Source organism: Halocatena pleomorpha, assembly GCF_003862495.1.
Classification (GTDB): Archaea; Halobacteriota; Halobacteria; order Halobacteriales; family Haloarculaceae; genus Halocatena; species Halocatena pleomorpha.
Map to the genome: position 1 here is coordinate 1 of NZ_RRCH01000023.1, position 57,671 is coordinate 57,671.

Annotated in this window: 49 protein-coding genes and 2 pseudogenes (1 of these 51 running past the window's edge); 25 read left to right on the forward strand and 26 right to left on the reverse strand. The window is 56.8% G+C overall.

Annotated features, from left to right (window positions below):
- Together EIK79_RS18080 and EIK79_RS10745 are read right to left on the reverse strand one after the other, a co-directional pair.
- Positions 1-632 (reverse strand): hypothetical protein (locus EIK79_RS18080; protein ID WP_185715590.1); only part of this gene is annotated, 632 nt, incomplete at its 3' end.
- Positions 633-1,018: 386 nt separating this feature from the next.
- Complete coding sequence (locus EIK79_RS10745; protein WP_124955128.1) at positions 1,019-1,438, reverse strand: hypothetical protein; 420 nt, start codon at positions 1,436-1,438, stop codon at positions 1,019-1,021.
- Positions 1,439-1,757: 319 nt separating this feature from the next.
- On the opposite strand from EIK79_RS10745, the gene EIK79_RS10750 reads away from it, so the two are divergent.
- Both EIK79_RS10750 and EIK79_RS10755 read left to right on the forward strand, forming a co-directional pair.
- On the forward strand, positions 1,758-2,366 hold the full coding sequence (locus EIK79_RS10750; protein WP_124955129.1) for a metal-dependent hydrolase: 609 nt from the start codon (positions 1,758-1,760) through the stop codon (positions 2,364-2,366).
- Between the two features lie 80 nt (positions 2,367-2,446).
- Positions 2,447-4,237: a S9 family peptidase gene (locus tag EIK79_RS10755; RefSeq protein WP_124955130.1), complete on the forward strand. Its 1,791-nt coding sequence runs from the start codon at positions 2,447-2,449 to the stop codon at positions 4,235-4,237.
- A 31-nt stretch (positions 4,238-4,268) separates the two neighbouring features.
- On the opposite strand, the gene EIK79_RS10760 is transcribed toward EIK79_RS10755, so the two are convergent.
- Entirely contained in the window at positions 4,269-5,465 is a 1,197-nt protein-coding gene (locus EIK79_RS10760) for a transcriptional regulator FilR1 domain-containing protein (protein ID WP_148094143.1), read from the reverse strand.
- A gap of 265 nt (positions 5,466-5,730) precedes the next feature.
- On the opposite strand from EIK79_RS10760, the gene EIK79_RS10765 reads away from it, so the two are divergent.
- Both EIK79_RS10765 and EIK79_RS10770 read left to right on the forward strand, forming a co-directional pair.
- Positions 5,731-6,153 carry a hypothetical protein gene (locus tag EIK79_RS10765; protein WP_124955132.1) on the forward strand — a complete coding sequence of 141 codons (423 nt, stop codon included), beginning with the start codon at positions 5,731-5,733 and terminating at the stop codon, positions 6,151-6,153.
- A gap of 404 nt (positions 6,154-6,557) precedes the next feature.
- Positions 6,558-7,082, forward strand: a complete 525-nt coding sequence (locus EIK79_RS10770; RefSeq protein ID WP_124955133.1) for a hypothetical protein — start codon at positions 6,558-6,560, stop codon at positions 7,080-7,082.
- Positions 7,083-7,186: 104 nt separating this feature from the next.
- Here EIK79_RS10770 and EIK79_RS10775 read toward each other — a convergent pair whose 3' ends face one another.
- Both EIK79_RS10775 and EIK79_RS10780 read right to left on the reverse strand, forming a co-directional pair.
- Positions 7,187-9,778, reverse strand: coding sequence for a heavy metal translocating P-type ATPase (locus tag EIK79_RS10775; protein ID WP_124955134.1), 2,592 nt, complete (start codon positions 9,776-9,778; stop codon positions 7,187-7,189).
- Between the two features lie 184 nt (positions 9,779-9,962).
- A complete protein-coding gene (locus tag EIK79_RS10780; RefSeq protein WP_124955135.1) occupies positions 9,963-10,256 on the reverse strand; it encodes a hypothetical protein in 294 nt (97 codons plus the stop codon).
- 274 nt (positions 10,257-10,530) lie between these two features.
- Between EIK79_RS10780 and EIK79_RS10785 the strand changes: the two genes are divergently transcribed.
- The 4 genes and pseudogenes from EIK79_RS10785 to EIK79_RS19260 form a co-directional block, all read left to right on the forward strand.
- Entirely contained in the window at positions 10,531-11,766 is a 1,236-nt protein-coding gene (locus tag EIK79_RS10785; RefSeq protein ID WP_124955136.1) for an MFS transporter, read from the forward strand.
- Between the two features lie 250 nt (positions 11,767-12,016).
- Positions 12,017-13,570, forward strand: coding sequence for a DNA-directed DNA polymerase II small subunit (locus EIK79_RS10790; protein WP_124955137.1), 1,554 nt, complete (start codon positions 12,017-12,019; stop codon positions 13,568-13,570).
- 343 nt (positions 13,571-13,913) lie between these two features.
- A complete protein-coding gene (locus EIK79_RS18085; RefSeq protein WP_185715591.1) occupies positions 13,914-14,075 on the forward strand; it encodes a hypothetical protein in 162 nt (53 codons plus the stop codon).
- A 123-nt stretch (positions 14,076-14,198) separates the two neighbouring features.
- Positions 14,199-14,681 (forward strand): annotated as a pseudogene (locus EIK79_RS19260) (creatininase family protein); the annotation flags it as partial.
- A 201-nt stretch (positions 14,682-14,882) separates the two neighbouring features.
- Here the strand turns inward: EIK79_RS19260 and EIK79_RS10800 are convergent.
- The 9 genes from EIK79_RS10800 to EIK79_RS10840 all read right to left on the reverse strand — a co-directional run bounded on the left by EIK79_RS10800 (position 14,883) and on the right by EIK79_RS10840 (position 23,542).
- Entirely contained in the window at positions 14,883-15,290 is a 408-nt protein-coding gene (locus EIK79_RS10800; protein WP_124955138.1) for a hypothetical protein, read from the reverse strand.
- 1 nt (position 15,291) lies between these two features.
- Entirely contained in the window at positions 15,292-16,155 is an 864-nt protein-coding gene (locus EIK79_RS10805; RefSeq protein ID WP_124955139.1) for a ParA family protein, read from the reverse strand.
- An 857-nt stretch (positions 16,156-17,012) separates the two neighbouring features.
- Positions 17,013-17,246 (reverse strand): hypothetical protein, encoded by a 234-nt coding sequence (locus EIK79_RS10810; protein ID WP_124955140.1) that lies wholly within the window; start codon positions 17,244-17,246, stop codon positions 17,013-17,015.
- Positions 17,204-18,757: an aldehyde dehydrogenase family protein gene (locus EIK79_RS10815; RefSeq protein ID WP_124955141.1), complete on the reverse strand. Its 1,554-nt coding sequence runs from the start codon at positions 18,755-18,757 to the stop codon at positions 17,204-17,206. Before EIK79_RS10815 ends, EIK79_RS10810 begins: the two co-directional genes overlap by 43 nt.
- Before the next feature lie 52 nt (positions 18,758-18,809).
- Positions 18,810-19,496: a 7-cyano-7-deazaguanine synthase QueC gene (queC, locus tag EIK79_RS10820; protein WP_124955142.1), complete on the reverse strand. Its 687-nt coding sequence runs from the start codon at positions 19,494-19,496 to the stop codon at positions 18,810-18,812.
- 78 nt (positions 19,497-19,574) lie between these two features.
- The gene (locus EIK79_RS10825) at positions 19,575-20,339 is read right to left on the reverse strand and encodes a 7-carboxy-7-deazaguanine synthase QueE (protein WP_124955143.1); all 765 of its coding nucleotides are present in this window, start codon (positions 20,337-20,339) and stop codon (positions 19,575-19,577) included.
- A gap of 2 nt (positions 20,340-20,341) precedes the next feature.
- Positions 20,342-20,791 carry a 6-pyruvoyl trahydropterin synthase family protein gene (locus tag EIK79_RS10830; protein ID WP_124955144.1) on the reverse strand — a complete coding sequence of 150 codons (450 nt, stop codon included), beginning with the start codon at positions 20,789-20,791 and terminating at the stop codon, positions 20,342-20,344.
- A 184-nt stretch (positions 20,792-20,975) separates the two neighbouring features.
- Positions 20,976-22,271 (reverse strand): J domain-containing protein, encoded by a 1,296-nt coding sequence (locus EIK79_RS10835; RefSeq protein WP_124955145.1) that lies wholly within the window; start codon positions 22,269-22,271, stop codon positions 20,976-20,978.
- A gap of 101 nt (positions 22,272-22,372) precedes the next feature.
- The gene (locus EIK79_RS10840; protein ID WP_124955146.1) at positions 22,373-23,542 is read right to left on the reverse strand and encodes a CBS domain-containing protein; all 1,170 of its coding nucleotides are present in this window, start codon (positions 23,540-23,542) and stop codon (positions 22,373-22,375) included.
- A gap of 748 nt (positions 23,543-24,290) precedes the next feature.
- On the opposite strand from EIK79_RS10840, the gene EIK79_RS10845 reads away from it, so the two are divergent.
- The 3 genes from EIK79_RS10845 to npdG all read left to right on the forward strand — a co-directional run bounded on the left by EIK79_RS10845 (position 24,291) and on the right by npdG (position 26,614).
- Positions 24,291-25,361, forward strand: coding sequence for a S1C family serine protease (locus tag EIK79_RS10845; protein WP_124955147.1), 1,071 nt, complete (start codon positions 24,291-24,293; stop codon positions 25,359-25,361).
- A 99-nt stretch (positions 25,362-25,460) separates the two neighbouring features.
- Positions 25,461-25,841 carry a Rid family detoxifying hydrolase gene (locus EIK79_RS10850; protein WP_124955148.1) on the forward strand — a complete coding sequence of 127 codons (381 nt, stop codon included), beginning with the start codon at positions 25,461-25,463 and terminating at the stop codon, positions 25,839-25,841.
- A gap of 104 nt (positions 25,842-25,945) precedes the next feature.
- Positions 25,946-26,614, forward strand: a complete 669-nt coding sequence (gene npdG, locus EIK79_RS10855) for an NADPH-dependent F420 reductase (RefSeq protein WP_124955149.1) — start codon at positions 25,946-25,948, stop codon at positions 26,612-26,614.
- Positions 26,615-26,707: 93 nt separating this feature from the next.
- Here the strand turns inward: npdG and EIK79_RS10860 are convergent, their stop codons facing one another.
- The 3 genes from EIK79_RS10860 to EIK79_RS10870 form a co-directional block, all read right to left on the reverse strand.
- Entirely contained in the window at positions 26,708-28,021 is a 1,314-nt protein-coding gene (locus EIK79_RS10860; protein ID WP_124955150.1) for a 5'-deoxyadenosine deaminase, read from the reverse strand.
- Between the two features lie 320 nt (positions 28,022-28,341).
- On the reverse strand, positions 28,342-29,352 hold the full coding sequence (locus tag EIK79_RS10865) for a methyltransferase (protein ID WP_124955151.1): 1,011 nt from the start codon (positions 29,350-29,352) through the stop codon (positions 28,342-28,344).
- A gap of 75 nt (positions 29,353-29,427) precedes the next feature.
- Positions 29,428-30,063, reverse strand: a complete 636-nt coding sequence (locus EIK79_RS10870) for a TetR/AcrR family transcriptional regulator (protein ID WP_124955152.1) — start codon at positions 30,061-30,063, stop codon at positions 29,428-29,430.
- A gap of 97 nt (positions 30,064-30,160) precedes the next feature.
- On the opposite strand from EIK79_RS10870, the gene EIK79_RS10875 reads away from it, so the two are divergent.
- A complete protein-coding gene (locus EIK79_RS10875; protein WP_124955153.1) occupies positions 30,161-31,075 on the forward strand; it encodes an ABC transporter ATP-binding protein in 915 nt (304 codons plus the stop codon).
- A complete protein-coding gene (locus EIK79_RS10880; protein ID WP_124955154.1) occupies positions 31,068-31,853 on the forward strand; it encodes an ABC transporter permease in 786 nt (261 codons plus the stop codon). Before EIK79_RS10875 ends, EIK79_RS10880 begins: the two co-directional genes overlap by 8 nt.
- A gap of 258 nt (positions 31,854-32,111) precedes the next feature.
- On the opposite strand, the gene EIK79_RS10885 is transcribed toward EIK79_RS10880, so the two are convergent.
- The gene (locus EIK79_RS10885) at positions 32,112-33,239 is read right to left on the reverse strand and encodes a mandelate racemase/muconate lactonizing enzyme family protein (protein WP_124955155.1); all 1,128 of its coding nucleotides are present in this window, start codon (positions 33,237-33,239) and stop codon (positions 32,112-32,114) included.
- Between the two features lie 106 nt (positions 33,240-33,345).
- Between EIK79_RS10885 and EIK79_RS10890 the strand changes: the two genes are divergently transcribed.
- The 3 genes from EIK79_RS10890 (at position 33,346) to EIK79_RS10900 (ending at position 37,165) form a co-directional block, all read left to right on the forward strand.
- Positions 33,346-34,077, forward strand: coding sequence for a ThuA domain-containing protein (locus tag EIK79_RS10890; RefSeq protein ID WP_124955156.1), 732 nt, complete (start codon positions 33,346-33,348; stop codon positions 34,075-34,077).
- Positions 34,078-34,114: 37 nt separating this feature from the next.
- Positions 34,115-36,001, forward strand: coding sequence for a hypothetical protein (locus tag EIK79_RS10895; RefSeq protein ID WP_124955157.1), 1,887 nt, complete (start codon positions 34,115-34,117; stop codon positions 35,999-36,001).
- A gap of 192 nt (positions 36,002-36,193) precedes the next feature.
- Positions 36,194-37,165, forward strand: a complete 972-nt coding sequence (locus EIK79_RS10900) for a D-2-hydroxyacid dehydrogenase (protein ID WP_124955158.1) — start codon at positions 36,194-36,196, stop codon at positions 37,163-37,165.
- A gap of 456 nt (positions 37,166-37,621) precedes the next feature.
- Here EIK79_RS10900 and EIK79_RS10905 read toward each other — a convergent pair whose 3' ends face one another.
- Together EIK79_RS10905 and EIK79_RS10910 are read right to left on the reverse strand one after the other, a co-directional pair.
- Positions 37,622-38,560, reverse strand: coding sequence for a dihydrodipicolinate synthase family protein (locus tag EIK79_RS10905; RefSeq protein WP_124955159.1), 939 nt, complete (start codon positions 38,558-38,560; stop codon positions 37,622-37,624).
- A gap of 197 nt (positions 38,561-38,757) precedes the next feature.
- Entirely contained in the window at positions 38,758-38,949 is a 192-nt protein-coding gene (locus EIK79_RS10910) for a hypothetical protein (RefSeq protein ID WP_124955160.1), read from the reverse strand.
- Positions 38,950-39,064: 115 nt separating this feature from the next.
- Between EIK79_RS10910 and EIK79_RS10915 the strand changes: the two genes are divergently transcribed.
- The 6 genes from EIK79_RS10915 to EIK79_RS10940 all read left to right on the forward strand — a co-directional run bounded on the left by EIK79_RS10915 (position 39,065) and on the right by EIK79_RS10940 (position 47,789).
- On the forward strand, positions 39,065-41,137 hold the full coding sequence (locus tag EIK79_RS10915; RefSeq protein WP_185715592.1) for a pectate lyase: 2,073 nt from the start codon (positions 39,065-39,067) through the stop codon (positions 41,135-41,137).
- 55 nt (positions 41,138-41,192) lie between these two features.
- Entirely contained in the window at positions 41,193-41,390 is a 198-nt protein-coding gene (locus EIK79_RS10920) for a hypothetical protein (protein WP_124955161.1), read from the forward strand.
- 131 nt (positions 41,391-41,521) lie between these two features.
- The gene (locus EIK79_RS10925) at positions 41,522-42,526 is read left to right on the forward strand and encodes an ABC transporter permease (protein ID WP_124955162.1); all 1,005 of its coding nucleotides are present in this window, start codon (positions 41,522-41,524) and stop codon (positions 42,524-42,526) included.
- Positions 42,527-42,625: 99 nt separating this feature from the next.
- A complete protein-coding gene (locus EIK79_RS10930; RefSeq protein ID WP_124955163.1) occupies positions 42,626-43,696 on the forward strand; it encodes an ABC transporter permease in 1,071 nt (356 codons plus the stop codon).
- A gap of 3 nt (positions 43,697-43,699) precedes the next feature.
- A complete protein-coding gene (locus tag EIK79_RS10935; RefSeq protein ID WP_124955164.1) occupies positions 43,700-45,877 on the forward strand; it encodes an ABC transporter ATP-binding protein in 2,178 nt (725 codons plus the stop codon).
- 88 nt (positions 45,878-45,965) lie between these two features.
- On the forward strand, positions 45,966-47,789 hold the full coding sequence (locus EIK79_RS10940; RefSeq protein ID WP_124955165.1) for an ABC transporter substrate-binding protein: 1,824 nt from the start codon (positions 45,966-45,968) through the stop codon (positions 47,787-47,789).
- 48 nt (positions 47,790-47,837) lie between these two features.
- Here EIK79_RS10940 and EIK79_RS10945 read toward each other — a convergent pair whose 3' ends face one another.
- The 3 genes from EIK79_RS10945 to EIK79_RS10955 form a co-directional block, all read right to left on the reverse strand.
- Positions 47,838-48,866, reverse strand: a complete 1,029-nt coding sequence (locus tag EIK79_RS10945; RefSeq protein WP_124955166.1) for an alpha/beta hydrolase family protein — start codon at positions 48,864-48,866, stop codon at positions 47,838-47,840.
- Positions 48,867-49,013: 147 nt separating this feature from the next.
- Entirely contained in the window at positions 49,014-50,660 is a 1,647-nt protein-coding gene (locus EIK79_RS10950) for an RICIN domain-containing protein (RefSeq protein ID WP_124955224.1), read from the reverse strand.
- Positions 50,661-51,017: 357 nt separating this feature from the next.
- A complete protein-coding gene (locus tag EIK79_RS10955) occupies positions 51,018-51,953 on the reverse strand; it encodes a dihydrodipicolinate synthase family protein (RefSeq protein ID WP_124955167.1) in 936 nt (311 codons plus the stop codon).
- 429 nt (positions 51,954-52,382) lie between these two features.
- Between EIK79_RS10955 and EIK79_RS19265 the strand changes: the two are divergent.
- Positions 52,383-53,620, forward strand: a pseudogene (locus EIK79_RS19265) (mandelate racemase/muconate lactonizing enzyme family protein).
- Positions 53,621-53,812: 192 nt separating this feature from the next.
- Entirely contained in the window at positions 53,813-54,058 is a 246-nt protein-coding gene (locus tag EIK79_RS10965) for a hypothetical protein (RefSeq protein ID WP_124955168.1), read from the forward strand.
- A 3-nt stretch (positions 54,059-54,061) separates the two neighbouring features.
- Here EIK79_RS10965 and EIK79_RS10970 read toward each other — a convergent pair whose 3' ends face one another.
- Genes EIK79_RS10970 through EIK79_RS10980 form a run of 3 tightly spaced genes read right to left on the reverse strand, consistent with a single transcriptional unit; the run spans position 54,062 to position 57,206 of the window.
- Positions 54,062-54,493, reverse strand: coding sequence for a PPC domain-containing DNA-binding protein (locus EIK79_RS10970; RefSeq protein ID WP_124955169.1), 432 nt, complete (start codon positions 54,491-54,493; stop codon positions 54,062-54,064).
- 54 nt (positions 54,494-54,547) lie between these two features.
- Positions 54,548-55,600, reverse strand: coding sequence for a Gfo/Idh/MocA family protein (locus EIK79_RS10975; RefSeq protein ID WP_124955170.1), 1,053 nt, complete (start codon positions 55,598-55,600; stop codon positions 54,548-54,550).
- A 58-nt stretch (positions 55,601-55,658) separates the two neighbouring features.
- Positions 55,659-57,206: a glycoside hydrolase family 28 protein gene (locus tag EIK79_RS10980; protein ID WP_124955171.1), complete on the reverse strand. Its 1,548-nt coding sequence runs from the start codon at positions 57,204-57,206 to the stop codon at positions 55,659-55,661.
- Positions 57,207-57,325: 119 nt separating this feature from the next.
- On the opposite strand from EIK79_RS10980, the gene EIK79_RS10985 reads away from it, so the two are divergent.
- Positions 57,326-57,671, forward strand: the 5' end (the start) of a protein-coding gene (locus EIK79_RS10985; RefSeq protein WP_124955172.1) for a pectate lyase. It continues 1,748 nt past the right edge of the window; only the first 346 of its 2,094 coding nucleotides appear in the window; it begins with the start codon at positions 57,326-57,328; the stop codon falls past the right edge of the window.

Genomic DNA, 57,671 nt, shown 5'->3' on the forward strand with positions numbered 1-57,671 from the left:
TCAGTGGTTTCAGTTGGTGTACCAGTAGTTTTGGTTGGCGTGTCAGTGGTTTTGGTTGGCGTGTCAGTGGTTTCAGTTGGTGTGTCAGTAGTTTTGGTCGGTGTATCGGTGGTTCCGATCGGTGTGTCAGTGGTTTCGGTCGGTGTGTCAGTGGTTTCGGTCGGTGTGTCAGTAGTCGATTCGTTCGTTTCCGAGGGATCAAAGTTCACTGTGAATGAATAGTTAGTGTATCCATCTCCTTTGATTTCGACGTAGTGCATACCGGGATTCGTGATCTCGGCTGTCAGTTTCCCACCGCGTTCTAACGTAGTGTAGTTGATGAGACGGTGCGTTTCCATCCGATGAACACTAGCAAAAAGCTTTGATTCGTTTCCTTCCGATTTAGAGACGTTTACCGTTAGCTTTCCGGGCTGTTCGATGTCTACCTTGTAGTGGTCGGTGCCTCGAATGTCCTCTACCTCGCCATTGACGGAGTTCCCCGGCTCGACGAGTTTCCCGTCAATGTGTGACTTCGTTTCGATGTTCTCTTGTCCAACAACTTGGTGTGGAACAGTCCACACTGTCGCAACTACCAGTCCAGCTACTATAACGAGCGCAGCAGCGGATGGTATCTCTAATTGATGCGAGGACATCAAATCACAAATACAATCCGAACAACTTAATAATAACTTTTTGCGAACGAGCAAATCGCTATCTAGTCTATCGTTATTATTGTATCAAATATATTTCATCACGGGTCTGGTCACGGGAAACAATGATCCCATTATAATCACTAGGGGAGCGACGGTGGGTTGCGGTGATGGCTGGAACTTCGGAGTCTTTGGATTAACGTCTTTGCGACGCGTTTTTGCGGTCGTGCGCCTGCGACTTCTCAGATCTCTCTTCGTGCGTTGCTTTCTGGGGAATCACTCCGGCAACTGCGAGCTCGTTGTGTCTCCCTGAATTATTTATTAATAATTAGACACTCTATTCTCGACCTGTCTCCATATCACATGGACGAACCGACAAGGTCGTGTCCTCACTGTTTGTCCGGTGTCGTGTCATCCTCGTTATCACGCGCCGCCCGCATCGTGTACACCGTTTCGATCGCCTCGTCGAGATCCGCGAGGACAGTTTCATCAGTGTCGAGAACGTGCGTAGCAAGATCGATTTCGACGCGCTGCTGATGGCTGTACAGTCGGTCTAACTCGTGCCCAAATGTCTTCCACTCTTCGTATAGCGTGTCGAATGAAGGCAATCCGTCCGAAACGTGTTCGTCCCTAATCTCGCGGACGAGGTGGGGATCTTCAGCGGATCGCTCGTCAATCATTAATAACAGGAGGCGGAGCTCGGTCTCCGTCCGTTTCTGTCGGATTCGCTCTTGTTGGTCGATGTACTGTTCTCGTTCCTCAAGTAGTGATTCGATTCGCTGTGCAGGTGGGCGATACTCGTTGCCCATTTTAGTCTCAACGGAGTGTTTGTGGGCGACACACGAATCACCATCGATTGCCCCCTTCCTTCTCCGCTAGTACCATGAGCACCTTCTACCAGTGGTAGTAGATCAACTTATATCAGATCACATATGGCTATGAAGAATCCAATACTTATCAGTAACACTTTAGGATGTCACTTATCCGGCTCTTGATGGAACTTCTTATCGCATCATTAACTACACATTAATTCGAAAATTATTTTTACAATGGTCGATATCTGAATTATATGGGCTCTGAATGTCGATCATCGAATCAGCTCAGAAATAGTCATCGGGGTGGGGGATAATGCACCGTCGCGGACACGTCGGGATCACATTGTTAGGTGTTTCCCCAGTGCTGTATCTCCTACTGCCTGACCGACCATTTCTTTCCCTCCTGTCGCTCGGTGTGTTCGTTGTCGAACCGTTGCCGGATTACGACCAGCGAATCGAGTGGTTCGAACACCGGAAAACGAGCCATTCGTTGTTGACTGCTGGTATTATCGGCGGTGTGTGTGCGGGTCTCGGGTGGATGGGCGGATCGCACGTGACCGTACCGGTAGCCGACTGGTTGCTGTCGATCGCTGCCAGTGATGACACTACCCTAGCGTGGATCGCCGCCCAGTTGGGACTGTTGGATGCCCCGACGCTCGCGCTCGTGGGTGTGTGGATCGGTACCGGTGGTGTATTGTTACACCTTGCTGGCGATATCATCACGGTGTCGGGAATTCAACCGTTGCTTCCGTTCTCTGGAAGAACGATCTCTCTCTCATCGCTGTACGCCGACAACAGGACGGCAAACATCGGGTTCTTTTTGCTCGGTTGGCTGTCGCTCCTTGTGGTTTCACTCCTCACCACTCCGCTCGGTGACGCCGTCCGTACGATCAGTGAGATAATTCCCGGAATCTGGACGTGATCCCTCTTTGGACTTTTTCCTGCATTTCCATGGGCCGACAGCGCCGGTAACACTAACCGGGTACGGCGAGAACCCGATCCATGGCGTACGATATCGAACGGTATCTTGCTATCCAGAGTGCTGGCAGGCCGTCGTTCGGTCCGAACGGACAGATCGCTTTTCTCATGGACACGACCGGCGTTTCACAGGTGTGGTGTCTCACCGGTGCTCAGGAATGGCCCCAACAGCTCACGTTTCACCCAGAACCAGTCACGTTTGCGTCGTTCTCACCGACGCGCGATGAACTCGTCTACGGCATGGACGACGGTGGCAACGAACGTTGGCAGTTGTTTCGACTTTCAGACGACGGCAGCGAGGTGGTGAATCTCACCCATCAACCCGATGCAATCCACCACTGGGGTGGCTGGAGTCACGACGGCGAGTACATCGCATACACGGCTAACCGCCGTTCGCAAGATCGTTTCGACGGCTACGTTCAACACCGCGATGACACGGACGCCAATCTCGTCATCGATGGATCGGATAAGGAACTCCTCTCCATTGTGGGCTGGAGTCCAGATGACGAGCGTCTTCTTGCCCGTGAAGTTCATTCGAACCGGAACCACGATCTCTACTGTTTCGATCGTTCCTCCAGTACGATAACACGGCTCACCGATCAGGACAGAGAGGTTCGATATCCGTCGGCTGCGTGGGGACCTGACGGCGAGAGTATATACGTCACGACCGATTGGGCTACTGACACACTCGAACTCGCCACGCTTGATCCCGAAACTGGCAACGTAACCGTGGTGTATGAGGGAGGGAATTGGAACGTTTCTAGTGTTCACGTCGACCACGACTCACGAACGCTCGCCCTCGCCCGCAACGTCGAAGGATACACTGATCTCTCGTTGTTCGAACTCGATTCCGATCGGGAGCTACAGCCGCTTGTTACTCTCGACCGTTCTGATGGTGTGCTCTCGGGGCCGTCGTTCGGTCCCGATGGCGAACGACTCGCGGTTGCCGTCTCAGCACCGACAGTGAATACGAACGTTTTCGTCTTCGACTGGAGTGGGTCACACACTCAGTGGACAGACGCCGCAACAGCGGGTATCCCACCAGAGACGTTTCGTACGCCCGAACTCGTCCGATTCGACTCTTTCGACGGGTTAGAGATCCCTGCGTTTCTCACACTCCCCGGAACCGACGACGGACCGTATCCGGCCGTCGTCGACATTCACGGCGGACCCGAAGCCCAACGCCGTCCATCGTTTCGCGCGCTCCGCCAGTATTTCGTGGACAACGGATACGCGGTGTTCGAGCCGAACGTTCGGGGCTCTTCGGGATACGGACGGACGTACGTGGATCTCGACAACGCAGAACAGCGAATGGACGCCGTCACGGACATCAAAGCCGGCGTCGAGTGGCTAACTGACCGCGAGGAAATCGACGGTTCGCGGGTGGTCGCCCTTGGAGGTTCCTACGGCGGCTTCATGGTGCTCGCATCCCTGACCGAACATCCGGAGTTGTGGGCCGCTGGCGTTGATATCGTTGGCATTGCCAACCTCGTTACGTTCCTCGAAAACACCGGACCGTGGCGTCGCCGGCACCGCGAAGCCGAGTACGGATCGCTACAGGAGCAAGAGTTTCTCGAATCCATCTCCCCGATCAATTCGATCGAGAATATTAGCGCTCCCCTCTTCGTTCTTCACGGCGAGAACGATCCTCGCGTTCCGGTGGGTGAAGCCGAACAGATCGCCACCGAGGCGAGTGAACACGTCCCGACTGAAACGCTCATCTTCGAGGATGAAGGCCACGGGATCAGCAAGCTCGAAAACCGCATCACTGCTTATCAGCGCATTATTTCATTCCTTAACGAACACGTCTCTTGACCCACGTTTCTCGCCTCCATTGCGAGAATTATCAATTCCTATATATAAAATCGTAACTGCATCGGTCTGACGATTCATCTTCGCGTCTGGCGTGGTCGAGAGTAGTGGACAACGGTGGTCTGTTCGACGCTTCTGTGGTGATTGCATCTAACCATTCAGGTGTTATTTTTGTGGCCTGTTCGTGGAGATGTTCGTAGTAATCCTTGATCCATGTGAGTGCTGCGTCACTGTCAGCATGAAACGCACCGATGACCGACTGGTGGTCGTCGTAGACGAGAACTGAACCACCCAGTCCGGCGTCGGTCGTGCTCAGTATGAGACCGAACGGCGGCGTCGTTCCCGTGGATGTAGTGATCGAGCCAGTAGTGGCGTCGGTCATTTCCGCGAGGAGTCTCGGAAACTCGTCCGTGAGCGTATCGGCTAACGCCGGGGTAGTGATGAGTTCGAACGTCGTTCCGCGCTGTATGACCTGTCGGTGACAGACACTAAGAAACTGGGGTGTCGGAAGCGTCGGGAGTACAGCCCTGATCCGCTCGGCAGCAACGAGGTGCTCGCGTAGTCCTTTGAGGAGATGATACGGCACTGTCCGCTCTGCTCGTTCGATATCAATTCCACCGAACAGCGCTGGAGGAAACATTTCATCCGTCGGAAGGTAGCGAAGCAAATCACGTACAGCGAGTACGTCTGCGATCGCCTCGTGTGCCACATGATATCGAGCGGTGATCCACTGTCCAACGTCAGTCGTCGCGTACCCGGCGGCAGTTCGCTGGATAAGTCCTGCCTGTTCTAGCTCACGGACAGCCCGATCGACGGTGGAGCGCGCGTACGGTAATTCCGTGACGAGCGTGCGTTTTGTCCGTGCAGTTTCAGCGTATTCGAGGAGATCGATTCGGGTTGTAACTAGCTTTACGGCATCGGCTCCTGTACCTACTGCGCTCCAAGAGGGACTGTCAGGGGGAAGGTTTCGCCCTACAGCTCCGACCTCCGTCTCGAAATCGGTGTAGACCTTTCCAACGAGACGAGCGAACAGAGTCGGCTCGATCCGATCCGAATCGGAAACGATCAGCCCCCACTCTTTGAATGCTGAGAGTGCTCGATCGATCGTTGAGCGGGAAACCGATACTGTCTGGGTGAGGGTGGACGCGTCTGTTGGCCCCTCAATCACTCGTGATAGCACGTTATTACGCTGACCCAAGAGTCTCACGAGGTTCGTGGCTGTGTGTTTCATTGGAGGATCGAACGAGTTGGCATATGATATGGATGTACTACGTTTATATTTTTCTAAGAATTTATATACTAATGATAATGGGTGACTAGTTTCACGATCGGTTAGGTAACTATCCGTCTGTGATTAATGCTTTTGTGGTGAACTAAACCACATGCCAAACGACGAAACGGCTCAATCGATTGCACCGGATAAAGAAACTCACGCTGGCGCTTCACGCAGTCGACGTGGCTTCCTCCGCAAAGTGGGGACTACTGGTCTGTTCGGTATGACCGCAGTAACCGCGGTGACCGAGACAGCGAGCGCTACAGAGACGACAGAGAGTCTCTCTGTTCGGGAGGATCGGTTTCACTCTCTCCGGGACGAAGAGCGAATACGCGTCACTGAGACATCCGACCCGTCCGGCGACGTTGGGACTCAGGCAGCTCAAAACAGGGTAACTATCGAAGGGATAGCTGACTTTACTGAGTACACACTTTATACCACCGGCCACGTCCACGGCGGAGAGGAGACCGGCGACGGAGTCGATTACATTTTTTACAATTCTAAAGGATTCAATTATAACGGACGAACGTATCACTTCGAGGTTCACGGATCGATATACGCTAACAATACTGACGTGTACGAGTTCTTTGGATACGTAGCGATTCCGTCTGCTGCGGGTATCTCTTACAATATCGAGGATTTATAATCGTTTTTGTATCATTGGTTCGGCTATCTGCGCTCTAAGAGGATCGGGTGGATGTCCCGCTGCGGACCTGACTTCTGTCTCGAAATGGGTGTAGACCCTTTCCGACGAGGCGGGCGAAAAGAGTCGCCTCGATCGTTGAGTGGGAAACCGATACTCACTCAGAGAGTATGGATGTGTCTGTCGGCCCCTTGACCACTCGTAACAGCACGTTATTACGCTGCCCAAGAAGCGTTGCGAGGTTTATGGCTACGTCCTCTACTGTAGACAATAAATCACATTCATGTGTGTATTGTATTTATACTTTTATAAATATTTATATACTAGAGACAATATGTGGTTAATTTTCCAATCGATTAGGTAACTATCCGCCTAGGTGTAGGAACACTTGTGGTGAACTAAACCACATGCCAAACGACGAAACGGCTCAATCGACCGTACTGGACGCTCCTGACACTTCGCGCAGTCGACGTGGGTTCTTGCGCAAAGTGGGTGCCACAGGTTTCTTCGGAATGACAGCGATGACCGCGGTAACCGAGGCAGTGAGCGCTACAGAGACGACAGATTCCTCTGTCCGGGAGGATCGAGCTCGTTCCTTCCCGGATGGAGAACGAATACGTGTCACCGAAACATCCGAACCAACCAACGACCTCGGAACGCAAGCTACTCGAAACAGGGTGACTATCGAAGGGATAGCTGACTTCACGTACTACACGCTTTATACCACTGGAGATGTCTACGGTGGAGATAGTAGTGGTAACGGTGTAGATTATATTCTTCACTACCCTAATGGCTTCGATTACAATGGACGAACGTATTACTACCTGATTGACGGAGCGATATACGCCAATAACGCTGACGTGTACAGGTTCTACGGATACGTAGCGATTCCGTCTGCTGAAGGCATCTCCTACAATATCGAGGATCTGTAATAGCGTTCTCGGACTGAAATTAGTGGTATCGACTCTTCACCGGTTTCTGTGGTTTCGTGGTGAATTTTGTTATGAGCGGTCAGCCATACGACAGCGAACACGGTTCACCGGAGCGCGCCGAGTAGTTTGTAGTCGTGATCGGGTGTGTACCGCCGGAACAGCAGGCTGTTCGTGAGCACCGACACGGAGGAGAGCGCCATGGCTCCTGCAGCAAGCGCCGGCTGAAGCAGTCCGAGCGAGGCAAGCGGGATCATTGCCGTGTTGTATCCCAGCGCCCAGAACAGGTTCTGTTTGATTTTCTGGAGCGACCCGTCCGAGATCCGGATCGCTTTCACCACGTCGAGCGGATCGTCGCGCATCAGCGTCACGTCTGCAGCCTCGATTGCGACATCGGTGCCCGAACCGATCGCGGTACCGACGGCAGCGGCCGCAAGTGCGGGTGCGTCGTTGACGCCATCACCGACCATCATCGCCCGGTTGTCGTTCGACTGTACGGCGTTGACCGCGTCGGCCTTGTCTTCCGGCAGGACTCCAGCACGAACGTTTTCCGGGTCGATTCCGATACGCTCTGCGACCGCATGGGCAGTCTGCTCGTTGTCGCCGGTGATCATGCGAACCTCAATTCCGCGGTCCCTGAGCGTAGAGACGGCGTGTCTCGCGTTCTCTTTGATCGTATCAGCGACAGCGACGATACCGATGAGTTCACCGCTGGTCGTGTCACTAGACGCGCGCGCGACGAGCATCGCGGTTTTTCCGTCCGCTTCGAGGCGTGTCAGGGCGTCTTCTATTGGTGACGGATCGATACCGTACTCACGCATGAGTTTGCGATTGCCGACGAGCACCGCCATGCCGTCGACAGTCGCCCGGACACCGTGGCCGGGAACGTTCTCGAATCCGGTCGGTTCACTCGGTTCAATGCCCTGCTCGTTCGCTTTCTCAACGATCGCCTGGGCAAGCGGGTGCTCAGACCCTCGTTCGGCGCTCGCAGCAACACGGAGTATCGTCTCTTCGTCGAGTCTCTGTTGGTCTTCGAGCATTGCCCCTCCGTCTGAAACCAATTCGGTTTCTGTTCGATCTACGGCACGGACATCAGTGAGTTCCATTTCGCCTTTCGTCAGCGTTCCCGTTTTGTCGAACACGACCGTATCGATGTCTTTCGTGCGTTCGAGAACGTCACCGCCTTTGAACAGCACGCCGTTTCGTGCACCGATCGAGGTGCCGACCATCGTTGCGGCCGGCGTTGCGAGTCCGAGCGCACACGGACAGGCGATCAACACGGCTGACGCGAACACCACTACCGCAAACTCGAACAGCGAGATGCTTCCTCCCACGAGCGCGGGTCCACCGGCGACGAGTCCCCATAGCGGGAGTGCACTGACGACAGTTGCAAGCAACTCCGGAACGAGGTACCACGCGAGCCCCCATACTATGGCGTTGGCGATCACGATCGGAACAAAGTACGCCGAGATACGGTCAGCGAGGGTTTGGATGTCCGGTTGGCGGGATTGGGCTTCCTTAACCGTCTGAACGATCTGCTGGAGCGCCGTGTCACTGCCGACATTCGTCGCCTCGACGGTCAATACACCGTTCTCGTTGATAGTCGAACCAACGACTTCATCTCCAACGGTCTTTTCAACCGGAACGCTTTCACCGGTAACCATCGATTCATCGACCGCGCTTTGCCCATTGATCACGACGCCGTCCGTCGGGATCTTCTCTCCCGGTCGAACTTTCATTCGATCACCGACAGCGACTTCCTCCAACGGTATTTCCTGCTCCGTACCGTCCTCGTCAACGATGGTCGCCGTGTCGGCTTCCATCTCAAGGAGCTGCTGGAGTGCCTCGCCGGCTTGTCCTTTCGAGCGAGCTTCGAGATAGTTGCCCAGCGTGATGAACACGAGGATCAGCGCCGCGGTGTCGAAGTACAGACTCCCGGCGACTAGTTCTAACAACACCGCGACCGAGTAGAGGTACGCGGTTGAGGAACCGAGTGCGATCAACACGTCCATGTTGGCGGTCCGGTTGTTGATCAGCGCGTTGTAGGAGTTTTTGTAGAACGGCCAACCCAACACCAGTTGTATCGGAGTCGCTAGCAGGAATTCGACCCAACCGAATTCGATCCCGAACACCGTCTCAGGGAGTATCCCGCCGCCGAAGAGGAACGTTTCTACGAGAAACGCAAGCAGTGGAACAGAAAACGCCGCGCCGAACAACGTCAGACGCCACTGACGACGGATCTCCTCGCGCTGGGCCGCGTTCCGTTCAGTGTCGTCGTCCTCACGCACAGGTGAGTAACCGGCTGTCTCGATGGCGTCGTAAAGCCGATCGGGCGTGGTCTCCGCCGGATTGTATTCGACGGTCGCTTCCCCGGTTGCGTAGTTGACATCCGCTGCGATCACCCCGGACACGTCTGTGAGCGCGTTTTCATTGGTCGTCGCGCAGTTTGCACACGACATGTCGGTGATCTCGATCGAAATTGAGTTCTTTACGGCGCTGTATCCCGAATCGTCAATCGTCTCGTAGAGTTCTGTGAGTGATGTCTTTGTGGGATCGTATTCGACCCGTCCCTCGTCAGTAGCGGCGTTGACGGTCGCTTCCGACACTCCGTCTACCTCTTCTAACGCTTCTGTTATTGTTTGAGAACAGTTTGCACAGCTCATTCCCTGTATACCGAACTGTGCGGTCTGTGGTGCCATTATCTCTGTATAGGGGCTCCCCTTTCAATGGCCTTTCTACTGTGATATCCGGCTTCAGTCGCGATCTCATGCCGATATCCGAGACTTATAGCTGGGTAATGTTTGCATTCCAAAGCAGAAGTAGTCATATTCGAACGCCTGTACTACTGTGCGTCAATCATTGTCTCACCGCCGATCTGACTTCTCACTCCTGGTGATCAACGGTGTCGGTGCTGTTACTCCCATCTGTCCTTTTATCGACTGACTCCGAATCTCCTCCTCCCGTGCCAAATACGAACGCTCCTGTATCACCAGGGATCTCGTCCTCATTGTTTGTGCTGCTGTCGGTACCATCCCCTCGACTCTCTTCGTCCTTGTGAGTAGTTCGCATCCACCACCATCCAACTCCCAAACCGAGACAAAGCAACCCGACGCCAATGAGAAGAAGGCCGAAACTGTTAGCGGGGGTGCTGACGACCGGCACTTGTACCGGATCCATAGATGTCGTATGGAACGGTCATACTACTGTATTGTGGCTTGCGAATGTAGTTAGTTATTAGTGACATATAAGTCGTTCTCGCACTGTCCGATTGAGGAATGTCGACGACTGGACCAACGCGTCAGTCGTTCTCCTCGTACGCTTTCACTCGAAAGCCGACTGGAGCAGTAGCTATACTGTCGCAAAACTTTATTTTCTTATGATGCTACTGGATTCGGTCAGATGATCTCGGGTTCGCCACGTTCATACGATGCTCGTTCCATCGTCGAAACGGATGCAGTCTGTCGGTGATGTGCTCAGGCAGCAACTTGCGAGAACCGGGCGGCTGTTGAGCAACGGGCGAGGATGGACGTTGTTCGTCGTGGCAGCCGGATGGCTTTCTATCCTCGGTGGTCGATACCTCTTTCCGGTGGTGCTTCCGCAGGTCAGACGATTTTTTGAGGTTAGCAACGCCGCTGCTGGCACAGCGATCACGGTGCTCTGGGCTGGGTATGCCCTGATGCAGTTCCCCGCCGGCGCGTTAACCGATCGGTTTGGCGAACGGCGACTTCTCGCTGGGAGTCTCCTGACCGGAGCGACAGCGATCGTAGCAATCTGTTTCGCGCCGACGTTCTGGCTGTTCGTCGTCGGCTGTGGACTGTTCGGTCTTGGGACCGGACTGTACGGTCCCGCTCGTGGGATCGTCATTTCCAGAACGTTCGGTGAACACGATGGGACCGCAATCGGCGTTGTGCTCGCCACCGGATCGATCGGTTCAGCGACGATTCCGTTGATTGCCAGCCGATTCGTCGGTTCGATCGGCTGGCAACCAACTGTTGGGATGCTCATCGTTCCGTTTCTGCTCGTCGGCATCGGTGTTTGGGTCGTCGTATCACAGCCTCCGATCGATCCGGACGGAAGCGGATTGTCCCCAGAATTCCTCCGAACAGTCCAAACGGCCGTTACACGGCGTGCAGTTGCAATTGCTACAACCGCTGTCACGCTCATGTTGTTCGTGGCACAAGGATTGACAGCCTTTCTCCCGACATACTTTGTCATGATAAAGGGACTCGAACAGACGACTGCTGCTGGACTGTTCTCGCTGTTCTTTCTGAGCGGTGCGGCCTGTCAGTCGCTCGCGGGCAACGCAGCCGATCGGTTCGGCAGTCCGACGGTGCTGATGACTGTTGCTGGCGTGAGTGTCGTGCCGTTGCTCGCGTTGCCGTTCGTCGAGGAACTCGTCCCGTTGGGCGTGTTGACCGTGCTTCTCGGCTCTCGATTAGCGATCAATCCTGTCAGTAACGCCTACATCATCGCCGTAGTTCCCGACGCCGTTCAAGGAACGGCGTGGGGATTTCTCCGCACGAGCTTTTTCCTTCTCGCCGCAACCGGTTCAACTGTTGTCGGAGCGCTGTTCGACGCGCAGTTGGCGAACGCCGCGATCATCGGTCTTGCTGCACTCAGTGCCGTCGCAACCGGGTTGTACGTGTTCCTCCCCACACGGACCGCTGTCGATTCAGGTAGCGTTTGACATCCAGACCGTTGTGGATCTGATCGAGTTGACGCGATCACGCACCGACGCGATCACGCGCCGAAACTGTGTCGACGCTCTTTAGGGGACTCGCCTACGAACCAGAATCGACTGGCGATCGTGTCACTAGCGGTTCCGTATCCGTTGGATTTCACGAACCAACTCGATCTGATGGATACGACTGATTCGCATATCGAACGATCATAGCGTGTGATCCCAATCCTTTTCAGCCGTTTGCGCATTTTGGTCGATAACCTTGAATCGCCGAATCCAGGTTGTAAGGACACTAGCAAGACAGGGGTACAACGCCGACCGAGAGGCTGTAACGCTCCTTACGTCGTCGGAGTCACCGTCGCACGTGATCGAAACGATGGCTGACCATCTCCCGGAGGACACGCTTCGCGTCACGGCTGACAACGTACGGGAGGCACTCAATCAGTTGGGGAGAGAGATCGATACGACCGCTTCGGTCACTGTCGATCCAGCCAACGTACCGACATCTCAGGGATCGGCCACCACGGACGAGACCGACCAAAACGGTGTGGCCGACGCCGAACGACATTCCGACCCGGCTAACCGTGACCGTTCGACGCGCGATGACCGTGGTTCCGTAATCATCTCTGGAGACGTTACTGGTGAGAGCACCGGCACTGGAACGTACGAGACGTTCGTCCAGACGTTTCGGGACCGGTATCAGCGTCTCTCCGAGCAGTTGCGGGGTCGATTGAACCACCGGCCAGCAGAAACCTTAGCGGAGATGCCGGGCCAGAACGAGGCTGCGATGATCGGCTTGGTAAACGATATCCAGTCGACAAAAAACGGTCACTGGCTGATCGAACTCGAAGACACTACCGGAACGTTCAGCTGTCTCGTGATGAAAGACCGGGAGATCGCAGACGCTGTAAACGAGCTGTGTTTCGATGAGTGCATCGGCGTGGCGGGAACGCTGTCGAACGACGGTGAGATCCTGTTCGTGGACGACATTCACTTTCCAGACATTCCCCACACGTATCGGCCGTCGACGGCCGACCGACACGTCCAAGCCGCGCTCATCTCTGACGTTCACGTCGGCAGTCAGGAGTTTCATGCGGCGGCCTGGGAGCAGTTCACCGATTGGCTCCACACCGAGGAGGCCGAACGCGTTGAGTATCTGCTCATCGCTGGTGATATGGTCGAAGGCGTCGGCGTCTATCCCGAGCAGGACGAGGAGCTGTCGATCGTCGACATCTACGATCAGTACGAACGGTTCTCGGAGTTGCTGAAAGCGGTTCCTGGTGATATGGAGATCGTCATGATCCCTGGCAATCACGACGCCGTCCGGTTGGCCGAACCACAACCGGCGTTTGACGAGGAACTCCGGGACATCATGCGCGCCCACGACGCCCGTATCACAGGTAACCCCTCCACGGTCACAATTGAGGGTGTATCCGTACTGTTGTATCACGGCGTTTCTCTCTATGAGGTGATCATCGACACGCCTGACTTGGATCTAGAGCATCCCCATGAGGCGATGTGCAACCTCCTCAAGAAACGCCACGTCGCGCCTCAGTACGGCGGCCAACTCCGACTCGCGCCTGAAGAGCGGGATTATCTCGTGATCGACGAGATTCCTGATGTGTTCCATACTGGCCATCTCCACAAGTTCGGTTGTGGATCCTACAACAACGTATTGGCCGTCAATTCGGGCTGTTGGCAGAAGCAAACGTCATACCAACGCTCACAGGGAATCGATCCTGACGTTGGCTACGCTCCGATCCTTGATCTCGACACTCACGAAATGACGATCCGGAAGTTCACCGCGTAACTGTGAACGAAGCCGTTCCACTGGCGTTGAACTCCTTGGAGAACCAATCGATGTCCCCTTGTTGTGTGAGCTCACCACTGACGGTAGTCCCGTTGATCGCTGTCAGCCTCCTGACCGTCGTTCGGCTTGTTTTCACTCTGGCTTTGGGCGAGTGCTCCTGTGGGTATCATCGCTCCGAGAACCAACAGCGCCAAAAAGGCGACGTTGGCATGTAATACATCGATGTATAGCTGTCTGTGTGATCTAGTTTCATGATAAATACCTTCACATTCAAAAAATCACGTCATATAATTTGTGTGGGTGTGAGCGGGACTTTTTACGCAGAGAGTGACTAGCTCCATCAATGGCTCCCGTCGACTACCGATGTCCTTGTGGTGCCACGCTTCGATTCAAACAGGATCTCACGAAGGAGGGTGCGATCCGACCCACGTGGAAATGCAAGGACTGTGGGACGCCGGTTCCCGGACAGACCGCTGAACAGATCAGGCATCAACATCCCTCCTGAACAGTGCAGCCTAGATTTGCGCGTTCGCCTCTCCAACATGGATGAGAGCTGAGCCACCAACTTATTTTGTATGTCTTCTCACACGTCAGTGCGCCTTGCTGAGCACACGTAGACAGAGCTTGAACGGCCCTTGAAGACGGAACAGGGACAGCGATCGTGCGATCGGGTCGGTCGAACAACATGGACCACACCTCCCGCTGATCATCAAGATACAAGCGGGACCCCTCGGCCCTTTAGGGCGGAGAAGGTGACGGATACGCTTGCAGGCGACGCGCTTTCCCGACGCATTGCCAAGAGGCTCGGTGACGCGCTAGCTGCTCCCACTGTACGCTCCGACTGCTCGGGCCACCACATGGAGTGTCTCGGAACGATCACGATTCTGGCGTCGACGTTGATGGAACTGATATGTGCCCACTGTCAGTCGTTGAACGAACACAGCTTCGAGTACATCGTTCTCGTTCTGACCCACGGCGGAAACTTCGCCCCGACGAACACCGTTGCTCCTGAGATCGCCCGCAACATCGACGCACCGTGATCACCCTCGCGGATCTTGAGCAACTCATGGAGCTGCAGAACGAGGGCCTCAGAACGGCTGGTGTCGACCATCACAGCCGATACTGTTTCCCCCGAATGAGTCCTCCTCTGACGCAGCAGGGTGTCGCGCTGTGAATACGTTTACGACAGTATGTGAATTCCAAACTGTGTATACGCTTTACACAGTTCACACTGTACAACGAATCTGAGACTGTTCGAACGGTACTAACGGTGTTCGAAGTTAGTACTGTCCAAACAGTGTAGACGGTAGAATTAGGGGAGGTCGTCCACAGCGTCTGGGTCCAGGTCGCGTGCTTCGAGGACGAGCTCCGTTACTTTTTGTGGGTGTTCGTGGGCGAAACGGACCATCGCGTCGTGGGCTTCCCGAACCTCGAAATCGTCGTGGCCCAGCGCAATCAAGTTGTTCTCGACACTGTTGCACAACACCTTGATGAGTCGTGCGGTCTCCTCATTCGGATAGATCGAGAGTTTCTTGCTCGTTTGAGCGGCAAACGCCGGCCCTGTGGTCTCGCTTGGATCTGCTGTTTCTGTTTTTGAATCAGTTGCTGATTCGTCCGTTGTGGTTTCGGTTTCGTTTCCAAGATCCTCGTCAGCTTCGTCCTGTTCACTTGCTCCCTCTTTCACTTGATCCAGTTGGTTTCGTAGATTGCTGCTGTCCATATTATGCACGCTCCGCGACGATCCCCGCTAAGGTATCGAAATGTTTGATCTGATCGCACGATGAATCGTACTCCGCCACCGGCTTGTTCTCGGTGAACGAATCTGACAGGGCGTCACGTTCACGGATACCCGGAAGTGGGATATCACCCCGTCCCTGGTCGTCGATCTGTTCCCATTGCTCATCAGTGATACGCGCGTACTGCGGCAGGTAGTCGACCCAGTTTTCGTTGAGATCTTCGAGTAGACGGCGGTCCGGTTTCCTCGGTCGGATCGATTCACTCAACATGTTTGGCGTGATCGCGAGGATATCGGCTGCGCCGTCGGTCGCTTCGATGATCGGTAGTAGTTGCGATTCCATGATACGTTCGAGACCGCTGATGCTTCCCTGACCGGGGATGACCGGCACGATGAAACTCTGAGCAGCGACGAGCGCGTTGTCGGCCACTTTCGAGGGATCTCCGGGTGTATCTAAAACGACGTACTCATACCCCTCCCCACGCAGCGGATCGACAATCTCGTTTTTGAGAATAACGTCGGCGTTCATCTGGTTTTTCATCCGGTCATTGATGGTCGACATCTCTGTAGAACTGGGGACGACGCTGAATCCCCATTCCGTCTCGATGAGGAGTTCGGATGGATGTGTGTCTCGGAAAATGACGTTTTCGAGCTGTCCGTTTTTATTGTACGCCTCTCCGAACCCGAGAAACTCCGTTCCGTGTCCGTTCTTATCGACATCGACATACACCGTTTTCCCATGATTCTTCTGAAGACGGTGTGCGAGATTGATTGCGATTGTCGATTTCCCCATTCCCCCTTTCAAAATACATACTGCAACGACGCCGTTCTGTGATGTTTGTGGTTCCATATGTCTCAAAAACTGTGTGAACTGTCTGTACTGTATGAGAGTTCCCGCAATACTGTACAGACGGTCTATGACGTTAACACATCATAATAATCCCGGTTTACTACGCTTGTTAGTACTGTACAAACAGTGGTAACAGCATACACAGTTCTTACTGTATCTCTGTGGTCGTCACCCGGGTCGAATGGATACGCCCACCAATGGAATTCTATACTGTCCATACTGTATAGGCTTTGAATTGGACCATCCGATTACTTCTTCCGAGGATCTTACCAGTGACCACTGTCGAAACGGTATTCACTGTATTCACGGTGTGGAACGTTTAGATCATATCTCCCACTGCGGTTCCTGATACGGTAACCACTGCTTATACTGTGAGTACAGTGTACACTGTGTTCACCGTATTCGCTGTGTGGTGGCAGCCATAGCTGGTACAGATACACAGTTGAAGCGGCATAACGCGGTATCGATCAGAGTGGTACAGTAGAGAACGTTTGCACTGTATTCACTGTGTGTAACCGGATTCAAAGCGTTTCCATACTGTTGTTACAGTGCTCACGTTTCACACAGTCTAAACCGTGACTACTGAGAGAACAGCTAATACTGTACACGCAGTGTACTATTATCTGTTGTCCGTTTGTCTCCGCAGATCGATCTAGTCAAACAGTTCACACAGTTACCACTGCTATAGCTGTACTTACATCATCAGCTGTCCATAACGTGTGTACATCACGCACTGCGTACACCGTATAGACTTTTCAAACATTAAGCAACGTCCAAAGCGTAGCAACGTTTCAAGAACAGCACGGAACCGTGGTTCGGCGGGAAGTCGTATTGATCCGTCGGTGGTAGCCAATGACCTAGTCGAATCGATCAGCACCGATGTAGTCGATCGTCTCCTGTAAATACTGTTTGAGTTGCTCACCGGCGCTTCGTTGATCGTACTCCGCAAACGGCTGTTCGTCGGTCGATGGCTTGACCGACGGACGATTTTGAATGTGCGTTCGATTCGTGGTTCGTACACGGCTGAGACGATGTCCGGTTCGGTCTGCTAGAACGGATACTCTCGGGATTCGTGTTGGATCGAGATCCACTTCGGTTGCGTAAACTCTTCACGGACGTATTCGCCGTTAAACCGACCGATTCCCGATCCCTTGTAGCCACCGAATGGAACGTGGGGTTCATCGTTTATCGGCTGGTCGTTGACGTGGACCATCCCAGCGTCGATCTCGCTGGCCACCCGTTCAGCACGGTTCACGCTGCCACACACCGAGGCAGCGAGACCGTAGTCGGTGTCATTCGCCAGTTCGATCGCGGTGTCCTCGCTGTCAAACGGGATTACTGGTGCAATCGGTCCAAAATGTTCGTTACAGGCCGCACTCATGGCGTTCGTCGCGTCTGATAACACCGTGGGGAGAACGAACAACCCGTTTGAATCCCCCAGCGAGTGGTCAGCAGAGAGCTGACCGGCCGGCGTCGTTTCCTCGATGGCTGCATTCGAGACGGCTGCACCGCCCGTTTCGAGCGTTGCCCCGGCGTCGACCGTCTGTTCCACGTAGTTGAGCATCTGCTCCCGTTGGCTCTCGTTGATAACCGGACCGATGACCGTTTCCTCGACGGCCGGATCACCGACCGGGAGCGCCTCGGCCCTAGTGGTGAACTGCTCGACATAGTCACCATACAGAGATTCGTGAACGAGATGGCGGTTAATGGAGATACAGAGTTGGCCTTGATGGAGGAACGATCCGAACACACCGGCGTCGACGGCTGTCTCAACATCGGCCGATTCGAGAACGACGTGCGGTCCGTTTCCACCGAGTTCCATCGCCGGATACGCGAGGTGGTCGACGGCCTGCTTTGCGACCTGACGCCCAACGGTCGTCGAACCAGTGAATGCGATGACGCCGGCGTCTGGATGGCCTGCCATCGGATCCCCGATCTCCGATCCCCGTCCCGGGACGACGTTTAATAGCCCGTCAGGAAGACCAGCGGCTTCGAAGATCCGTGCAATGAGCAGTCCACCGGTGATCGGCGTTTCTGAGGACGGCTTGAGGACGACACCGTTGCCGACTGCTAACGCCGGTGCAACCGCCCGGATCGAAAGATGGAGTGGATAGTTCCACGGCGAGATGACTCCAACGACACCGACCGGCTCGCGTTTGACGAGATGCTCCTTCCCAGCAATATTTGATTCACGATGGTCTCCAGACACCCGAGTAGGAAAGCCGGCCGCTTGTTGGGTGATAGCGCTCGCGGCCCTGATCTCGTTTCGTCCTTTGAGTCGACTGGAACCGGCCTCAACAGTCAACAGTTCGAGAATCTCGTCCTCCTGATCCCGAAGCACGCTGACCGCGCGAGAAAGCACTGCTGCTCGTTTCGCTGGCGTCTGTGTTGCCCACTCCGACTGTGCCGTCGCCGCAACATCATAGGCGTCGTCGATGTCCTGTGGCGTGCCCTTTGGGACCGCCGCGATCTGCTCGCGAGTCGCTGGGTTCTCGACTGCAAGCGAGTCCCGGCCGTCCGGTTCGCGCTCACCATCGAGAAAGAGCCGGTTCCACTCCGCGTCGACGCCAATCGCCGGTGTTGATTCGGTGGTCCCCGACATGGCAACCGTGCATACGTTTGCCACACTCATAGACGTTCGGCCGTGGTTGATCTCAGGCGTACTCTGGCCGTTGCTCGTACTGAATCGGGTCTCGGACTCCGATTCGCTGGAACGCTTGGAGCCGGTAGGCACACGCATCGCACGTTCCACACGCCGGTTCGTCATTTCGGTAACAGCTCCACGTCAGTTCGTAGGGAACACCGTGTTCGACGCCGTAGGCCGCGATATCCGTTTTTGACCGATCGGAAAACGGTGCTTCAATGGTGATCGCTGTCTCGTCTTTCGTACCAGTGTCGACGACGCGTTGAAACGCTTCGAAAAACGCCGGGCGACAGTCTGGATAGCCCGAGAAATCCTCTGAATGTGCCCCAATAAACACCGCGTCACAGTCGTTTGCTTCAGCGTATGCGACCGCCATCGAGAGGAGGTTTGCGTTTCGGAAGGGAACGTACGAGTCCGGAACTTCCTCGCTATCGAGATCGGCAGCAGAGACGGTCATCGACTCATCCGTAAGACTCGACGCACCGATTTTCGAGAGGTGATTCGTTGTCAACGTTAGGAAGTCCGTCGCTCCGAACCGGTCGGCTTGGGCCATCGCGCACTCGTGTTCTTTCGCTTCGGTTCGTTGTCCGTAGGAGGTGTGGAGCATGTACAACTCGTATCCCTGTTCCTGTGCGACTGCGGCAGCCGTTGCGCTGTCCATTCCACCGGAGGCGAGCACGACAGCCCGATCATTCATCAGCGATCACCGTATTGGCTCCTCGTGTTCGGAAACGGTGCGTCGTTCGTCCGTCATCTAGCAGTCGTTCAGCTGAACTCATGTTCCTGGGGCGTCGTTCCAGAGGTCGACGTGGAGCCGAGGGGTGTATCGATATCCGTTGTCCATCGCCAGTTGCGCCACCTCATTCCGTCGTTCATCGATCGATTCTCGGGTTGTTCCTTCCGGCATCAACAGCACGTCCGTATCGGTGACCGTGGTTTGTGTCGCGCGTCGCACTCGGTCAACGATCCGCTCGATTTCAGGCAGATCGTCGGCGTCAGTCACGACAAATTTGAGCTGAAACTCGTAGGCGTCGAGGAGAGTTGCCAGCGTATCGATGTCGATGCGCTGTGTTTCATGGCGATCGGCCCATTCCCCGTTGCCTGCCGGATCCCGCGCCGCTACCGGCGTGCTTGAGGAGAGTTTCGGACTGATGCTGAGGAGATCAATCGGTGCTTCCTGATAGATCGTGCCGTTCGTTTCGACCGTGATGTGGTAGCCCAACTCCGTGAGTCGTTCCATCAGTGGGACTGTCTCGGTGTGAATAAGCGGTTCGCCACCCGTCAGCACGACGTGGTCTGCGGGGTGGGACTGGATCTCCGAGACGATTGTTTCGAGCGACCACTGGGCGTGGACTGGCTCCCACGACGTATGGTAGGAATCACAGAACCAACACCGGAGGTTACAGCCGCTCGTTCGGACGAATACGCTCGGCGTTCCAGCCAACTGACCCTCTCCTTGCAAGGAGTAAAACAGCTCGTTGATCGGTAACGCCTCGCTATCGGATTGATCGGTAGTAGGAATCGAATCGTTGACAGGCATGGTTACTCGATCGATCCGGCGCACAGTTCGGACGTTTCGCGGACCTGAACCGAAACGGTGCTCACGGTGTCGGGGAGCGTCTCATAAAGCCGGGCTTCGAGATACGCCGCCATCACTTCCGCTGTCGGTGGATGATCGAATACGATGACGGCGTCTCCGTCTCCGCTCTGTTCGAACGCATCGATCAGGGGATCGCCTTCTTCGAGTAAGAACCGGTGATCCCACTCGTGGATAACAGACGTCACGTCACCCTTGTCGACCACCCAGCCGTCCGTGAGTGATCCCGTGATCTCGACAGAAATCGTGTAGTTGTGGCCGTGTGGACGGCTACATTTGCCATCGTGGTGGAGAAGACGATGGCCGGAACTGATGCGGATCGGCCGTTCGGTACCGATCCGTAGCGTGCGGACTCGATCACCCATTTCTGGTGGTGCGACCGTTCGATCGGACATAGGTATGATACAGATATACGCTATATATTCTTGACGGAGTATCGATCGCCAACAGTCGCATATCTGCAGAGACGAAGCGATTTCACAGATCAGGTGATCCACTGGGTCCAACGAGCAGTTACAGAGTTCCCGCCTCTGGTAATCGCCTCACCCGTGTGTCACTGTCTTACTCAATGAGGCACTGTCACTCGTGGTCGAGCAGTCGTTCGAGTCGTCGTCGGAGGAGATACGCACTCACGAATAGCGGGAGAGCAACGAGCAGTCCGCCCCCGATGACCGACCGCGAGAGTTCAATCGTGATCAGTCCGATCGGAATTGACAGAACGGTCACACTACGGATCCACATCCACATGACGATGACCAACGGCACGACGACAAGGAGGTTCCAGACGGTGGGCCGAACACGGTAGCCGTGCTCGTACCGATCCCGCCACGGAACCGTCGTGAGCGCCCACAGTGCACCCGCGACCCCAACGGTCAGCGAGAGGAACAGTCCGACAGCGAGACCGAAATTCAACACACTTCCGAGATGCAGCGGACCGACGCGTAGCATCGGCAGCCACGGCGTTCCCTGATTCGATCCGACTGTTTCGACGAACGAAGAGAGGGTACCGTCCTGCCCGACTGTCGTGAACAGAACGATACCACTACCGAGCACCCCGAGCGCAATGCCGCTTTGTAGTTCCTGAAACGGTTTCGTCGTCCACAGGGGCATCGCCCGCCCAAGCAGTATTCCTCCCGGAATCCCGACGATGAGACAGCCGATACAAACAATAGGTACGTACAGGAGGGTCATGACAGCATACTCAATCCCACTGCTGGATGGATCGATCAGTATCGAAGTCCAAAGGAGTCCGAGTCCACCACTGTAGAACACCAACACGGGCCAGATCGTGATCGACGTACGGGTGAACTGTTCGCGAGAGCGTGGCTCCTCGAAGGGAAGTGGAGAGAGAACGCCGTATCCGACATAGCACGTACAGAGACTCACCAAGACGACGCCGAGCTCGGTAGCCGCCGTTACTGTGTTGATCGCTCGAATCGCCTCCGTTACCGCAAGACTGAGAACGACCGTGATAGCGAGCCGGACGGCCGTTGGCGAATACACCACATCCAGAGTGATCGTGTGGGGTCGATGGGTGGCTACCCATCGCTTGCCCTCGCCGGGAACCGTTCGCAACTGAGCAACACCGCCAGTTATCAGATTGATCATGTTACTGTCGTCGTGGCTGGCCGTCTCATCCGACGGCTCTTCGGAACCCGTTTGAATGTCATGAACCCGGTCGTATCGTCGGCGTGCTCGTGGATCTAACAGCGTTTCTTTGGCCGCTCGTATCCGAAGGACCCTCTCGTGCGCGTCCGGTTCGTCGTCATTTCCACCGGGCTGGTGTTCGTGTATCTTCTGTCGGTATGCCCGTTTGATCTCATCTTCGGTGGCATCCGGACTGATGTCGAGAATCTCGTAGTGGGTCTTCGGCATCTCTGTGCGTATACATCATCCAGTTATCATATAAAGGTGGCTCCGTGGTGATCAGTTCCTGACAGGTAATCCGACCACGATGGCCGTGGCGTCCGGGGGCGTCAGGCAAACTCCTCACCGGAGTCCGGTCGACGGATCGTCGGCGGACGGCCACCAGTTTGGATGACGTTAAACGCTCGTAAGAGGTCCGTTCGAGAGATAATGCCGACCAGTTGTTCATCGGCATCGACAACCGGAAGCCGCCCGACATCGTGCTCTTGAATCCGTTCGAACGCCTCCATCGCGTCAGCACTGGGATCGATCGTTTCGACCGGCGATGACATCACCTCTCGCACGCGGTAAGCGTCCTGCTCAACGGCCCGAATATCCGCCGCGTCGCCTAGGGTGATCACGCCGACGAGTTCCTCGTCGCGGACAACGGGATAGCCGATGTGACCGTCTTCAAACATCCGATCCATGAGTTCAGCGACACTCGTGTCTGCGGAGACGGTTTTGAGATTTTCTTCGGGGGTCATCACGTCACGAACAGTAATGCCTTCGAACGATGCTTTGATCGATGTCTGTTGTGCTTCTCCGGAGGCGGCGATGTAGATGAAAAACGCCAGGAGGATGAGAAACCAGTTGGTGAAGACGCCGATGATGCCCAACAGGAACGCGAAGAACTTGCCGACTTCGGCGGCTTGCTGTGTCGCCTGCGCGTGGGGCTGATTTCGAGCGAGAAGTGCCCGAAGAATCCGTCCTCCATCCATCGGAAAGCCGGGAAGAAGGTTAAAAACGGCCAGCACGACGTTCAGTACCGCGAGGTAGCCAAAGACGAACCGGACCGCTTCTAACGAGACGGGAGTGGTGAGGAACAACACGTACGATCCGACGCCGAGCCCGATACTCACGATCGGTCCTGCCACTGCGATCAACAACTCGTGACGCCAGTCTTCGGGAAACTCCGCGAAGTTGGCTACCCCTCCCAGCAACCAGAGCGTGATCGACTCAATCTCATATCCATACCGCATCGCTACAATCGAATGACCAAGCTCGTGTAACAGCACACCAGCAAACAGTCCGATTGCTGACGCAAACCCCAACGCCCACGGCATCAAGCCGGTCGTCAACTGTCGGGCAGTGATCGTCGTGGCGAACACCTGATTGAGCAACTGCACCAACTGAGCGATGTCCCATGCGATGAACGCCGCGAACAGGGGAAGTACGATCAGAAACGTCCAGTTGAGTCTGATCGGGATGGTGAACACCGATCCCACTCGGATCCCTCGCATACTCTCTGATTAACAACGAGCGGCTTAAAGTAGTGCCATGAATGTTGGTAAAATGATGACTAATCCACTCTTGAGCGGACAACTGGCTTTGCGTGACAGTATCGATAATGGAAGATAGACCGCAATGAGTGCAGTACAGACAGTTTATACTGTACGCAACGCTACCGCAGTATCCACAGTCTTTAGGGTATTCTACAGAAATTATATGATAATTAAGATACTTTTCAAAATGACTATCTATGTTCGTGTAGATACCACTACTGTACCATGTGTGAGAAAGAACTAACAGATGTGTTTATTAAACACGCGGAGTACGAACCGATTTCCACCGTCGAAGAGACGGCTATCGGTCGACAGATATTCTTATTCACTAATGGTTGTAACGAGTATATAACATACAACGTATATGATGGCGAATCATTCCTTGCAACACATACTAACCGACAGGGGGTGTCTCATTACTTTCGTGTGCATCCCCGGATCAGTCTTCGGGTGTCGACGCTGGTGGTACATCGATACGGATACTCGATAGTTGAGGACTCGACCGATATTGGTTTTATGCAAGAAACAGTGAAATCATAGGTTCCGTTTGGTATTCGGGCTGCTATAAACTGTGGATTGCGTAGTCGAGTGACGCGATTCACGCCCACCTTAAAGGGCGGGACTCTCCCGCTGGTTAAAGATTGCCTGTGAATTCGGGGTATTCACGCATGGTGTTTATTCGGTTGGAGAACCATATTACTGCTCAATGAGTGATGAACCCCTGTCACGCCGGCAGTGCCTCGGTGCGGTCGCAGGAGTTATGACCGGGCTTGCAGGCTGTTCAGACGTGTTCGGCGGGTTGAATTCTAATAATTCAAATGAATCGGCACCGACTCCCACGCCCACTCCGACAACATCCACACCTAGTGGGACGGACACGGAGTACACGCGTGTATATCAGGACACGATCAACTCAGTCATGCAGCTGTCTGTCACCGATTCAACCGGTCGAAACGGTCAGGGGTCGGGGTTCCTATTCCGAGGCCGTCACATCATCACGAACGCGCACGTGGTCAGTGATATGAGCGAGGTCCACGTGCGGTTTTCGAACGACGAGTGGCGATCAGCCTCGATCACGGGTGTCGATCCATCGAGTGATCTCGCTGTCGTCACGGTACAACAACTTCCCGACTACCCGACGCCGCTCTCGTTGCGTGCCGACCAACCGCCGGTCGGCACCGAGGTGGTCGCCATCGGAACCCCCTTTGGTCTTGAAGGATCCATGACAGCCGGTCTCGTAAGTGGCGTGGATCGATTGATTCCTGCCCCGAACGATTACACGATTCCCGACGCGATCCAGACCAGTGCCCCGGTTAATCCAGGGAATTCGGGTGGCCCACTCATGGATCTCGCTGGACGAGTTGTTGGCGTCGTCTCCAGTGGTGGTGGCGATAACCTTGCTTTTGCAATCTCTGCGGCGCTTATCGAGCGGGTCGTCCCGGCACTTATCGAGGACGGGACGTACGAACACGCTGCCCTCGGCGTTACGGTGCAGTCGGTTACACCCACTGTCGCACAACGGCTCGGTCTCGATCAGCCCCGAGGCGTAGTCATCAGAAGCGTCCAGAGTTCCGCTGTGGAGGTGCTCCAGCAGGAGGACGTTATCATCCGTATCGAGGACACACCAATTAACAGTCGTCAGGAACTGGCGTCGTTTCTCGCGCTCCAAACCTCCCCCGGTGACACCGTCCAGATCTCTGTGATCAGAAATGGAACGCGTGAGACCGTCTCTGTCACACTCGGTACGCGCTCGAACCGGAATAATCATAACTTCTGACAATTCGTCGTCTTCCGTCATAGCACTACTTCTCCACGACTCCCGATCGGTGTCATCGGGGACAGCGGGTTTTATCACCGCACCTGGTATAAACAAGGTATGAAACGCGTGATCAGCACGGAATCAGCACCCGCCGCAGTCGGCGCGTACAGTCAGGCAACGACGGACGGTAACGTTCTGTTTACCGCAGGACAGTTGCCGATGACCGCTGATGGTGAATTGCTTGACGACGAATCTGTCGCTGCTCAGACTGAACAATCGCTGTCGAACGTCGCGGCGATTCTCGAAGAAGCGGATCTCGACATGACTAACGTTCTCAAGGTAACCGTCTTCCTCGACGACATCGAGGATTTCGATGAGATGAACGACACCTACACCACGTTCTTCGAGGAGGAGCCACCCGCCAGGAGCGCTGTCGAAGTGGCAAACGTTCCGAAAGGCGCAGCCGTGGAAATCGAAGCCATCGCAACGATCGACTGAGAGCGACGACCACCGAGGACCTGTGGCGGTCCGGAATGCAGTGTACTGAGTGACGGCTGTCGTCGGAGGGATACGTCTTTGGGGGAGCGGGTCTCACGTCGGATATGGATATCGCACTCCTTGGCGGAACAGGTGACATCGGTGAAGGACTCGCGTTGCGGTGGGCCCAAGATACAGACCACACTGTCGTTGTCGGCTCTCGTGATTCCGAGAAAGCAACCCGGAGAGCAGACGACTACGGCACGTTGCTCGGGGAGCGTGGCGTCGAACACAATGTTGTTGGGATGGGCAACGAGGCAGCCACTGCGCGCGCCGATGTGGTTGTTCTCAGCGTTCCGCCGGAGTACGCCATCTCGACCGTCGAGACGGTTTCAGACGGACTCACCAGCGACGATGTGCTCGTCAGCCCCGCAGTGAGTATGGACCGCGATGGAGCCGGATTTCACGCAACGCCACCAGAGGACGGCTCAGTCGCACAAGCCATTGCGGCGGTTGCACCCGAGGACGTTCCGGTCGTTGGCGCGTTCCAAAGCCTCGCTGCTGGTGCGCTCAGTGACTTGGATACCGAGCTTCGAACAGACACCGTGGTGACCGGTGACGATCCCGAGGCCACGGCGCTCGTGCGATCGCTCGCTGACGCGATCGAGGGGTTGCGAGCGCTCGAAGGCGGACCGCTCGCGGTAACAGCACTCGTCGAGAGCGTCACGCCGCTGTTGATCAATCTCGCGATGAACAACGAAGGAATGCACGATCTCGGCGTTCGGTTCCAGTAGCCGTGTTCCCTGGGTCCAACGCATCGATCGCTTCACTCGTGACTGGGGGTGTCTCGAAGCGACACACGGCTCAAGCGGCGCTTATGATTGTTATTAGGCCGCCCGCTGAGTTGCTTCGAGATCGAGATCGATAGCGTTCGCTCGTGTTCTGATCTCCTCGGCGTCTGCGGTCGTGAGTTCACCGTCGCGCATGAGGATGTTCCCGTCAACCATCGAGAACTCGACATCGTCACCGTGGGCGCCGAACACCAGATGGGAAAACACGTCGTGCAGTGGCGTTGCACGGGTGCGCTCCGTCGTGATACCGATGATGTCCGCACGCCACCCTTCTCGCAGCGCCCCGAGTCGCTCGAAGCCCGCAGCGTTGGCCCCATTGATCGTCGCCATCTCGAAGATGGTGCGGGCGGGTGTCGCGGTCGGATCGAGCTGACCGACCTTCTGGAGTAGGCTCGCTTGACGCATCTCGGTGAACGGGTCAAGCGTGTTGTTACACGGTGGTCCGTCGTTACCGAGCGCGACGTTGATACCACGATCGAGATAGTCCCACACCGGCGCGATGCCCGAAGCGAGTTTCATGTTCGAGGACGGACAGTGTGTGACGTGCGTTCCGGTTTCTGCGAGCACCTCGCGTTCTGAGTCGTCGGTCCACACGCAGTGGGCGAGCACGACATCCTCGCCAGTAAGGCCAACCTCATCGAGCCAATGGATGTTGCGCATCCCGGTGTCGCTCTCGACGGTTTCGATCTCGTTTCTGTTTTCGCTAGCGTGGGTGTGGATGCGGACGCCGTCGTAGGCGTCAGCGAGTTCGCGCGCGCCACGAAGGCACGCCTCAGTACAGGACACTGCGAATCGTGGCGTGACGGCGTACCGGATGCGGTCGTCGAACGATCGGTGATACTTCCGGATGAGCCGTTCGCTCTCGTCTAACGCCCGGTCAGTCGCTTCAAGGAGTCCATCGGGCGATCGCTGATCCATCATGACCTTTCCGAGCACGGCACGGACACCCATCTCTCCGGCCGCCTCGAACGCACGGTTCGAATGGGTGACCGACAAGTGATCGATGGCGGTTGTGGTGCCGCTCTCGATCAGTTCGAGATAGCCAAGTTTGGCTGCGATCTCCATCTCCTCGCCCGTGAGCGACTCCTCCATCGGAAGAATGTAATCGAACAGCCAATCGAGTAGCTCGGTGTCGTCTGCAATCCCTCGACCGAGGCTCTGGACGGAATGGATGTGTCCGCCGACCAGTCCCGGCATGAGGATGTCATACTTCTCTTCACGGTGATCGGGGTACCGGTCAACGATCTCCTCGCGGTCACCGACCGCTTCGATCTGTGAATCACGTACAACGACGCTCCCGTCGTGGATGACTGTCGACGAATCGACGACGATTACCCCCGATAGTATCATACCACCTCGGGTATGATGATGCGTCGTATAAAATCTTGTTCACCGAAGACACCGCTCCGGTGTGAACGCCTTCGTTCCCATGACGCGTCGATCAAAGCGTTCCGAGTGATAGACGAACGAGTAGCCATGAATTCATGTACAATTACGTTTCGAAGCAGTTCACGAATCTACGCGCGTAACAGACGTTGCACTAGCCGGCGGGTTGGTCGGGCTGTGTGCCCGGAATATCGTGTAAAACACAGCAGTGATTCTTGATGAATACTACCGGGGTGGTGGAACACTCACACTCGATTTGCTACAGAAGTACTCACAATTATCGACTACTTCTTTCCGACTACGATCGATCCTCGGCCTGGGAGGTCACACGCCATCGTCCTTGAAAAACCAGCTTCCTGAAGCCATGATTGACACTGTTCGTGTGTGTAATCAAATCCGTTTGTTTCGACTTGGATGTACAGATTCATCAATAACGCGTCGTCGTTTTCGCGGCGTTCGTCATCGATCATCGTTCCGTACACGAGAAGCGCCCCTTCTTCCGGCAGTGCGTCGTGAGCGCGTTGAATGAGTTCTCTCTTATGAGCAAGATCGAAGTCGTGTAACAGTCGTCCCATCACGAAGACATCGTGTTCAGGCAGTCCGTCCTCGAAGATGTCTCCTGCGTGGAACGACACCCGGTCTGCGACGCCACTGTTTGCGATGAACTCCGTTGCAATCGGTTCGAGTCGTGGAAGATCGAACGCTGTTGCCTCGATGTGATCGTTCTTTTCAGCCACGATTACGGGAACGATACCTTTCGAAGCACCCACGTCACACATCGTCTCGTACTCTTCCCATTCGAAAGATTCAGCGAGAATCTCAGCAACGCGGGAGCTCATCCCCGCCATCCCGTTTACGAAGCGCTCGAAGAGGGCGTCGTCTCCGTACAGTTCGTCAAACACGTCTTTGTCCTCGCTGTGGGCTGTCTGTGGCTCTCCCGTCCGAAGTGTCTCCGTGAGATTCCCGAACAACGGATACATCCGTGCGTTCGCCCACTCGAAGTGACTGCCGATGTACGTTGCTTTGTTCCGGTCGAGGAATCTGTCTGCGTCGGGTGCGTTCCGATACACGCCGTCGTTTCGTTCGAGTAGGCCCAAAGCGACCAACGCATCGAGAAAATCGGCTGCAATCTCAGGATGAATATCAAGACGGTCTGTAAGCGCCGTCCACGACGCGGGGTTCTCCGCTAGTTCCGTGAATACACCGAGCTCGACGGCACTCAGAAACGTTTTCGATGCTAGAAATCCGAACCCGATCTGACGAATCCGTTCTAGGGCCGGTGCCGGCTCTGGCATAGTTTGAGACATACACAACAGACATTAAACCATTTCTATTTATCTGTATACTATCTGGTAGGAATCAAACAGCCATCAGTCGGCTGTCAATCCTTTTGCAAGAGTTTCGATCAACGCATTCCGAACGTGTTCGTAATATCCGTGCTTGATCCCATCGAGTTCTCTTTCGTACCGTTCGTACTCGTCTTTATGTAATATAAGGAGACCGACCGATCCACCCATGATCCCGAGTACGGTGAGTGGCTCCATCTCCGAAATTGGTCCCTCACTTTGTTTCTGGAGGTCCTCGATGATCGGAACAAACTCGGCTAATTCTTGACGTTGAAGCTCCGCAAGTTGATCTTGAGAGACGTTGCGGAGGATGTCTTGGTAGTTGCCTTTAATGATAGTTTGTTGGATAAATGGGTTTTCCTCACCGAATTCGGCGTAACACCGGAAAAACCGTTCGAGTCCCTCCTGAGGATTGTCTACTTCAAGCAACTCTGACCGGACGTTAGTCATGTACTCCTCCAGTTCCCGCTGAAGAATAACGAGATACAGATCCGATTTCGAATCAAAAAATTGGTAAAACGTCGGTTTGGCAATCCTGGTCGGTTCAGTGATGTCCGCAACGGTCGTTTTCTTTGGACCGTACTGCAACAGTAGTTCGTGTCCGATTTCGATGAGCTGTTCTCTGATGCGTTCCCGTTCTTCGTCAGTGAAACCGGCCATGATCGTTGTTTGCTTCCTTACTACATAACCAAATTGGTCATCAGTCATGGCTTCATAAACGAAAAAGATATTTGGTTATAGAGTTAATGAGCATGGCATGGACGCGATCGAAGTAACCGAGCTAACCAAGGAGTACGGGAGCGTTCGCGCCGTCGATTCGCTGTCGTTCACCGTGTCTGAGGGTGAGATCTTCGGCTATCTCGGGCCGAACGGTGCTGGGAAAACCACGACGATCCGTGCGCTGTTGGGGTTGCTCACGCCGACATCAGGAACTGCGAGGGTGCTCGGGGCCGACGTTCGCGAGGAGGCCGCGCTGATCGAAGCCAAACGCCACATCGGCTACCTCCCGGCGACTCTCGGCTTTGACGAAGCGGTAACGGGGCGTCGAGTCCTCGATTACCACGCGTCTCTCAAAGGAGATTACCGACGCGACGAACTTCTCGAAACGTTCACTCCACCGCTGGACCGACCGATTCGGGAGTATTCAACGGGAAACACACGGATGTTGGGCATCATCCAGACGTTCATGCACGATCCCGATTTGGTGATTATGGACGAACCGACCGCCGGACTCGATCCGTTGAAGCAGGAGGAATTCAACGAGTTCATTCGAGCAGAACGGAGGCGTGGAACGACGATCTTCTTCTCTTCGCACGTGTTAAGCGAAGTCCGCCGTGTTTGCGATCGCGTCGGGATCCTCAGAGCGGGCCGCCTCGTCGGGCTAGAGGAGATCGGGGCGCTCCTCGATCGCGGTGGCAAACGAGTCCACGTCGTTCCATCCGACGGCGACAGTTTGGGAGTTGCTGATCTCGATGGCGCCGTCGACGTTACGACGGTCGGTGAGGAAATCCAGTTCACCTACACTGGTGAGTACAACACGTTGCTCGACGAACTCGCGGGCCACGACGTGCGCGATATCGAGATCAGTGAGCCAGCGCTCGAAGACGTGTTCATGCACTACTACGGTACCGAGCACGAAACGAACCCACCCACGGAGACCGCTGATGTTTGAGACCGCCCGGTATGAGTGGGAGCGCCGGTTCCGGGGGACCGTCGTTATCGCTGTCGGAATGACTATTCTCACCGGGTTTTTCGTCTGGTATTTCTCAGTTCTCGACACGGAAAGCTTGCAACGGATGGCCACATCGCTCCCGCCAGCGATGCTTGAGGCGTTCGGTATCGAGACGATCGCTACCATCGAAGGATTTCTCGCCGTTGAAGTGTACAATTTCCTTTGGGTGCTTGGTCTCGGGCTGTATTTCGCATACACTGCAGGCGGGTTGATTGCCGGTGACATCGAACGGAATCGGATGGATCTGCTGGCGTCGTTTCCCGTCTCTCGGTCACGACTCCTGTTTGATAAGTACGGTTCGTTGCTCCCTCCGATCGTCGTGTTCAACGTTGCCGTCGGCCTAGTCGTGTACGGTAGTGTGGCTGCGATCGGTGAATCGATCGATCCGATCCATCTCCTGTTGGTTCACGCCCTGTCAATTCCGTACTTACTCGCGTGCGCGGCGATCGGGACCGTCTTCACCGTGCTTCTCGACCGAGCGGACACCGCAAAACGAGGGGCGGTCGGACTGGTCTTTGCCCTCTTTTTGCTTGACTCTGTTACCGCGAACGCCGAGCGTCTCGGTTGGGTCGGGAATCTGAGTCCCACACAGTATTACGATCCGAGTGAGATACTCGTTGATGGAACGTACGCCCTCACTGACAGTGGCGTCTTACTCACGATTACCGTTGTCTTGTTACTTAGTAGTCAGACTATATTCAAACGGCGTGATATTTAGCGATACTAGCATTGACGGCGCCTTTTCTGATATTTATCAGATAACAGTACTAAATAGTGTGCGATAGTACCTACTCTAACGCCGTCCAAGCGGTATAGATGGTATTCCAAGTATGAAAATTTACATAAGAATACGTTCAATACTTTTTAAATATACAAGCTTTTTTATACTTTGTGTGTATGGTAGTCGAATACTATGATATACGAACTATTTCAGACGACTGTGATCAAAACCCCGTGGACTGAATTCCACTCCCCGTTAGTTGTATTGTTCGATTGCTGTCGTGTCGACAGTGATCCCAAGTCCTGGTTCCTGTGGCACGTTAAGAACTCCATCAGTCGGATCGAAGGGCGTTCGGAGGATTTCCGAGCGGAGGGGGTTGTGGCTGCGGTCGAATTCGAGAAACCTCGGTTCCGGTTCGGTCCGGCTATGAGGATACGCCGGCAGGCTCGCGGCGAACTGGACGGCAGCAGCGAGTCCGACCGCGCTGTTCCAGACATGGGGCGTGACGCCGACGTTTTCGGTCGTAGCCAGATCGGCAATGCGTCGGGCTTCTGAGAGACCACCACACCGAGCGAGGTTCGGCTGGACGATGTCGACAAGCCGGTCGTCGATGAGTCGCTTGAACGCGAACCGTCCGTAGTGGGCCTCACCAGCGGCAATCGGGGTGTCGATCGCTCGTCCGACCTCTCGGTAACCGGAGTAGTTCTCCGGTGGCACTGGCTCTTCAATCCACGTGAGATCGAATTCCGCGAGCGCACGGGTGCTTTTGATCGCTTGATCGGGCCGATAGTTCCCGTTCATGTCGACCATCAGGTGCGCATCCTCACCGAGAATTTCCCGCGCGGTACGTACTCGCTCGATATCGGCAGCGACACCGCTGCCGATCTTGATCTTCGCGGCGGTGAATCCCGTTTTGTGAGCTGTTTCGATCGGCTGTTCGATTGGCCGGTTTTCTTCGGTGAAATACATCGTGGAGGCGTAGGGCGTGAGCGACGTGCGTTCAGTGCCGCCGAGCAGTCGGTGGATCGGCTGCCCGACAGTCTTGCCGATGATGTCCCAACAGGCAGTATCGACTGCGCTGAGGACGCTCTGGACGAACACGCTCCCACCGAAGTGGTACGGATCCGTGTAGGTCCCTTCCGCTAGCGATTCAACAGTGAACGGATCCATGCCGATCACGTCGTCCCGAAACAGTTCGTCGACAGTGGCTTGGGCGATCGATCCGGGGACGAACGCCTCTCCCCACCCCACAGTACCATCCGATGTTGTCAGTCGAAGCAGCGTCGTTGATCGCGTCCGGCCGAATCCACGCGCATCACCCACCCCTTTCCCTTCGGGCAGTGAGTGGGTGAGTCCGATCACTCGAATGTCAGTTATGTCCATGCACAGACGGGCGGCGGGACACCGCATATACGTTTCGTTTCATTGATTGATCCCCCTGAACGCCGTGGACGGAGGATTTATGACGATCGCCAGCAGGTACACGTATATGACCACACAGGTCACCGTTTGGAACGAACACGTTCACGAACAGGAAGACGAGTCAGTTGCTGCGATCTACCCGGAGGGCATCCACGGCGCGATCGCGGACGGACTCACAGCCGACAACTACGCCGTCACCACGGCGACGCTCCACGACGCCGAGCACGGACTTGATCGGTCAACACTCACGGAGACCGACGTGTTGGTCTGGTGGTCTCACTGTGCCAACGACGCGGTTAGCGACGCTGTGGCTGACCGCGTTGTTGAACACGTACAGGATGGAATGGGATTCATCGCGTTGCACTCAGGGAAGAACTCCAAACCGTTCAAACAGCTGATGGGAACGTCGTGTGGGATCAAATACCGTCACGGTGGGGAGCTAGAGCGCGTTTGGGTCGTTGATCCCGGACATCCGATCACAGACGGATTGGACGAATATTTCGAGATCCCTGCTACTGAGATGTACGGTGAGCCGTACGACGTACCCGAACCCGAACGGACCGTTTTCACGTCGTGGTTCGAGGGCGGTGAGGTGTTCCGGTCGGGCGTCTGCTATCGGCGCGGACGGGGACGGATCTTCGCGTTTCGGCCGGGGCACGAAGCGTATCCGATCTTCCACCAGTCGGAGATCAAGCGGGTGGTGAGCAACGCTGTGGCGTGGGCGACACCCACCGCGGGAGCCACTACAAGGGAAGGTTCCGTCGATCCCATCGAGTCGATCGACGGGACTGAACAGTGACCCGAACTTTGATTGTGGCAGGCGACCGGAACGATGCATGGTCGAGATAACGGCCCGAACGTCGATCGAGCAGCCACCACAATGGGCGTTGCTCCAGCGCAACCTCTTCGATCTGCTCGCGGACGCCGTCGATCAGTTCGTTGAGCAGTACTTCGAGGCGAACGGTGAGCCGTTCTGGCCACCACAGGACCACGTCGGATGCGATGGGTTTGATGACGTGGTGGAGGGGTTTTACAACTGGCCGCTGGTGTACGCAATGGGGGGGCACGAGCGCGTGCTCACCAACGCCCGTACCGTCTATGCGGGCGCACTCCGTCGCGGGCGACGAACGGAAACACCGTTCGGCCATCCGATGGTGGTCGAGGATTTCGAACACTGTCGTGACTGGTTCCATCTTGGCGAAGGAAACCAGTACACGTACAACATGGGTCTTGCGGCCCCCGGCGATGACACGGTCACCAAACGAGCAGAGCGGTTCGCACAGCTGTATTTGGGTGAGAGCGACACCAACAACTACGACGCCGACAAGCGTCTCGTCCGAGGACCGATGAACGGCTCGATGGGACCGGACTACTGCGATTTCTCGGCATACGAACACCATCCGTACGGCGCTGATTATCGATGGGCACGCCACGGACTGCCATGGCGTGATCTGGAGTTCGACAGCGCCACCGATCTGCTTGATCCCGCCAACGAAGCGCGCCTGTTCGAGGTGCTTGACGAACGGTGCTCGAAGGGCGATATTCCGCTCAACCTCAATGTAACGAGCCTGATGACCAACGCGTATCTCCACACTGGTGACGACCGGTACCGCGAGTGGGTGCTTTCGTATCTCGCGGCATGGCGCGAACGGACAGACGCCAACGGCGGACTCATCCCGGACAACGTCGGTCGATCGGGAGCGATTGGGGAGTACACCGACGGCTCGTGGTACGGCGGCTACTACGGTTGGTCGTGGGGTGGCTGGCATTACGTCGGGATCGGCCCGGTCGTCAGCGCCGAGAACGCCGTGTTGCTCACTGGCGATCGGGAGCACCTCTCGTTTCCTCGTTCGCAGCTAGACGTTCTGCTGGATGAAGGCGTTCCAGTGAGCGATGGGGAGGGTCACGAAACGTTGTACATTCCTCACAAGTACGGTGATCCTGGTGATTATCAGTATGACGCCTCGGGTGTACTGACCGACGACAACGGCGAGGTACTGTGGCGCGACGGCTGGTATGAGTTCCGTCCCCACCGCGATGATCCGTACGCCGTTCATCTCTGGTACCTGTCGATGACAACGGCGGACCGCGAGCGGGTACGCCAACTCCGGGATTGGGACGCACGGCCGTGGACATCGGTCGATCCAACACCGTCGACGAAACACGGCGCTGGAGAGGAGTACGCGTGGCTCGCGTATCTCGACGGCGAGTTTCCTCAGTATCCAGAGCGATTGCTGGCGGCTACACACGCCCGCGTCTACCGACGCCTCGCTCGGATGCGCGAGGAAGACGAACCGACCGAGATCGATGAGGATTACCTCCGTGACCGAAATCCTGTGTTCCACCGAGGATTGCTTCAGCTCACCATGGGTGCGCCCCAGCCCGTCTACTACGGCGGGTTGGTGATGGCCCAACTCCGTCATTTCGACGCCGAACGTGGTCGACCGGGACTCCCGCCGGGCGTGGCTGCGCTCGTCACCGACGTGAACGACAACGGTATCGAGCTGACGCTGCTCAACAGCGGCGGCACACGACAGGAACTAGTCGTGCAGGCTGGTGCTTACGGAGAACACCGGTTCGCGCGTGTCGAACACGATGGAGCGACAGTCGTCCCCGACGCAAACACCGTTCGTATCGTGCTTCCAAGCGCCACGAAGCTGTCTCTCGACGCCGAGCTCGATCGATTCGTGAACGACCCCACGTACGAGATTCCCGTCGATTAAGGCTGTGACCAACGCATTCGATCGATACCGTCCGTTTGGGACGGCGGAACGACCTGACGACATTGACAACACAATCCGATCCGCCCACTCCGGAGTCCCGTCGCACGATCGGCCGGGAGACCACGAATTAAGAGCCTTGCGGGATAATCAAGAATCGAATGTCGATCAAAATGCCTGTCTCAGGTGGTATTGATGACTGAACGACCGGCTGTGGGCGTGCTTCGGAGTGGTGCCCACGGGCAGTCCACCGACGCCCTGACACAGCAGCTCCGCGAACGACTCCCGGACTGTGAAGTTGTGCGAGCGGCGACACCGAGCGCTGAGCGTGAACTCCTCTCCGACACCTCGGTCGTGGTCGGCCACTGGTTCCGAGAGGCGCTACTCGATCACGCCGAGGGACTACGGTTGTTCGCTTGTGCTGCGGCCGGCGTCGGCCATCTCCCGCTTGAGGAACTGCAGGCCCGCGGAGTAGCTGTCACGAACGCCTCTGGCGTCCACGGTCCACCGATCGCTGAGCAGGTCATCGGCAACATTCTCGTCTTCGTGCGCAACCTCCACATCGGTTGGGAGCGCGGGCGAAAGGGCGAGTGGCGTCACTACCAAGGATTTCAGAAGGAACTCGGAGACAGCACAGTTACTGTCGTCGGTCTCGGTGCGATCGGGCAGGCGATCGTCGAACGCCTCGAACCGTTCGGTCCCCATACCATCGGCGTTCGCTACACGCCCTCGAAAGGCGGCTCCACGGATGAGGTAGTCGGCTTCACTGAAACCGATTTCCACGACGCGCTCGCGCGTACCGACTACCTCGTTTTGGCCTGTCCACTGACAGAAACGACGCGCGGACTGGTCGATCGCGCGGCGTTCGAGACGCTCCCTCCCAAATCGGTGATAGTCAATATCGGACGCGGCCCGACCGTCGACACCGACGCGCTCACCAACGCAGTACAGCGCAACGCCATCCGTGGGGCGGCGCTGGACGTGACCGATCCCGAGCCACTCCCTGCCGACCACGACCTCTGGGCGTTTCCGAACGTCCACATCACGCCACACAACGCCGGCTACACCCCCAACTACTACGCCCGCGTCGCTGACATCGTCGCTCGAAACGTCGATCACGTGGTCGAGACCGGCGAGTATTCGGGTCTCAAAAATCAGGTCGTCTGACCTTCGACCGTTTCGGGTGTGCTCGGCGTCGTCAAACTCACCGGGTCAGTGACCCCACGACGGGACCGTACGCGCGAGAATTACGGGACTGGAATATTACGCTTGTACGCTTGTAATGCCCGGGATGTCCCGTTTCGTGCTGTGAACTCAGTTCATCCAGTCGCGTGCATGATCCGTCTGATCATTTGAAGAGAGGTAGCAAAAATATGACGCCAAGTAGATGTTGCTTTGTGTCCGATTCGAACGCTGTACATTCCCCTTTCGGGAACGATGACTCAGCACAGCTGTCATCCGTGCCGAAGCGAATCGGAGACACTGCCTCTCATTCGAAACAGTGCTTCCATATCGGTCACACCGACTCCTCATACTAGTCAGCCAAATCATATCTGTTCCCACTGACGGAACGCCACACTACGGTAGGCGGTTCCCCCGCGTACCGTTCCAGCAGCGGTGCGATCACCCGATGAGGGATTCGATGTCGTCGTCAAGTTGGTCGTACAGCCGCTCGGCTCTGCGCTCTTCTTCCTCGGCCAGTGGTCGAATCGGTTCTCGAACGGAACCACCGTTGAGACCGGCGAGTTCGAGTCCTTTCTTGACGGCTGAGACGCTGATCGCCCCCTCGATCTCGTTTTCCTGACCGGTCTCATCACGAAAGTTCTGGTACGGCAGGCAGATGTTCCGGAGTTGGCACGCCCGTTCCCAGTCTCCCGCAGAGAGCGCATCGTACAGTTCGAGACCGATTTCGGGTCGGAAATTGCTGACTCCTGCTGAAAACCCTTCTGCGCCTTCGGCCCAAAAGGAGACGGCAAACGGCTCAGCGAGTCCGTCGACCCAGACAACGTCGTCTGCACCGGCACCGATGCCGGCACCGAGCTTTACCGGGTCTTTCAGTGCGTATTTGATCCCGACGACGCTATCGATGTGGGTGAGGCGAGCGAGATACTCGACGGATGGATCGAATCCCCGAACGTACGGAACGAGCGGCGTCTCCGTTACTGCCCCGAGTTCCCGGTAGTACTCCAACAATCCTTGTTCGTGCATATACGTGTGATCGGGCGGCATGATCATCATCGCGTCCGCGTCAAGCCGATCGTACGCTCGGATCAGTTCTTTTGCGCCGGCCGTGCTTCCTCCAACGCCGGCCAGCACGCAGGCATCAGACGGTAGCGCTTTCACGCTTGTTTCGACCACAGCCGCGCGTTCGTTCTCGGCCAACGAGTGATACTCGCTGATGTTCGCGGCCGCTAAAAACGTTCGAATCCCCGCGTCGTACAGCTCTCGTGCGTTTTCTGCAAGATCATCGTGTTGAATCTCGTTTTCATCGGTAAATGGTGTCAACAATCCTACAGCTACACCCCGGAGACGACTCCGTACCTGCTGGTCTGACAGGGACATAGCTTCCTGATGTGTCGCGCATAGTATAAATGTATCGTCTAGCTTCGCCAGACAGTGGTTCTAGCAATCTCCCATTCCGATCGCTGAAGTCTAATCATTGTCGTCCAACTGGCGGCAGTCGCGGGGCTGATCGCTACTCGTGGTCGATATCGGCCCATCTCTCGTGGGTGGCGGCTTTTTGGGCTGCGAACGTGATATCAAGTTCCTTGCGTGCCGTCTTCGGACGGAACCATCGGACCACGACCGTTTCGGACGGCTACCACGAAGTTGCGAACTTGACCAGAGATGCCGGTTCCGAACTGGATTCCATGGAGCGCCTGCGTGAAGAGAATCCCGCTGACGGTACTCGACGTGTGTTTCGCCGGAAGGAACCCCGCTCGCAGAGGCAATCGTGCTCGCTGTTCTCTGCAGATCGAAGCAAAACAGGATGTCTATTACTGATAGATATGATTCTGCGATAAATTTAAGCATTTCAAACGTATGGTTCGTATCGGTGTGTGACAAATGCCACACGACAGGCGCACGTTTTTGCGTGCGATCGGAGCGGGGAGTATTGGTCTCTCGATTGGAGCGACGTTCGGTGCCACCGCTGATGCCGCAACGGTCGTCACGATCGAGGGCGGCGGCGCCGACATCTGGGGAACTGAAGACGCGTTTCAGTACTACTACACGCCGGTCAGCGGCGACTTCGATGTCGCGGTTCGGAGCATCGCTGTCGAGAACACCGACATCTGGGCGAAGGCCGGTCTCATGGTCCGTGATTCACTCGAAGCCAACGCGTCGAACGCAATGGTTCGGCGGCGGCCGAACGGCGAGGTTTCACTTCAGTGGCGTCCAGAGAGCGGTGGCGAAACCACGAGCGCCGGTGGAGCAGAAGCTGACTGGTTGCGATTCGTCCGCAGCGGCGACACTCTTGAAGCCTACCGGTCGACCGATGGCGAAAGCTGGACCACGATCGGTGTCCTGACCGACGCTGATATCGCCCTGAGCGAGAGCGTCTCCGTGGGACTGGCGGTCACGAGCCACTCCGTCGGCACCTCCTGTACGGCGACGTTTCAGGGACTCACCGGGATCGAACCCGATAGTAACGGTGACATCGGTGACGTGGCGGTCTCGGGCGGCGTCAACGCCCAGACTGGTGTTCCGCTCGTGTCGAGCACAGAGCCGACGGATGTGACTGCGACTGGTGCGACGTTACGGGGTGAACTGACCGACCTCGGTGGTGCCGACGCTGCGGAGTGCTACTTTGAGTACCGCGAGGTCCCCCACGAATCGTGGACGACGACCCAGACGCAGACGCTCACCGCCGCTGGCTCGTTCGCAGTCGACGCCGATGGTCTAACCGATAGACGCTACTACGAGGTCCGGGCGGTCGCGGACACCGACGACGGTGACACCGCCACGGGCGCGGTCGTCCAGTTCAGCACACCCAATCGATCGAACAGTCAGCCGAACAGCGACGCCGGACCGTCGAGTAGTTCACAGTTCGATCCGGATGATGGATTCGCCCGAGCGGCACCTTGGCTCGACGACGAGACGCCGATCATTACGATCACGGAACCGACGCGCGATCAACTCGATCGCGCCGTCACGGTCGACGGGGAGCGGCTGATCGTCTTTGAGACCAGTGGTACCGTCGACTTGGATGGCACGCAACTGACGGTCACGAACGACGAGCTGTATCTCGCTGGCCAGACCGCACCCTCGCCGGGTATCACGCTCATCGGCGGTCGATTCTTCCTCGACGCGAACGATTGTGTAATCCAGCACATCCGGATTCGGAAGGGCGATACGGGTCCAACGGGCGAGGGTCCCTCTGATGCGGTTCAGACGGGCGACGGGACCCGAAACAACGTTATCGATCACTGTACAGCGACGTGGGGAATCGACGAGACGTTCTCGGTGGGGTACGATACCGAGAACACGACGGTGTCGAACTGCTTGATCGCTGAGGCGCTTCGGTTTCCCTACCCGGACAAGGACGTTCACTACGGGACGCTCGTCGGTGACGGCTCCGAGAACGTCACCCTCGTGGGCAACGTTTGGGCGCACAACACCAACCGTCTTCCGCGCCTCAAGGCCGAGACGACAAGCGTCGTCGTCAACAACGTCATGTACCACTACGACGAAGCGACGAACCTCGGTGAGACGGGAACGGTGTACTCTAGTGTCGTCGGCAACGGCTACCTGCGCGGCGACAACGGGGACACGAACATCGACGGCGGGAACGCCTATCTCGATGATAACTACTCTGCCGACCCGGAAACACCGATGACCGAAAACGTCACTGAACTCAACGCGCCACCGCTGTGGCCCGACGGATTGGCGGCGCTGCCGTCCGAGGAACTCGAAACGCACAACTTGGAAAACGCAGGTGCACGGCCCGCTGACCGGACTGAACACGATGAGCGCGTCATTGATCAAGTCCGTAATCGGACCGGCTCGTTCATCGACAGCCAAACGGAAGTCGGAGGCTATCCCGATCTGGCAGTTGTCACCCACGAGCTAACCGTTCCCAACGGCGGGACGCGCGCGTGGCTCCGGTCGTGGGCACGCCGCGTCGAGGAAGGTTCCTGATAGCTGCCGTGACCGGCAGATAAACGCTTATTACGGCGTGGCTGTGCCTCTCACCATGGGATTAGCGCAGTCCATTTCGAGGGTCGTTTTCGGGATCGATGTACTGTTTCTGTTGTTACTCGGATTCTCGCTTCTGCACGTCAAACCGGGCTCTGGGCCGTACGTCGTCGCGCTCCTAACGCTCGTTCCGACCGCTCTTACACTCGTGATGAGCGCAGCGGTGCTCTACACGGGCTGGGAGCCGTTCGAGTAATCTAAGCGACACCTGATTCTCTATCGAGCGCGTCTACGGCCGATAATGTTTATTATCCATCATTATGTCGTACGTGAAAATTCTCGCTGGATTTAAGTAGACAAAACGCAACGGATATGTGTAACGATACTATGGTGAATATAGGATGGCGAATACGACGTATAGGACAAACAGTGTTTACATTGTGGGTGGTTCTCACCCTGACGTTCGTTCTGGTGCGGTTGTTGCCGGGCAATCCGATGGGTGCGATGGTCCAGCAGTTGATACAGCAAGGTGTTAATCCTGCTCGTGCACGGCATCTCGTCGAGCTTCGATTGAGCGTCGATCCGACGAAGCCGATTCCGTACGCCTATGTCGACTACATGGTTAACATGCTCCAGGGGAATCTCGGAACCTCGATGTACTATTCAGAACCCGTCGTCGATATCATCGCGCGATCGTTGCCCTGGACGTTGTTCGTGCTGAGTTGGTCGCTTTTCATCAGCTTCTTCATGGGTGTCATCATCGGTGCGTTGATGGCGTACTGGGAAGGAAGCAAGCTCGACGTTGGACTCACTTCGTGGGCAATTCTGATGGGATCGACGCCGTACTACGTGCTAGCCCTCCTGCTGTTGATCTTTTTCGCCTACCGGTGGGGCATCTTTCCGACGAGTGGCCGACAGCCGACGGGCGTTCCGCCCGGATTCAGTGTGGCGTACGTCACAGGCATCCTTCGCCACGCCGCGTTACCAGTTTTATCCATGTTGGTTGCGTCCGGCGTCGCCTCGCTCGGCATGCGTGGGAACAGTATTCGTGTTTTGGGTGAGAACTACCTCCGCGTCGCACGACTCCGTGGTCTCTCCGATGTGACGATCTCGACCCAGTACGTCGCTCGCAACGCTGTGCTCCCTATGTACACGGCGTTTTTGATCAGCCTCGGTGAAATGTTCGGCGGCTCAGTCGTCCTAGAGCAGGTGTTTTCCTACCGGGGACTCGGTTGGTACATGTTATCAGCGACGTATCAGCGTGATTATCCACTAATGATGGGGATGTTCACGGTCCTCACAATCGCGGTCGTCCTTGCCCTGCTAATAGCTGATCTGACGTATTCGCTCGTTGACCCACGAGCTGGAGGGCAGAAGAGTGAAGCATACTAATCGTTCCCGAGCAGTACAGCAGAATCAAATGACAATGGATCAGACCATGGACCGTATTCGATCGGACGACTCGATCTGGACCGGATCGGAGGAGAACCGATGACGGACGATACCGACTCACGGACGACCGATCAAGACGCGAGATCCGACGGCGGCAACGTGAATTCACCGTTCGAGATCGTTTCGGAGTACGAGGAATCACGGTGGGACCGGTACCGCAAACTCTACGACGCCTACATCTACGCCCCGGTTGCCATCGTGTGGCGCGACTGGCGGGCGCGGATCGGCTTCACACTCGTGTTGTTTTATATCCTGATGGGACTTGTCGGTCCACTGTTTATCGAACCGACGGGAGTCACTGAGGGTGATGCGCTGGTTCAACCGTTCCAGAACTGGGCGTATCCGCTTGGTACCGACAACATGGGGCGCGATATGCTTTCTCAGACGGTTTACTCCACCACGACCATCCTCAAGATGATAACGTCGGGTGCGCTGTTCACCGTTGGGATCGGAACGATCGTCGGTTCGATTGCGGGGTACAAGGGTGGCGTCGTCGATACGATACTGAGTTCGATCACTGACGTGTTCATCAACCTGCCCGGGTTTCCGCTCGTGATGATTCTGGCTGCGCTGTTGCCGATCGGCGGGAACCCGTATATGGTCGGTATCTTATTGAGCGTTGGTGCGTGGGGTGGTCTTGCAAGGGCAATTCGGTCGCAAGTGCTCACCATCCGTCACGAGGCGTTCGTTGAAGCGGCCCGTGGGATGGGGATTCCCACACACCGGATCGTGTTCAAGGAAATCATCCCGCATCTGATGCCGTACGTCGTGATCAACCTCACGAACGCCGCACGGCGGGTCATTTTCGAGGCGGTGGCGCTGTACTACCTCGCTATTCTCCCGTTCAAATCTTCCAGTTTGAACTGGGGCGTCATACTAAATCAGGCCTATCAACGAGGCGCACACTACACGGGGGGTGCACTCCACTGGTTTTTGGTGCCGATGGCTGCGATTGTGGGCCTCTCGGTCGGTCTGATCCTACTCGGCCAGTCACTTGACCGCGTGTTCAACCCCCGTGTCCGTGCACGCCACGAGCGGACGGCGACCGAAGACGGTGGACCCGAATCGAAAGCGAACGACGACGACATGAACATCAATGAAGTTGTCTAATATATGACTGTTTCAGAAACTGATCACGAACGGAATATCGAGACAGGAGAAACGATCGTAGAAGTACGAAACGCGTCCGTCACGTTCGACATGGATCGCGGCCAGTCGCGCGTCCTCGACGATGTCGACATCGATATCGAGCGCAACGAGGTCGTGAGCATCGTTGGGGAGAGCGGCAGCGGCAAGTCGATGCTCGCCTCCGCGCTGTTGGACGCGGTCGTCGATCCGGGAGTACTCACAGGGGAGATCACATACTACCCTGAGGACGGCGCTCCGGTCGATGTGCTCGAACTCGATAAGGATGAGCTGCAGGCGTTTCGCTGGGCGGAGATTTCGATGGTGTTTCAGGGGGCGATGAGTTCGTTCAACCCCGTCAGGGAACTCCGCACGCACTTCGTCGAAACGCTGAACGCACACGGGTACGATGTCGAGGACGGAATGGAACGAACGCGGGGGATTCTCAAGAATCTCTATCTCGATCCGGATCGAGTGCTCGATTCGTATCCACACGAACTCTCCGGCGGCATGAAACAGCGCGCACTGATCGCGCTCAGCCTTGTCCTCGAACCGGAAGTGTTGGTGATGGACGAACCCACGGCCGCGCTTGATCTGTTGATGCAGCGGTCGATTATCGGGCTGTTACAGGATATCAAAGAGCAATACGACCTGACGATCGTCTTCATCACGCACGATCTCCCGTTGGTGGCCGACATCGCAGACCGGGTCGGGGTGTTGTATGCCTTCGAGTTTGTCGAGATCGGGCCGACGGATGAAATCCTCACGGATCCATCGCACCCCTATACGCGATTACTCCTCAAATCCACGCCACATCTCACGTCACCGATCGAATCCATGCGACCGATCGACGGGAGTGCCCCAGATCCAGTAAACGTTCCGTCGGGGTGTTCGTTCCATCCTCGTTGTCCGGTCGGTGACGAACGGTGTGAGACCGACACACCGGGTCCGTACACCGTCACTGGAGAGCATCACGTTCATTGTCACTACTGGGAGGACGCGATCGACACGATCACGATGGAAACCGACGCCGAGCCGGGATCGGAGGATATGATCGGAATGGCCGCGCCGAGTGCGTCCGATCGTTCGTCCTCCGACCGGTCCGACGCGCCGGTCGTGTCGCTCGATGACATCGAAATCCATTTCGAGACGGAAGGCGGATTCCTCGACATCTTCTCCGATCCGGAAGTCGTCAAGGCTGTCGATGGAATCTCTCTGGACATCTATGAGAACGACGTGGTCGTTCTCGTCGGTGAATCCGGCTGTGGCAAGACGACGCTCGGCAAGGCTGCGGTCGGGTTGCAAGAGCCGACTGGTGGCAGCGTCCAGTATCGTGGACACGACATCTGGGACGTGAAAGCGAACGGTAACGAGGAGGTGACGTGGGAGGAGATCCGGCGGTCGCTCCAGATCGTTCACCAAGATCCGGGAAGCGCGTTGAATCCCCACCGCCGGATCCGCCAATCACTCGAAGAACCGCTCAAGCGGTGGAACGATGAGCTGGACGGGAACGATCGCCACCAACGTATTTTAGGCCTCCTTGAACACGTCGGAATGACGCCGCCCAAGGACTACATCGAACGATATCCACACCAGCTGTCCGGCGGTGAGCAACAGCGCGTTGCCCTCATCCGGGCGATGTTGATGAATCCTGAGCTCATCCTCGCGGAACCAGTAAGCGCGCTCGATGTGTCCCTTCGGGTCGAAATGATGGACCTCATGATTGGGCTACAGGACACCTTCGACACGTCGTATCTGTTCGTCTCCCACGATCTCTCGAACGCCCGGTATATCGCTGAGAAAACCGGTGGTCGGATCGGCGTCGTCTACCTCGGTGAACTCGTTGAGATCGGACCGCCCGAGCGGATCATCCACGATCCCCAACATCCCTACACCCAAGCATTACGGTGGGCAACGCCGGAACTCGATTCTGCCGAAGAAAAAGCTGCGGAGGCACCTATTCGAACGATCGACGTGCCTGATCCCACGAATCCCCCATCGGGTTGTCGGTATCACACACGCTGTCCGGAAGCCCGAGAGATCTGTCGGACCGACCGCCCGACTGTCTTCCCCACAGCCGACGAGGAACACGAGGTAACGTGTTATCGCGCTCTCGACAACCACGATTACTGGGACAGCGACCCGATCACCACTGATACCGACTGACCGAGTCGACTGCCCATCACGTTTGTTTCCCATTCTATATCTTGCAATTGATGATTAATTATATATAGATCCATTATCAATTGGGTGTATGCCAAATTCTACCGACAGGCACAACAGCGTACCGACCAGACGAGACGTTCTCAAAGCTGGTGTGGCCGGTGGAGTGGCCTTAGTCGCGGGGTGTAGTAGCAGCAACAACAACGCGAACGGTGGTAACACGTCGCGGTTCACCTACTTTGATCCGGTGGGTGATCCGCCGTCACAGCGTCATTTCAATCCATGGAATCCCTCTCAGAGCGCCGCGTGGCATCCGGGAGCGAACGTTTTCGATCGCCTTGCGGTCCACTCGCCGGCTTCGAACGAGTCGTTTCCCATCATCGCTAATAACTGGACGATGCCCGACAAGACGACGCTGGAAACTGAACTCAGCGATCAGTGGACGTGGCACAACGGTGATCCCGTGGTTGCCCAAGACTGGGCGATGCAGTGGGAGATGGAGATGGCGATCACGTCGTCCGGCGACGGCAGCAGTACCACTCCAATGAAATCGATTGAGGTCGTCGACGATCACTTCCTGCGGATCCAACTGAACACGGAACTGTCGGAGATCTACGCCGTTCAGAACACGATCGCCTACTACCACGGGGATATCGGTCGCGGGATCTTCACCAAACACGACGACGATCAGTGGAGCGAGTGGCATGACCGCTTGTTAAACTCGGAGGGCGACGAGTTGACCAGTGTCATCGAGGAGGTGACGACCACGAGCTACCCGAGCCTCGATAAAGGGATCGGTCAGGGTCCGTTCCAGATCTCGGAAGTTGGTGACGACACTGTTCTCATGAAGAAATACGAGGACCACCCCCGTGCCGGGGACATCAATTTCGACGAGTTCGAGCTGTGGGTCCCAGGCGACGTTTCCGAACGCGTCCAACCGTACGCGAACGGTATTGTCGACGCCGTTCCCGGCGGCTATCCGATCCAGAAGAACAAACGGAACAAGCTCCCCGAGTCCCACTCGTTGTACCGGCAAAAGCGGACGGCGAACTCGCTGTTCTGTTTCAACAACGGCCATGGCGTTGAAGGATACGACTCCGCAGTCCAAAACGCCAATGTCCGAAAGGCGATCTGCCACGTCTTTGATAAACAACAGACGAAGGGGCTACTTCAAGGCGTCCAACAGCTGTTCGATGGGCCGCCGTGTCGGGTTCCGGGACCGATGATCAAAGAGGGAAAGCACCCGGCGACCGAGTGGATCAAGGACTTCCCCCGCTACGGCCAAAACGACACCAAGCGCGCGACACAACTGCTCCGTCAGGCAGGATACGAGCGTGCCAACGGCGAGTGGTTGACACCGGACGGCGAACGTTTCGAGATCAGTATTCTGAATCCTGCTGAGCAGAAGCACTTTCAGGTACTCATCCAGAATCTCAAGGACTTCGGCATCGCGGTCAACGCCGAGAACGTTGACACCGCGACGCTTGACGCCCGTCGACAGAACGGCGAGTACGACATCATCCCTGACGGTTCCTCAGCGAATGGCGCTTTCGCTATGTGGTCTCCCGGTCTCGTCGTCGATTGGATCCAGTCACTCACGAACTACAAACCCGAGGCCGAGATTCCGATGCCTGTCGGTGATCCCAACGGATCCAGCGGCACGAAGACGATCAATGTCGCTGACCACATCAATCAGTGGATGACGACTGACGATCAGAAGTACCACAAGGAGCTGACGTGGTGGTGGAACCAGACGCTCCCCGAATATGAGGCGCTGTATGAAGTAGACGCTGGTGCCCTCAACACAGCGAACTTCGAGTTCAATAACGTCCCAGACGCGATCGTCTCCGGCGTCGACGACGCGGCGTACATCTCGCTGAAACTCGAAGAGGGCACGCTTCGATACAAAGGATGAGGATGAAGATGGTCGTCGGTCACCCTCGATCGTATTCGACATCACTCATCACAAGTGAGCACCGATCGCCGGCCACACGTGATCCGGGTAGTATCGGTGTGCGCCGGAGCCGACGGACAGCCCACACGCGTTCTCCACACCGACGTTCCGGTAGATCTCCTGTAGCCGGGAGAAGGCGCGTCTCGTTCCGTTGACCGGAAAGATCGGATCGCCGTCACCGGTGACGACGGTCACCGGTCGAGGAGCGATCGCACCAGCGATATCCCACATTTCACCGAGGCGAAGCAGTCCGGGGACGTAGTTACAGTCACAGTGGTCGATGGCGACGATCGAGTCCGCGAACGTACAGAAATACGCGTTCAACACGGCGGGAGCCAGCCGGTCGTCTACGGCCGCTGCGAACAAGGAGACCGCCGCTCCCCCTGAGTGTCCCGTGATCGCTATCCGATCGCCATCCAGCGTCGGCTCACTTTCGATGCACTCGATGAGGCGCAGCACGTCCCACGTCCGTTCGCCCGCCAGCGTCCGACCGAACAGTTGGGCGGTCTTTTGTAGCCGTGTGCACGACCGATAGCCCTCCGGCTCCGGTTCGGGACCTGCCAGCTCACCGAACGCTCGCATGTCGGGAGCAAGGGCTGCGTATCCCCGCCGGACGGCTTGGCGAGCGAAATCCCGCCGTTCCTCAGCAATCTCGACCCGCTCGTCGTCAACAGCACCGACGGTCAGTGCTTTCCCCTCTTCGCAGTGCCCGTGAATCGTGAGAACCACGGGATACGGTGGCTCTTCGTCGTCTGGCACGAGCAGACAGAACGGAACGCGAACTCCCGGCTCTGTTTGGACCTGCCACCGCTGGCGCTCATATCCGTCGTGAGTGATGGTTCCTTGGCGTTCCGGCTCAAGCTCGCAGGCTCCCGCCGCTCGAATCGCGGGAAAGCCAAGCACTTGCGTCAGTTTCTGCCGTACCGTCTCTTGCCAAGACGTGAACGCTTCCCCTGTCTCTCCATCGTATCCGTGCTCGCGTGAGGCAGTGCGAATGAGTCGCGCAAGACGCTGTTGAAACGCTGGGTGTGCTGTCATTGCCCTGTCTCCATACATCTGTTCGACTGACTTACTTGTTACCCACGTCGACCGGCGTGCAACGTTGGCAGCAATCTGTCCGGCGAGCCGACGCCTTACCGCGCCTCTGACCGGAACAGATTCGCCGTCTATGTTAGCTCGTGTATGTCATACCGACTCGAACGTCCATCGCTGGTTTTCGCTACCGGTGTCCGGCCACTGGAGGACGTTCGCACCGTCTTCGGTCGAAGCGCCCTCGACATCGGCGAGCTTGTTGCTGTGCACGGCCTCAAGCGTGTAGACGCTGCCCTCGTCGTTTATATACCACCGCTGACAGGCACAGCCAGTATCCGAGTATTGGCGAACGTTCGCGCCGTCTGCAGTCGAAGCAGTGGCAACTTCGAGCAACTGACCGCTGTTCTCGTTCACCAGCCGGTACTCGCCGTTTGTGACTTCCTCCACGTACCACTGCTGTGTCTGATGTCCGTTCGCGGGCCACTGCTGGACGTTCGCGCCGTCCTCGGTCGAAGCGTTAGCAACCTCAAGCAACTGACCGCTGTTGGCGTTCGTGATCTCGTAGGTTCCCGTCGAGATCGGCCCGCCGCCGCCACCGTTGTCGGGCGGAGAACCATCCTCTTCGACGGCTTGTGCCCATCCGTCGAGCCACGCGCGAAGCCCGCTGTCGGGGACATCGAGCGAATGAGTGTTCACCGGCAGGTCGGGATACCCACCAACCTCGTCGTGGTGTCCGATCCAGTAGTCGTACGGACTGTCAAGGCGGTCGTTGCCCGCCCGGTTAGCGATTTCTCCGACGATCCGCTCGTCGTTGGCGGTTCGCTCAGCAGGGCGTGCGCCAGCCGTCCCGAGGTTGTGGCTCTCGACATCAGCGGCGGGCATTTCGGTGAGACCACTAGGCCACAGCGGTGGCGAGCCCTCGCTGTCTGGTTCGGCGAAGTCAGTATCGCTGTCAAGCGACGGATCGGCGGCGTAGTTGTCAGTATGGTAGGCTGTGGGACTGCCTTCGAAGACCGGGTTGCCGGTGTCGAGGGGTCCGGTGTAGCCGTTGCCAACGAAGCTCATCACGGCAGAGCTGTCGGCGGTGGCCGCATAATCGAAGAAGTACGCGAAGTTGTTGACGATGACCGTTTCGGTGTCGCTTTTGAGCCGCGGGACCCGTCCGCGGATCTTGGCCCAGACGTTGCCGGCGAACGTGACGTTCGACGCGCCGTCACCGATGAGCGATCCGTAGTTGTGATCCGCACTGTTGCCGTAGGGGTCCCACAGTCCTTCATAAATCAGGCAGTTGGTGACGGTCGTGTCCTCCGTGTCATAGCCCACCGAGAGACATTCATCGACGCCCCACGAGGCCGTGCAGTGATCGATGACGTTGTTCTGGGTGTCGTCTTGGGTGTTGACCGCGTCGTTACCTTGGATCGACCCGTCGCCCGGTCCGATCCGTGAACGGACGTGCTGAACAACACAGTTGTCGGCATCCACCTGCACCATCCCCTTGATGAAGGTGATACCCGGCGAGGGGGCGGTCTGACCCGCTACCCAACAGTTGTCTTCCGTGATCGCCAGTGTCTCGTTGCCGAGGTCGATCGTCCCGCTGGTCTCGAAGACGACTACGCGTGACCCGCTCGCGGTGAACGCCGCCTCCACGGCCTCCCGCGTCGGTTCGGTAATCGTGTACACCTCGACACCCTCTTCGAGCCACGATGTGTCTGCGAACCCGTCGTTGAGACCGAACTGCGAACTGCTCGCTGATCCGACCTGTGCGGTGGTCGATCCTGAACCTCCACCGAGCACTCCCATGCCGATCAGTACTGATGCTGCCGTTCCCTTCAGATAGCTTCGCCGTGTTTGTCTCATAGTACCACATCTATACCAATGACACACATACATAAATTATTTTCTACTATAGAATAATTTTATACTGTATTGCACACGGTAGTATATGACTATATCAGGTGCGCTGCAGGGTAATCGTTCTCGACCGCGCGACCGTCAGTGTCCAGTGTTGCCGCGATCGCGCCGTGAATTCCGTCGGGTGTCACCCTACAACCGGCGTGTCCGGTTCGCGGACGTTCTCGTCTGAGACTGTTACCAGAACCTCACCGGTTATCTCTAAGAAGTCGTGGACGGCGATAGGTTGCGAACCGGTGCTCTGACCTACAGCCGATCGAGATCAGCGAGGATCTGCCGAAGTTGCTCGCGCTCGTCGGGATCGATCTGTTCTTGGGGTGGCAACACGGTGTCGTACTCAAACACGCCTTGCATCTTCAGGGCGGCTTTCGTTCGGGCACGGTAGCGCCCCTCCGGTTCACCGAAGACGTGATTGGTCAGCGGGAGTAGTCGTTTGCGAATTTCGCGAGCGCGTTCCATGTCGTCGTTGTGGACGGCTCGGATCTTCTCGACGTGGAGATCGGGCACGAGGTTCGCGTAGCCGATCAGACCGGTTTCGGCCCCGAGCTGGTAGGCATGCATAAGGAACGTGTCGTTGCCCGTCATCATCGTACAGTCGTCCCGAAGATGGTTGACTGCGCGGACCGTTCGATCGTACCGGATTGGATCGAAGGAGGCTTCCTTGAATCCAATGACGTGTGGAAGCTTGCAGATTTCGACGTGCGCGCTGATTGGCAGCCCTGGGCTTCCCCACGTCGGGAACTGGAAGTTGATCAGCGGCATGTCGACGGTTTCTGCCACATGCTCGAAGTGATTGATCGCCTCCTGTGGAATCTGGTGGGAGTAAACGTCGAGTGGAAGTAACATGACGCCGTCAGCACCGGCTTCTTTCGCCGCCTGAGCCAGTTTGGCGGCCTCGATTGAGCTTTCTCCGTACACACCCGCAAACACGGGCGTGTCACCTGCTGCCTCGACGTGGGTTTCGACGACCTGCCGGTACGTCTCTTCGTCTTGCATTTTCGTTTCGCCCGTGTGAGCGTTGGCGACGACCGCCGTGATGCCATCAACGGAGACGAGTCGCTCGACGTGGCGAGTGAGATCGTCCACAACGAGTTCGTACTCGGGCGTCCACGGGTTCGCCGTCGCGGGAATGATTCCATCTGCTATCTGCTCTTTGAGTCCTCGGAACTCGTCTTTCAGCATCTCTATCGAAAGGACACGACCAGCCAGTAAAAACGTTCGGTTCGCCTCACATCTATCGCGACGTTCTGTTCTTCATTCTGTTCCGCCACGGGGAACCTTCCAGCGACACGAACGAGTTTAGCATTACATCGTTACGATTGTAACGGTAGGACAGAAACGAGCGTTTTCCGTTCGCTGTGACGACAACGCAAGAACGGAGGCGGGATCTGTTCGGATCAGTGGACGGAGTTCGGCTGTTTGTTCCTGTCTTGAGAACTTCCGACGTGATAGCAACTGCCGTATCGCTTCCGGAAGTGGCCACTCCGTCTGTTCTCTGGGTAGTGTTGGGTGTTCTCCACTCGGGAACGCCGGGACCGTTGTGGGCGAATCGCGGTGACGTTTCGCTACGAGCACTCGATGTTTTATACTTCTGGAGCAATCGATTCGAATATGGACATTGTTAGCGTGCACGGATACGCGTTGTCCTCTCCGATCGATCCAGTACAGGAACGGCCGTTTTTCGGCGGCGTGCGACGGCTCCGCAAGCGGGATGTCGTACTTGTCGTCGTAGAGACGAGCGACGGCAATCGTGGCGTTTCGACGGCGGGTGCGTCAAGCTCCGCAATGCGCGAGTATTTCGAGGGTGATTCCCACGGAACGTTCGCTGATATCGTTGAAACGACCGTTGCTGACGCGCTCGAAGGGCAATCGATCGAGGAGATCAGCGATGCCCACGAACTACTTGCGTCGACCAATCTCCCCGATCATCTCCGGACGAAAGCGATTTCAGCCGTCGACGTTGCGCTGTACGATCTACGCGGCAAGGAAGTCGCGCGCCGATTTACGAACTGCTTGCCACGGCGTGGGACACAGAGCCGACGACTGAACTGCCGCTGTACGCGAGCGCTGGGATGTACATGGAGCCGGACGGATACGCCGAACAGGCTGCTGTGCTCGAAGAGCTCGGGTTTTTCGGCTACAAGTATCGACCGGGAATCGGTCCCGACGGCGACCGTCGGACAGTCGAGCTGCTGGCCAGAACCGTTGATGACATCGAACTCATGCTCGATGTCCATACGTGGTGGAAACTTCGGGATTCCTACGGGCGTGATACCGTTCGGTCGCTGGTCGAACACGCCGCTGATCAGGGCGTCTACTGGATCGAGGAACCAGTCGCCCCCGATGACCACGCGGGGTACGTCGAGCTGGCCGACACTGGCGCGCCGCTGGCCGGTGGTGAAAGCGAAACATCGCCGTCGGGATTGGTTGCGCTCGGTCGAACCGGGATCGATTTCCTACAGGGTGACGTTCGCCACCACCGGGGCTTTACCGGCTGTCAGCAGGCGATCGAGTTCTGCGCGGGCCGCGAGGTCGAGTTCGTTCCGCACAACTTCGGCACGTGGCTTGGACTGCAGGCTAACGCCCACCTCGTCGCTGCCGCGCCAGAGGTACGGCTGCTTGAGTATCCGGTGTTCGAGAACGATCCGGTGTTGGGCGAGACGACGACTGATCCCGGCATGTACCCGTTCGAACTCGCGTTTGACATCATTGAGGGACAGCCGTCCGTTGCTGACGGACGCATGACTGTCACCGACGCGCCTGGGCTCGGCGTCAATGTTGATCTCGATGTTCTCGAATCGTATCCGTTCATCGACGGACCGTGGACCGAATTTCAGTACGAGACGTGAGGGTGCATCGGGCGTAGCTGGATCCGGCCACAGACTACTCGTGTGAACGTCTGCGCTCCTCAGGATCTGGAACCTGCTGACGGCTTCTGTCGTATCCACAGGGTGTGGACTCCGAACACGGTTAGCCCGTGCTTCGATTCACTGTCGATGAACCCCAACAGATTTATATTATGAAAAGAAATAAACATGGTAATGAGTTCCACGCAAGACACAGGTAATCACGGAGCGATGTCCCAGCTTCGAGCGGCAGTGATCAATCACCTTCCCGATTCCGTGCTGTTGAACGTTGCGACAGGGGGCGTACTGCTGTTCGTCACCGGCTGGCTCCTCGATGTGGGATTCAACGAAGGTGTTTGGGCAGCGATTTTCGCCGCTTGGGGAATCGGATTGATGCTCGCCGGAGTAGGCAGCTACGGAGCCATCTGGTGGCGACGATAACTGTCACTGTTGCAGCCGCGAAACCTCGCGTTCGTTGGGCCGCCGTTCGAGTGATAGCCCTGAGAGCTTCCGAATCGTCACCTCACCAAGAACGTTGATCTCACAGCCCGTTTCGAGGTGTCCTCCGACGGTTCGGTCGCCGTCGAAAGCGGTTACGTGGAGGTGTGGCTCGCCGTCCGCGATGACGCCGTTGATGTCGGTGACTTCCCACGCCCCCTGTAGTTCGAGAGCAACGTTGCGGTCTGCCCGATCATCGGGCAGTTCCGTTCGGTCGACGTAGTGGATGTGTAGCGTGCTCACCGTTCCAATGCCGGTGACAACGGCACCGGTGTCGATGGCGTGTTCCGTACAGGCGCGCTCGATCGATTCCAGCACCATGTCACCGCGATCGAGACGGACAATTACGTGTCCGTCGTCGGATTCGAACGATTCCATCTGTTCTACGGTGAGTGGCCATCGAAATAAACCTTTGTGGTCCAGTCGGACTGGTCAGTGCGCATCAGGCAGTGAAAACCGTCCAGTGAGACCGATCCGTTCTCCAGTGCGGCCCGATTCGTAGGCTGCCATCGTGACAACTGTCGTCTCAAAGGCGTCCCGAACCGTGATAGGGGGCGTCGTTCCCTCTTGCACCGCCTCGGTGAACGCCTCTGCTTTGGTCTGTCGGCCGTGGTAGTCCAGTGCGCGATCGTGCTCGGTTCCCTCGGCGTCGATCGTGTAGCCAGTGCGTTCGTTCCACTCACGGCCGTCGAGATACACCGCTCCGTTGTCATCCCAAATATGGATGTGCTCACGGGTACACGCCACAACACCAGTATCGGAAACGCTGGCAACCGCGTTGTTGTCGAACTCGATGGTGATCGATGACTGGGTGTCAAACACCTGATTATCGTCGTGGAACACGACGGCAGCGTCGACGTGCGTCGGTTCGAGACCGGTCACCCAGAGGATCGCGTCGATGATGTGCGAACCGACGTTCAGAAGATGGCCGCCGCCGCTGAGTTCAGGATCCATCCGCCAGTCGTCCATGGTTTCGTAGTACGACCGCCAGTCGTGGGTGATCTCGCCGGTAATGAACGTCGGCTCAGCGTCGCCTGCTGCCCACCGTTCGTGGGCGCTGATGAACGCGGGATTCAGGTGGCGCTGGTAACCGAGCATCACTACTCGGTCGGTCCGTTGCTCGCGCTGGTAGAGATCTCGGGCGTCCTCGACGGTCGTTGCGAGTGGCTTTTCACACAGCACGTGGAGATCACGCTCCAGTGCGGCGACCGTCTGCTCGTAGTGGAGTCCATTGGGCGTGGCGATCGCTACCGCGTCGAGTGACGCCTCCTCGACCATCGTCTGGTAGCTGGTGTACTGACCGGTCACCGCGTCGAATTCGGCGGCTGCCACGGTGAGGTTCTCTTCGTTGATGTCGGCCACTGCGACCAGTTCGGCGTCCGATACGTCTTCGAACTGACGCCCGAGTCGCATGCCGAGGCTACCGAGTCCGACGAGTCCGACGCGCAGATCATTGGCTGAGTCATCCATGCCGTACTCACGCATACATGCAAATAACCTATAATTGTTTCCCCTTGATCAGATCCCACGATTCAAACTGCCATCAGAAACGTTCGACCGTTGCGTCGCTGTCGGGTGTCACCTCGACGGCGTCAGCAACCGGCCCGTGGCACTCCGCTATCGAGATCGTCTGCGTGTTTGAGCCAGACGCTCGCAGAAACGGCGTCTCCGCCGAGTCGAGACAGCCACGGATTCGAGTCCTCGTGACATCGTGTACCGAGACGGCAGGCGCATCCTCTGTTTCGGTCTCCATCCCATCGATCCTCACATCGTCGGTCGCTTCGAACCGCATTGCGGGACCGTCTGCCGCTCGGATCCGCACGTCACGAAAGGAGATGTCGGCGATCGATTTACAGAACAACCCGTGGCGTTGCTCGTAGCCCGCAGCCATCGCGGGATCGAGTTCCGTCGCGTCGAGATCGCGGGTGGCGTCGATCCGAACGTCGGAAAAGGAGACGCCCTCGAAATGCTGTTCGGGCAGTCCGGCGAGAAAGCCGGCCGTTTCGACGCTGCGCGCAGTGATCGATCGAAATGAGACGTTCCGAACCATCGGCGTTCCCTCGGTGACTGGCTGTGGATCGCTGTCCAGCGGGGTGAAGTAGTAGCCGTTGATGACGAACGGACACGCGATCCGTCGCATGAGTATGTTGTCGAATCGGAGATCCTCGATGACGCCGCCGCGGTCCCGCTGGGTTTTGATTCGCACGCCACGATCGGTGTCTGTGAACGTGCAGTTCGAAACCGCCACGTCTCGAACGTCGCCGGACATCTCGCTGCCGATGACGACGCCACCGTGACCTGACTCGACAGTGCAGTTTGTGACCGTGATCTCCGAGGCTGACTCACCGACTGCACGGCCTTCGGCGTTTTTGCCGGACTTGATACAGATCGCGTCGTCGCCCGCGTTGATGTACGTGTCGCTGATCCGTACACACCGCGAAGAATCAATGTCGATTCCGTCTCCGTTGGGCGCGTCCGCCGGGTTCTCGATGGCAACGTCGTGGATCGTGACGTTCTCGGAGTAGACGATGTGGGTGTTCCAGAACGGCGAGTTGCACAGCCTGATCCCGGACACTGTGACGTTGTCCGAGTTTGCGATCTGGCACAACGGTGGCCGGTGAGTGAAACTGCTGACATCATCCCCTTTCTCGTTACGACGCTCGAATTCGGCCAAGCGTTCCTGAAGTCCCGTGGGCCGTTCTGCCGTCGGTGTTTCATACAATTCCCACCAGTACGCGCCGTTGCCGTCGATCGTGCCTCGACCGGTGATCGTCACGTTCTCAGCGTTCTCGACGAATAGACACGGATGAAAGCCGGCCTGATCCCAACCTTCCCAGCGGCTCTCGACGGTCGGATACGCGCTGTAGTCACCCACAAAGCGCAACGTCGCCCCCGGAGCCAGATACAGCGTCGTGTCGCCACCGACCCGCAGCGGGCCGGTCACGTACGTCTCTGATGGCACGTACACCGTCCCGCCCGTCTCGGCACACGCGTCGAGCGCCGCCTGGATTGCGCCCGTCTCTGGATCGTCTCCGTCGCCCGTCGCGCCGTACTCACGGATGTCGAACCGGTCCGTGTCGGGTACTGTCATCGTCCGGCTATTTCGGGGAATAGAAATAAACGTTGTGTCCCCAAGCCGTCCGGCGGCTGCTTCTGTAGCAGAGAAACACTTATCAATGACCGTCCTAATATCGCGGACGGTACGCAACGATGAGATTCGATAGACGGGCGTTTCTGCGAGCGGTCGGTGCAGGAGCAGTCGCTCCTGCAGTCGGACTGTTTGACGGAACGGCCACGGCAGCGACGGTGGTCACGATCCGCGGCGGTGGTGCCGACATTTGGAACACGGAAGACGCGTTTCACTTCTACTACGAGACAGTGAGCGGGGATTTCGATGTTCGAGTGCGCAACACGGCGCTCGAACACACGGATCCCTACGCGAAGACCGGCATTATGGTTCGAGAATCGTCGGCTCCCAAGGCGAAGAACGTGATGCTCAGGCGGACTCCCGACGGTACGGCGTCCGTACAGTGGCGCTCGGGCACCGGTGAAGAGA

Excerpts from the sequence above, each read along its gene's own strand:
- EIK79_RS10915 (WP_185715592.1), top strand. The coding sequence starts at position 39,065 with ATGCCACACGACAGGCGCACGTTTTTGCGTGCGATCGGAGCGGGGAGT.
- EIK79_RS10870 (WP_124955152.1), bottom strand. The coding sequence starts at position 30,063 with ATGGCCGGTTTCACTGACGAAGAACGGGAACGCATCAGAGAACAGCTC.
- EIK79_RS10890 (WP_124955156.1), top strand. The coding sequence starts at position 33,346 with ATGACCACACAGGTCACCGTTTGGAACGAACACGTTCACGAACAGGAA.
- EIK79_RS10755 (WP_124955130.1), top strand. The coding sequence starts at position 2,447 with ATGGCGTACGATATCGAACGGTATCTTGCTATCCAGAGTGCTGGCAGG.
- EIK79_RS10845 (WP_124955147.1), top strand. The coding sequence starts at position 24,291 with ATGAGTGATGAACCCCTGTCACGCCGGCAGTGCCTCGGTGCGGTCGCA.
- EIK79_RS10830 (WP_124955144.1), bottom strand. The coding sequence starts at position 20,791 with ATGTCCGATCGAACGGTCGCACCACCAGAAATGGGTGATCGAGTCCGC.
- EIK79_RS10760 (WP_148094143.1), bottom strand. The coding sequence starts at position 5,465 with ATGAAACACACAGCCACGAACCTCGTGAGACTCTTGGGTCAGCGTAAT.
- EIK79_RS18085 (WP_185715591.1), top strand. The coding sequence starts at position 13,914 with ATGGCTCCCGTCGACTACCGATGTCCTTGTGGTGCCACGCTTCGATTC.
- EIK79_RS10925 (WP_124955162.1), top strand. The coding sequence starts at position 41,522 with ATGGTGAATATAGGATGGCGAATACGACGTATAGGACAAACAGTGTTT.
- queC (WP_124955142.1), bottom strand. The coding sequence starts at position 19,496 with ATGAATGATCGGGCTGTCGTGCTCGCCTCCGGTGGAATGGACAGCGCA.
- EIK79_RS10900 (WP_124955158.1), top strand. The coding sequence starts at position 36,194 with ATGACTGAACGACCGGCTGTGGGCGTGCTTCGGAGTGGTGCCCACGGG.
- EIK79_RS10835 (WP_124955145.1), bottom strand. The coding sequence starts at position 22,271 with ATGCCGAAGACCCACTACGAGATTCTCGACATCAGTCCGGATGCCACC.
- EIK79_RS10825 (WP_124955143.1), bottom strand. The coding sequence starts at position 20,339 with ATGCCTGTCAACGATTCGATTCCTACTACCGATCAATCCGATAGCGAG.
- EIK79_RS10840 (WP_124955146.1), bottom strand. The coding sequence starts at position 23,542 with ATGCGAGGGATCCGAGTGGGATCGGTGTTCACCATCCCGATCAGACTC.
- EIK79_RS10935 (WP_124955164.1), top strand. The coding sequence starts at position 43,700 with ATGACTGTTTCAGAAACTGATCACGAACGGAATATCGAGACAGGAGAA.
- EIK79_RS10750 (WP_124955129.1), top strand. The coding sequence starts at position 1,758 with ATGCACCGTCGCGGACACGTCGGGATCACATTGTTAGGTGTTTCCCCA.
- EIK79_RS10860 (WP_124955150.1), bottom strand. The coding sequence starts at position 28,021 with ATGATACTATCGGGGGTAATCGTCGTCGATTCGTCGACAGTCATCCAC.
- npdG (WP_124955149.1), top strand. The coding sequence starts at position 25,946 with ATGGATATCGCACTCCTTGGCGGAACAGGTGACATCGGTGAAGGACTC.
- EIK79_RS10905 (WP_124955159.1), bottom strand. The coding sequence starts at position 38,560 with ATGTCCCTGTCAGACCAGCAGGTACGGAGTCGTCTCCGGGGTGTAGCT.
- EIK79_RS10815 (WP_124955141.1), bottom strand. The coding sequence starts at position 18,757 with ATGTCGGGGACCACCGAATCAACACCGGCGATTGGCGTCGACGCGGAG.
- EIK79_RS10955 (WP_124955167.1), bottom strand. The coding sequence starts at position 51,953 with ATGCTGAAAGACGAGTTCCGAGGACTCAAAGAGCAGATAGCAGATGGA.
- EIK79_RS10780 (WP_124955135.1), bottom strand. The coding sequence starts at position 10,256 with ATGGATCCGGTACAAGTGCCGGTCGTCAGCACCCCCGCTAACAGTTTC.
- EIK79_RS10875 (WP_124955153.1), top strand. The coding sequence starts at position 30,161 with ATGGACGCGATCGAAGTAACCGAGCTAACCAAGGAGTACGGGAGCGTT.
- EIK79_RS10885 (WP_124955155.1), bottom strand. The coding sequence starts at position 33,239 with ATGGACATAACTGACATTCGAGTGATCGGACTCACCCACTCACTGCCC.
- EIK79_RS10770 (WP_124955133.1), top strand. The coding sequence starts at position 6,558 with ATGCCAAACGACGAAACGGCTCAATCGACCGTACTGGACGCTCCTGAC.
- EIK79_RS10920 (WP_124955161.1), top strand. The coding sequence starts at position 41,193 with ATGGGATTAGCGCAGTCCATTTCGAGGGTCGTTTTCGGGATCGATGTA.
- EIK79_RS10850 (WP_124955148.1), top strand. The coding sequence starts at position 25,461 with ATGAAACGCGTGATCAGCACGGAATCAGCACCCGCCGCAGTCGGCGCG.
- EIK79_RS10980 (WP_124955171.1), bottom strand. The coding sequence starts at position 57,206 with ATGACAGTACCCGACACGGACCGGTTCGACATCCGTGAGTACGGCGCG.
- EIK79_RS10895 (WP_124955157.1), top strand. The coding sequence starts at position 34,115 with ATGGTCGAGATAACGGCCCGAACGTCGATCGAGCAGCCACCACAATGG.
- EIK79_RS10805 (WP_124955139.1), bottom strand. The coding sequence starts at position 16,155 with ATGGAACCACAAACATCACAGAACGGCGTCGTTGCAGTATGTATTTTG.
- EIK79_RS10950 (WP_124955224.1), bottom strand. The coding sequence starts at position 50,660 with ATGGGAGTGCTCGGTGGAGGTTCAGGATCGACCACCGCACAGGTCGGA.
- EIK79_RS10970 (WP_124955169.1), bottom strand. The coding sequence starts at position 54,493 with ATGGAATCGTTCGAATCCGACGACGGACACGTAATTGTCCGTCTCGAT.
- EIK79_RS10865 (WP_124955151.1), bottom strand. The coding sequence starts at position 29,352 with ATGCCAGAGCCGGCACCGGCCCTAGAACGGATTCGTCAGATCGGGTTC.
- EIK79_RS10930 (WP_124955163.1), top strand. The coding sequence starts at position 42,626 with ATGACGGACGATACCGACTCACGGACGACCGATCAAGACGCGAGATCC.
- EIK79_RS10940 (WP_124955165.1), top strand. The coding sequence starts at position 45,966 with ATGCCAAATTCTACCGACAGGCACAACAGCGTACCGACCAGACGAGAC.
- EIK79_RS10745 (WP_124955128.1), bottom strand. The coding sequence starts at position 1,438 with ATGGGCAACGAGTATCGCCCACCTGCACAGCGAATCGAATCACTACTT.
- EIK79_RS10975 (WP_124955170.1), bottom strand. The coding sequence starts at position 55,600 with ATGCGTGAGTACGGCATGGATGACTCAGCCAATGATCTGCGCGTCGGA.
- EIK79_RS10785 (WP_124955136.1), top strand. The coding sequence starts at position 10,531 with ATGCAGTCTGTCGGTGATGTGCTCAGGCAGCAACTTGCGAGAACCGGG.
- EIK79_RS10775 (WP_124955134.1), bottom strand. The coding sequence starts at position 9,778 with ATGGCACCACAGACCGCACAGTTCGGTATACAGGGAATGAGCTGTGCA.
- EIK79_RS10965 (WP_124955168.1), top strand. The coding sequence starts at position 53,813 with ATGAGTTCCACGCAAGACACAGGTAATCACGGAGCGATGTCCCAGCTT.
- EIK79_RS10945 (WP_124955166.1), bottom strand. The coding sequence starts at position 48,866 with ATGACAGCACACCCAGCGTTTCAACAGCGTCTTGCGCGACTCATTCGC.
- EIK79_RS10765 (WP_124955132.1), top strand. The coding sequence starts at position 5,731 with ATGACCGCAGTAACCGCGGTGACCGAGACAGCGAGCGCTACAGAGACG.
- EIK79_RS10880 (WP_124955154.1), top strand. The coding sequence starts at position 31,068 with ATGTTTGAGACCGCCCGGTATGAGTGGGAGCGCCGGTTCCGGGGGACC.
- EIK79_RS10800 (WP_124955138.1), bottom strand. The coding sequence starts at position 15,290 with ATGGACAGCAGCAATCTACGAAACCAACTGGATCAAGTGAAAGAGGGA.